This window comes from Acinetobacter sp. YH12155, from assembly GCF_013418255.1.
In the GTDB taxonomy this organism is placed as follows: Bacteria; Pseudomonadota; Gammaproteobacteria; order Pseudomonadales; family Moraxellaceae; genus Acinetobacter; species Acinetobacter indicus.
In genome coordinates this window covers 1-57404 of the sequence record NZ_VPCK01000016.1, presented here as the reverse complement: position 1 = coordinate 57404, position 57404 = coordinate 1, and the positions used below count along the sequence as shown (strand labels likewise).

The window sequence follows — 57404 nt, the reverse complement described above, 5'->3', positions numbered from 1 at the left end:
TCGAACCCATTGCGAATTCGTCCATGTTCACTTTACCTAAAGTGACTAAGCCAGCAGTTTTACCTTTGGCAACCACCGTAGCATCGTAAGGTGAAATAAAATTATCCAGCATTTTAGAACCAGCGGTGGTTTTAATGCCTTGGGTACAGAAAATATCTTTATGCGCAATAGGCACACCGGTCAGCACACCAGCGCCGCCAGCTTGACGCAACGCATCGGCAGCATCGGCTTGGGCCAGCGCCTGTTCCGCAGTTACGGTGACATAGGCATTGACCTGGGCATCAATTTTTTCGATGCGTTTTAAATAATGTTCGGTCAATTCGCGAGCAGAGAATTTTGCATTGGCTAAACCCTCAGTCAGTTCACGAATGGATAAGCGATGTAAATCTGTCATGAGAAATATTCTTTACCTGAATTCAACAAAAAGATGAGCGCTGAAAAATTATTCAATTACGCGTGGTACCAGATACAAACCGTCCTGCACGGCAGGTGCAACGGCCTGATATTCCTCACGATGGTTATCTTCAGACACCACATCTTCACGTAGCGGTTGAGGGTGGTCAAATGGGCTTTTGAGTGGCTCAACGCCATCGGTATTGATGCCTTTTAAGGTTTCCATCATGCCTAAAATTTTATTTAGACTTTGAGCATATTCAGCAGATTGCGTATCATTGAGCGACAACCGAGCAAGATTGGCGATTGCTGAAACTGTTTGTGCATTTAAATCTGCAGAATGCTGTGCATCCGATGTAGACATAACATCACCTAATCAGTATTAAAAATTTTCAAAATATCGTGCGTTATAATAAGCGATTGACTTGTCCAAAGCATCACATTTAGTTAAAGTTGCCAACTTGCGTCCACATAAAGTTTAATCGAGAACGACTCCGTGATTCTAAAACGACTAATTGGCTTGTTTTCACCAGATCTAGCCATTGATTTAGGTACAGCAAATACACTTATTTATGCGCCAGGACGAGGCATTATATTAAATGAACCGACGGTTGTGGCAATTCGTCACAGCGGTTCACAGAAAATCGTTGCCGCAGTCGGTCTGGATGCTAAACAGATGCTGGGTCGTACACCTGCCAATATTTCTGCCATTCGTCCAATGAAAGACGGCGTCATTGCCGACTTTGAAGTGACTGAAACCATGCTGAACCAGTTCATCAGTAAAGTGCATGAAAAGCGCCTGTTTCCGCCTGCACCGCGCGTGGTGGTGTGTGTGCCATGCAAATCGACGCTGGTTGAACGTCGCGCCATTCGTGAGGCAGTGTTTAATGCCGGTGCGCGTGATGTCCGTTTAATTGAAGAACCGATGGCTGCAGCAATTGGTGCCGGTATGCCGGTTGAGCAGGCGTGTGGTTCGATGGTGGTCGATGTGGGCGGTGGTACAACTGAAATTGCGATTATTTCGCTACAAGGTTGTGTCTATGCAGATTCACTGCGTATTGGTGGTGATGTGTTTGATGAGCAGATCATCAACTATGTCCGTAAAGCGCATGGCTGTGTGATTGGTGAAACCACAGCAGAAACCATCAAGAAAGAAGTGGGCATGGCAGTTCCTGAAGAGGGTGCGAAACCACTGGAAATTGAAGTGCGTGGCCGTAACCTGGCCGAAGGGGTACCTCGTGCCATTACCGTGACTTCTGATGAAATTACCCAGGCGATTTCTGATCCGCTACAAAATATTGTGTCGGCAGTAAAATCGGCGCTGGAACAAACACCACCAGAATTGTCTTCCGATATCGCCGAGCGCGGTATTGTCCTGACCGGTGGTGGTGCCTTGCTGCGTAATCTGGACAAGCTGTTGGCCAAAGAAACCGGCTTGCCAGTGGTCGTGGCTGAAGAGCCTTTAACCTGTGTCACCCGTGGTGGTGGCAAGGTGCTGGAATTCTTTGATAATCCAAACCATGACATGTTATTTGTAGGCTAATCAAAAGGACCCGGCGGTGCAATCACATCTGTTTTCCAGACAACCGCCATCTTTTCGCTCCTTTATTATTGCGGTCATTACATGCCTGGTGGTGCTGTTTTTTAACTGGCGCATGCCGCATGTAATTCAACCGGCAAGGGATCTCTTGTACGCAGCATATAATCCGATTTATGCGCTGGCAAGTTATCCGGTGTTGTCGCGAGAATGGCTAAGTCAACAAAGTAAATCTGAAGCCCAACTGCGTCGTGAAAATACCGCGATGCAGGCCGAGCTGCTTCAGGCGCAGGTACGCCTGCAAAAACTCTCCGAACTGTCTGCTGAAAATACCCGTTTACGTGGCTTACTCGATACGCCGCTGATCATTGACGGACGCATGGAAATTGCCGAAGTGATTGGGACCGATGCCGATCCGCTACGGCATATTATTGTGATTAACCGCGGTGCCAACCGTCAGCTCAAAGTCGGGCAAACCGTGCTGGATGATCGTGGCATTATGGGCCAGATTGTTGATGTCTATCCGCATAGTAGCCGGGTAATGCTGCTGTCCGATAAAGAACATTCGCTGTCGGTACGTCTGGAACATACCGGTATGCGCGCGATTGTTTCGGGTACGGGTGATCTAGGCCGTTTAAAAATGGAATATGTGCCGACCAGTGCCAATATCAAAGTCGGTGAAAAAGTCTATAGCTCCGGACTTGGTGAACATTTCCCGGCAGGCTATCTGGTCGGAACTATTTCCAAGGTCAGCCGGCATAACTCAGGCGAGTTTGCGCAAATTGATGTGATTCCTGCTGCACAGCTGGCCGGTGGACATCATGTGGTGGTGTTATTCTCTGAATCCTTATCGCGGGAGCAGCCACATGCCAATCGCTAAACTGGGCCAGCGTAAACCCAAAGATCCTTTATTCCCGATTATTTTCTCGGTCATTATTGCCTCGGTGCTGCTGGTTTATCCCTTGTCTTATGCCTTATCGGGCTGGCGTCCGGTATTTATGATGATGGTGATGCTGTTCTGGGTCATGAGCCAGCCGACCTGGTGCGGCGTCTGGTTTGCCTTTGGCACCGGCCTGTTTGCAGACTTGCTGCTGGATGCCCCGCTGGGCATGAATGCCTTAAGTTTTGTATTAATTACTTTTGTGGCGCGATTCTTGACCCGTGAACGTCGGGTGATGACTTTTGCCAATTTATGGGTGATTGCCAGTATTGCCATTGTGGTCCATCTGGCGCTGATCTGGCTGTTACAGGTTATGGCCGGTATTGAATTTCCATTTGCCCGTCACTGGCAACCGGTGCTGTCCAGCATTCTGGTCTGGCCGGTGCTGTATTATCTGCTACGAAAATGGCGCAGCGTATAATTCTGGCCTCCAGCTCACCTCGACGCCGTGAGCTGCTTGCACAGTTGGGGCTGCAATTTGAGATTTACAGCCCGGACATCGACGAGTCTATTTTGCCAGATGAGCCAGTTGAGCAGTATGTTGAGCGGCTGGCCTGTGCCAAAGCTGATGCTGTGTTGGCACGTTTTCCAGAGGCGATTGTGATTGCCGCTGATACCAGTTTGGGCGTTGATGGGCAGATTTTAGGAAAACCAGAATCTAAGGCGCATGCCTTTGCCATGTGGCAGCAGATTTCCGGTCGAAAACATGATGTATTTTCAGGTGTTTGCGTACGCACAAAAGCAGAAAAATACAGTATAGTGGTACGTACCCAGGTTGAATTTCAAGCGCTGAGCCTGAGTGACATGGAGTGTTATTGGGCCAGTGGAGAGCCGGTGGGCAAGGCGGGAGCCTATGCCATACAGGGCATTGCAGCACGTTATATCCCGCGTATTGAAGGCAGTTATAGCAACGTGGTGGGATTGCCGCTGCATGAAACCGTACAGTTATTACAGACAGTTAAGGCACTAAATTAACTGCTGCTACAAGAATTTTTATAAGGCTTTGAGTTGTATTATGTCTGACGAGTTGTTGATTAACGTCACGCCTATGGAATGTCGTGTCGCGTTAATTCAAAACGGCACGGTCAATGAATTATTTGTTGAACGTACCGCCAAACGTGGTTTAGTAGGAAATATTTATAAAGGTAAAGTGGTACGGGTGCTGCCAGGTATGCAGGCCGCCTTTGTCGATATTGGGCTGTCACGTACCGCTTTTTTACATATCAATGACATGGTCTGGCCACGCAGCCAGCCGACCCCGAATGTTTTCGAGCTGTTACAGCCGGGGCAAATCCTTACCGTGCAGGTCATGAAAGACATGCTCGGTACCAAAGGTGCGCGTCTGTCGACCGATCTGTCAATTCCTTCGCGTTATCTGGTATTGATGCCATTTGGCAGTCATATTGGCGTATCACAGCGGATTGAGTCGGATGAAGAGCGTGACCGTTTACGTTCGATGATTGAACGGATTCAGAAACAGCATAAACTGCCGGGCTCGGTGATTGTTCGTACCGCTGCAGAAGGGGTGGAAGAAGCTGCCATTGCCCAGGATATGGCCTATTTGGCCAAGCTGTGGGAGCATATTCAGCGTAAACAGAAAATTATTGCGGTGCCGTCTTTAATTTTTGAAGAGCTACCTTTACCGCAGCGTGTGATTCGCGATCTGGCCAATGAAGAAACCGCCAAAATTTATGTCGATTCACGTGAAATCTATGCCAAGCTAAAAGACTTTGTCGATGAGTTTGTGCCGAATATGCAAAATCGCTTGTTGCATTATCCGGGTGAGCGGCCGCTGTTCGATTTATACAATGTCGAAGAAGATATCCAGAAGGCGCTTCAAACCCGCGTGGCGCTGAAATCGGGTGGCTATCTGATGATTGATCAGACCGAAGCCATGACCACCATTGATATCAATACCGGTTCTTATGTCGGCGGGCGTAGTCTGGAAGACACGGTCTTTAAAACTAATATGGAAGCCACACAGGTGATTGCACGTCAGTTGCGACTGCGTAATCTGGGCGGGATTATCATCATTGATTTTATTGACATGCAGGAAGCACAGCATCGTGAAGAAGTGATGGGCCAGTTCGAGAAAATGCTGGAACGCGATCATGCTAAAACCAAAATTACCCAGGTGTCTGAACTGGGTCTGGTGGAAATGACCCGTAAGCGTACCCGTGAATCTCTGGAACATTTGCTGTGTGAGTCTTGTCCAACCTGTCAGGGCCGCGGTTATGTGAAAACAGCCGAGTCAGTGTGTTACGAGATTTTTCGAGAAATTATGCGCTATGCACGTGCCTTTGAATCTCAGCGTGGCTTTACTGTCGTTGCCCATCCATCGGTGATTGACCGGCTGTTAACCGCAGAAGCACCAGCCGTCGCGGATCTGGAGCATTTCGTGAATCGTGTCATAAAATTCCAGGTTGAAAATTTATACACGCAAGAGCAATACGATATCATTTTAAGCTGAAATTGTAACAGGATATCGTTAAACAGTTGTTACATCTGAAATTTTACTTTTTTAGGTAGATTCACAATACTAAGCATACACCAGAGCCAAAGCCGTAATCTCCCTTACGGTTTCAGCAAAATGAGGTCTATCATGGGTATGAGCGAAGTCGTGATTAATAAAAGTCTTAAAGTTTTAGAACCAAAAACTGTACACAGTGCGGCGTATATCGTAGATGAGCAAGGTAAAGAAGTACAAATTACTACCGCCATGATTCGCACCGTCTGTCAGCAATTATTAAAACAATGTCGAACCATTAAAAGTTAAGGGGCCTTTTGAAAGCCCCTTAATTTTTTCTCTTATCATTACAATTTTAAAAAAGAGATTCATACTTTTCGTCTGAATCTCGATATTCTTCCGGCCTGGGCCGAGTCTTTCAACTGACTTTTTGTTCCACCTCGTCCAAGGTCACATCTACCGTTTCAATAATCCGTTCAAAACGCTGAATTTCATCTTCCAGATGCTGTAACAGGTTCTGCATTTTTGGCAGGGCATTGCGACAGGCCGTTAAACCGACTTCCAGCTTGTCCTGATAACTGGTCATGGTGATATTCAGCGCTTGACCATCCAGCACAATTGAAGCCGGATACAGTGCTTCGAGTTTGGCACCATTCCAGTACAGCGCTTCACGCGGTCCCGGTACATTGGAAATGACCAGGTTAAAGGCCTGACGTTTTGGCATTAAACCAGACACAATGTTTAGGCCGGCGGCGCTATAAACAAAGGCGCTATAGTTCAGAATCTGGTTGGCATTCATGCGTTTAAAGCGTTCTTTGGCATTCAGCACGCTGCGGCGAATAATGCTGAGACGTTCCAGCGGATTGTCCTTGTGCGTCGCCAGGTTGGCCAGAATCATGGTAATCCGGTTGGATACATCGGAATCATCGCTACGGACTGAGGCGGGCACCATGGCAATTAGTGGTTTTCTTGGCAGGGCATTCTGGCTGAGTAAATATTCACGTAAGGCACCTGAACAGATGGCCAGCACAATGTCATTAATCGTCACGCCTAGGGCCTTGGCAATTTTATGCAGACGGGCAAACTCATAGGACTGTGCAGCAAAGCGGCGTGAAGAACTGACGCGCTGATTCAGAATTGAACTTGGCGCCTGGAAGCTGGAGACATAATCCGGATTACGGCCCATATCTTTCATTACGGTTTGTGATAACTCGTACATGACTCGCGGTGTGGCTTCCAGTTGGCTTTTCAGGCCTGCCGCAATATTCTTGAAGCGGCTGGCTTTCGGCTCTTTCAGGCGTTTGGCGCGGCGGCCTTCTACACACCAAGGCGGTACAATACTTTTGGCATCCGGATCGTGTGAGAGCGATTTTTCCAGTAAGCGCATGCCGGCAATGCCATCAACCATGGCATGATGGATTTTGAAGTACATAGCAAAGCGGTTGCCTTCAATGCCTTCAATAATATGACAGGTCCACAGCGGTTTGGCGCGGTCAATCAGCGCGCTGTGTTCTTGAGAAATATAGGTCAGTAATTCACGGATTCGTCCCGGATGAGGCAGGGCGATATGACGGAAATGATGGTCCAGATCAAATTCAGGATCTTCATCCCAGAATAGTCCATTTAATTTATTGTTAAATGGTGGAATCGGCATCGATTGAGAATTACGGATGTCTTCGACCAGATCTTGAATAAAGGTTTCAGGTGCGTTCTCTGGAATCTGAAATAGGAATAACCCCCCAACATGCATTGGTTGCTGGCGTTTTTCTAAAGACAGAAAGATAAAATCAATCGGATGTAATGGACGCATAGCGTTAATTGCCTCACTGCAATATGACCGACCCTCATTGGAACGGCTTTTTAGAATTATAGGTGAACTGACTTAGTATATAGTGTTTATCATATAAACGCGGAACTTTGTTTATTCTGTTGCGTAAAAAAATAAACCACTGCTGGGCAGTGGTCTAGCGCATTTATTTTTTCAGATTTCCGGCGTGAAGTCCACATTCTTTATGGGTTGCATCTTCCCACCACCAGCGGCCTTCGCGTTCATGCTGGTTTGGTAACACCGCACGGGTACAGGGTTCGCAGCCAATCGAAATAAAACCTTTTTCATGTAATGGATTATATGGAATTTCCATTAAACGGATGTAATTCCAGACATCGCTGCTGGACCAGTTGGCCAGCGGATTGTACTTGATCAGCTGTTTGCCAGGACCAGAAAAACCCGGGTCAGCCTGAATCACCGGAATCTCGTTACGCGTGCCCGGACTCTGGTCTTTTCGCTGACCGGTAATCCAGCCATCTAGCGTGGCCAGCTTTTTACGCAGCGGCTGAACCTTACGGATGCCGCAGCATTCCTGATGACCGTCGGCGTAGAAACTGAACAGGCCTTTTTCATTAACCAATTGCTGAATGGCTTCAGTTTCCGGGAAACAGATTTCAATTGGAATATTATAGTGCTTGCGAACGGTTTCAATAAATTGATAGGTTTCGCCATGCAAACGGCCGGTATCCAGGCTAAAGACACGAAAAGGCAGACCTAAATTGGCTGCCATATCAATCAGCACCACATCTTCAGCGCCTGAAAAGGAAATCGCAATTTCACCTGGCTGGCTGAGTGCCAGTTTTAGAATTTCACTTGGAGATTTATCTGCATATTCGGCGGCAAGCGCGTCAACGAGATCAATAGTGGGAATGGTAGTCATAATATTCCTGGCTATAGGCTTGGAGATGACAAAACCTATATTAATTTATTTCGGCTGTATTTTAATAGAAATGCCAAAACCGACTTATCACTAAAAAATCAATGCTTATGAAAAAAATAGATTTAAAAAAGAACAAGTCAAAAGCACGATCTTGGTCTATGATAGAGCAAATTTTTTTCAATGACAGATATGGGGAGCATTCATGGAAGTTGTATGTCTTGATCTTGAAGGTGTGTTGGTTCCAGAAATTTGGATTAACTTTGCAAAAAAAACTGGGATTAAAGAGCTAGAAGCGACAACCCGTGATATTCCTGACTATGATGTATTAATGACACAGCGTTTGAATATCTTAAAACAGCATGGTTTGGGTTTAAATGATATTCAGGAAGTGATTGCCGATATGGGCCCATTTCCGGGTGCCAAAGAATTTGTGGAATGGCTACGTACCCATTTCCAGCTAATTATTCTATCTGATACATTCTATGAATTTGCTCATCCGTTAATGAAGCAACTGGGCTGGCCAACTATTTTCTGCCATAAACTGGAAACTGATGAAAATGGCATGATCACCGCGTACAAGCTGCGTCAACCTGACCAGAAGCGTCAGGCGGTAAAAGCATTACATGGTTTGAATTTCCGTGTGATTGCCGCAGGCGATTCTTATAATGACACCACTATGCTTGGCGAAGCCGATGCCGGTTTCCTGTTTGATGCACCTGAAAATGTGATTGCAGAATTTCCACAGTTCCCGGCCATTCATGGCTATGAAGCGCTAAAAGAAGCGATCCGTAAAGCTTCTGTGCGTGATATTCCAGCTTAATGGATACCCGCTGAACTAAGGAAAGCCGCAAATTATGCGGCTTTTTTATTGAGATTTTCATTCATTAAAACAATAAAAAAGGGCGCCCGAAGGCGCCCCCAAACAAGCTTTGCATCAAGAGAGTGTTTTAGAAGCGGTAGCCGATTTTTAGACCATAACCCAAAGCATAGTTGTCTTCAAATTCACCAACGTCTGTTGTACCCGTACGTGCAGTGGCATCACCCAACCAGAAGTATTTTACGCCAGCTTGAATAAAATAATTTTCCGCAGGGCTATATTGACCACCTAAACCTACGCTCCAGAAGCCTTCAACAGGGCCTAAAGTAGTTACAGGGTTACCTGCACCAGAATCCCAACCTACAGATGCAGAACCAGACCATTTGCTAGTAAATTTATGACCTACACCAACGGTTGCAGAAATTTGATCATCTGAATAGTCAATTAAATTTTGAGCTTTACCTTTAGCGAGTTTACTAGCACTTGCTAAAGCTGCTGGGCTTACGGCAAACTGATCCCAATGTACCCAACGTAGATTAGCAAAAGCTAAAGTATCTTTTGCAATACCTGTTTGGAAATCAATATTTACAGATTGTGGTGTAACCACTTCTGTTTGGCTTGTCATAGAACGTAGATCAATACCGTATGATGGAATATAAACATTTGAAGTTTCTGTAGTATCTAATTCATGTTTAATTTCAGAGCGATACGTGATCGCTGCTTTTAGAGCAATTTCAGGGATTTGGTAAGCTGCACCAGCTAACCAACCAAATGCATCGTCTTCTTTCAGGTCAATGTTGTAGCCAGAAAGTAATAAGTAGGCTGTACCGCGTAAAGATACATTACCTTTAACTGTTTGATAAACAGGACCTGCGTAGAAATTCCAGTTTTCTGTAGGTTGGTAACCAATTAAAGCTGAAAGATTGTGTGTTTCTACTTCTACTTGGGTTGCTTCACCATTCGCGCCAAAAACTGGATTATTTGAAGGGTAGAGAGATTCGGCGCCAAATGGTTGGTCATATAAAAGACCTATAGAAATGTGCTCAGTTGCTTGTACTTTAATCGCAGCAGAAGGGAAATAATAATCTTCCGCCATATCGTTAACTTTCAATTGATTAGATTGAACTTTGGGATCTAAAACTGAAATACCTGCTTCTGCATAATTACCCGGTTGTAAAAATGCAGCAATAGATTGACCAGAACGGTCTAAACCAGCAGCAAGCGCAGGTGTAAGTGGGAGAGTACTAAGTAAAATAGCCGAATAAATTTTATTGAGCTTCATGGTCGTTCCCTGATGCTTTATGTAACAAAAAGTGCAGGAAAAGTAACATATTTGAAAAAAGAGTAAATGCTCAACTTCGCAGAATAAATGAACTGAATAAGTTATAAATAGCAGTTGATTAGAGTGAAAGTACTATTTTTAGGTCTTAAGTAAATGAATTTTATTAAATAATTTTTTAGGGTGGTATTTGGGTAAATATGTGTTTAATTGTTTTAAATTTGAACATTTAGTTAACACTTGTATAAAAAAAGAGGAGTTTTAAGTGCAAAAAAAGCCACCTCGAAGGGTGGCTCTTTTGAAAAATATTGGAATTAGAAGCGGTAACCCATTTTTAGACCGTAGCCCCAAGCATCGTTATCTTCAAATTCTGCTACATATGAATCTGAGCCGAAGTCCGAAGCTACTTGCGCTTTAGCATCACCAAGCATGAAGTATTTTACGCCACCAGCAATAAAGTAGTTTGCTGCTGGGCTAAATTGTAAACCTAAACCTACGTTCCAATAACCTTCTGTTGGACCAAGGGTGGAAACAGGGTTACCTGCACCAGAGTCCCAACCTACAGAAACGTTACCTGCCCATTGTTCATTAAATTTACGGCCTACACCAACAGTTGCAGAAATTTGGTCATCGGTATAACCCACAATATCAAAGCCATTTGGATTATTTGGTGCAGCTCCTACTACTCCTAAGACTTCAGAAACTGCCCCAAATTGTTCAGGACGAATCGTAAACTCTTTCCAGTTTACCCAGCGTACATTGGCAAAAGCTACAGTATTTGCCATTACACCTGTTTGGAAATCCAGGTTTACAGATTGAGGAGTAGTGATTTTTGTTGAAGAAACAACATCATAAACAGGATTTTGACCTGCCATAGCAAGAATATTACTTTGACCATACTCATTAGTGGTTAAGTCATGGTCAATTTCTGAACGGTAGGTAAGAGAGGCTTTTAAAGCGATTTCAGGGATCTGGTATGCTAAACCAGCAAGCCAACCTACTGCAGAATCTTCTTTCATATCTGCATTATAGGCACCTAAAGCAAGATCACTGCCGTATGCAAGACCACGTAACTGCACATTACCTTTTGCTGTTTGATAAACTGGACCACCGTAAATATTGAAGTTCTCCGTTGGTTGGAAACCAAATAACATTGTTAAGTTTTGGGTTTTAACTTCTACTTTGGTACTTTCAGTACCATTGTGAAATACACCGCCACCTAATGGATGAGCAAAGTCAGCAGTTGAGTAAGTAGCCTCTGCACCAAATGGTTGGTCATAAATCAAACCGAAAGATACGTTATCTGTTAGTTGTAATTTAAGAGCTGCGCTAGGGAAATAATAGTCGTCACCCATGTCGCTTAAACTAGTATTTTGGTATGCAGGAGCTAATGCGGCTGCATCACCAGCAGGAACCCATGAGTTACTTACTTTTCCAGAAACACTAGGATCTAAAACAGAAATACCTGCTTCAAAGTAGTTACCCGGTTGTAAAAACGCAGCGATAGATTGACCAGAACGATCTAAAGCTGCGGCAAAAGCACCGGTCATTGGTACTGTCGCCAAAATCATTGCTGCGCTAAGCGTTTTTAATTTCATTCTTCATTTTCCCTTGATGCACAAAGTTTTAACAAAATTTTCTGATGCTTGTTTGTTTGTTGACTCTGGAGAGATCAGTGTTTTATCACTGAAATCCTTTGTTACTCCATGTGACAAAAATAGCACAATTAAAATAAGAGTAAATGCTCTACATGAACTATTGAGTATAAAATCCAACCTCATTAGAGCTTAAACTCTAAATTAATCTTATTTTTTTATTGTTATTTATTGATAAATAATAAAAAAATTATAAAAAGAGATGTTTTTTTAATATTTTCAACTGATTGAAATTTGATCAATTTTAATGGCTGAAAATTTGATGCTTATTTCTTTGAAACTATAATTTTTGAGATTTAATTCAAAATTTTAGAGACGGGCATGATCTCAAAAATCAGGTGATTAGTGGGTTAAAAACAGAAGCAGCTATATCGTTGCTCCTGATCTGTGGAATTTAAGCTGCATCTAGCCCCGTTGTGATTAGCTTTGCCCCTGTAGCAGCCTGAATTTGTGCAAGGGTCACATCTTTGGCCAGTTCTACGAGCTTTAAGCCCTGTTCAGTCACATCAATCACGCCGAGATCACTAATAATCCGGTTGACGACACCTTGACCGGTCAGGGGTAGGCTACATTCGGAAAGCAGTTTTGGACTGCCATCTTTGGCACAGTGTTCCATGAGCACCACGACTTTCTGTACCCCAACCACAAGATCCATGGCGCCGCCCATGCCTTTGACTTTTTTACCTGGAATCATCCAGTTAGCCAAATCGCCATGTTCCGACACTTCCATGGCACCTAAAATGGCAATGTTGACATGTCCGCCACGAATCATGGCGAAGGACTCTGCGCTCGAGAAAAATGATGCACCCGCTTGTGCGGTTACAGTCTGTTTCCCGGCATTAATTAGATCGGGATCAACCGTGTCCTGAGTTGGAAACTCACCAATGCCCAGCAGGCCATTTTCAGACTGTAGCCAGACGTTAATATGTTCTGGAATATAGTTGGCGACCAGAGTCGGCAGGCCAATCCCTAAATTAACATAAAAGCCATCTTGCAGTTCAAGTGCAGCACGCTGGGCCATTTCATTTCGGGTCCATGCCATGGTTTAAGCCTCCGCCTTTAAGGTCATCTGTTCAATCCGCTTTTCGGGTGTGCTGTTCAGTACCACGCGGTTGATATAAATTCCAGGTAGATGAATCTCATCCGGGTCCAGCTCGCCGATTTCCACAATCTGCTCGACTTCCGCAATGGTAAATTTGCCGGCCATGGCACATTCAGGATTAAAGTTACGGGCAGTTTTGCGGAATATTAAATTTCCGGCTTTATCTGCCTTGTAAGCTTTAATTAGGGCAACATCAGCCGTTAAGGCGTGTTCTAGAATATAGGATTTTCCCTCAAATTCACGGACTTCTTTGCCTTCGGCAATCAGCGTGCCGACCCCGGTTTGTGTATAAAATGCCGGAATCCCCGCGCCGCCAGCACGTAATTTTTCTGCCAGTGTGCCCTGAGGGGTCAGTTCCACTTCCAGTTCACCGCTTAAATACTGGCGCTCAAATTCCTTGTTTTCACCAACATAGGAAGAGATCATCTTTTTAATCTGTTTGGTCTGTAGCAATTTACCCAAACCAAAATCATCGACTCCGGCATTGTTGGAAATACAGGTCAGTCCCATCACCCCGGTATTTTTTAGCGCTTCAATTAAGGCTTCAGGAATGCCACAGAGGCCAAAACCACCCACTGCGAGAGTTTGCTGATCGGCCACCACATCGGCCAACGCCAGCTCAGTAGTTGCTACTACTTTATTCATCTGTTTTAACCTGCTTGTTTAGCTGTCGACTTTGGCACTGCCAGCGTTGTTGTCTAACTCGGAGGCATGCAGGAAATGGGTATGATGCGGCGCGCGTTTGGTCTTGCTCCATTGCTCCAGCATTTCATGCTTCATGTCTTCGGTAATCAGGGCGATTTTTTCTGGCGCAGCTTCATCATCGTAGGCCAGTTCCAGACGATGGCCATTCGGATCAAAAAAGTAAATTGAATGGAAAATGCCATGATTGGTCACGCCTAAAACCTCGACACCATTGGCTTCCAGATGCGCTTTGGCTTCGAGCAGTGCAGCGCAGTCTTTGACTTTCAGGGCGATATGCTGCACCCATTTCGGGGTGTTTTCATCACGGCCCATTTCTGGCTGGGTCGGCAGTTCAAAAAAGGCCAGTACATTGCCATTGCCGGCATCCAGGAATAAATGCATGTATGGGTCAAAGGCTTTGGTCGACGGCACATAGTCTTCGGCAAAAGCCAGAATAAAGTCCATATTCAGGTTTTTTTTGTACCACTCGACGGTTTCTTTGGCATCTTTACAGCGATAGGCAACATGGTGAATTTTTTCAATTTGAATGGTCATGGTTCAATATCCTTATTGATGAATCTTAAGCGGCATCTGCCTGTGCTTCGGGTGCGGCCTGTTGAAATGAAGGCAGAGTGAGACAATGGCTATAAATCGCGGCAATTTTTGGAAAGTCGGTTAAATCGACATGAAAGCGCTGGGCGTTATAGACCTGTGGAATCAGGTAGCAGTCTGCAAAAGTGGGCTGATCGCCAAAACAGAAACGGCCATTGGAATCGGTCAATTGTGCCTCCAGACTCTGAAAGCCCAAAGTCACCCAATGCTGATACCATGCCGTTTTCTGTTCATCGCTGAGTTGTAGCGTTCCGCTTAAATATTGCAGCACGCGCAGGTTATTAATCGGATGAATATCGCAGGCAATGCTCTGGCAAAAGGCGCGGATTTTGGCGCGTTGCTGTAGATCGGCCGGTAACAGGGCTGGCTGCGGATATTTTTCTTGCAGATATTCCAGAATGCTCAGCGACTGGCTCAGCTGAAAATCATCCTCCACCCAGGCCGGAATCAGGCCGCTTGGGTTGATTTGACGATAGGCAGGCTGATGCTGTTCGCCGCCATTGTTTAGCAAATGTACCGGAATAATCTCAGCTTTTAAGCCCTTCAGGTTCAGCGCAATCCGCACCCGGTAAGCAGCTGAACTGCGAAAATAACTATACAGTTTCATGGGCAGCATCCTGCGCTTCATCTGTGGAAAAGTTAAATTGCACTGCAGGCAAGACGGTGCCGCTGACTTCACCAAAGCCAATGCGCAGGCCATCTTTTTCACAGTAGCCTTTCATGATTAGCGTGTCGCCATCTTCTAGGAAACCACGCTGTTGACCGTTGGCCAAAGTTAACGGTTTGCTGGTGTTCCAGGTCAGTTCCAGCAAGGAGCCATAAGAATCCGGCGTTGGACCAGAAATGGTGCCGGAACCCATTAAATCGCCAACCTGAACATTACAGCCTGAAACAGTGTGATGGGTCAGTTGCTGTGCCATCGACCAGTACATATATTTAAAGTTGGTCTGGCAGATCACATCGCTCTGTTCCGATTGTGCGGCTTTGAGCTCAACCGACAAATGGATGTCATAGCTGTTATCGACCTGTTCTTCACGTAAATAGGCCAGGGGACGTGGCTCTTGCACCGGGGTACGGGTTTTAAACGGTTCCAGCGCCTCCATGGTCACAATCCATGGTGAAATGGATGAAGCAAAGGTCTTGGCATTAAACGGCCCTAAAGGCACATATTCCCATTGCTGGATATCACGTGCTGACCAGTCATTGAACAGCACCATGCCAAAAATATGCTCCCAAGCATTCTCAATTGAGATTGGTTCACCCAGTTTGTTGGGTTTGCCAACAATAAAGCCGGTTTCCAGTTCAAAATCGAGTTTACGGCAAGCCGAGAAAATTGGACGTTCGGCATTTGGTAACTTGATCTGGCCAGATGGGCGTACCACCGGTGTACCACTCACCACCACAGAACTGGCGCGGCCATTATAACCGACCGGTAATTCTGACCAGTTCGGTAATAGCGCATTTTTTGGATCGCGGAACATGCAGCCGACATTGGTGGCATGTTCTTTAGATGAATAGAAATCGGTATAGCCCGGAATATGTACCGGCAGATGCATATGCACTTCTGCCTGAGCGAAGAAAGCCTGCGCACGTAAACTGTCATTGTCACGTAATGTCGGGTTGCCGGCAGACAACAGGCTTTGTAATTCCTGACGGATTTTGCGCCAGTTGTGTTGACCTGATTCAATAAATTTATTCAGGGTTGGCTGATTAAAATAACTTTCGCCGGCCTGAATGCTGAGAAAACCGTTCGCTTCCAGCACAGCCAAATCCACCACCCATTCACCTAAGGCCACCCCAATACGGCGATGGCCCGTTGGGCTTTCGCTAAATACGCCATACGGCAGGTTCTGAATCGGGAAATCTGAATGTGCTGCAACGTCTACAAATGCTTGCTGAGTCATATGGGGTTCCTGCATATCTCGATGAAAACGGTCCAGTGTTTTCGATCTGGGGGAGTGATCTGGATCACTTGATTTTTGTCATAAATCTCATCATACTCATTTTTATTAATTACGCAATAGTTAATTAAATTACGAATATCGTAAAAATGTAAATAAAAGAATTCTGCAGAGATGCATTTATAAATCAGAACAGCACGCTAAAATGCTCGGTGTTTACAGGAGAGTAAAATTCTTATGTCAGAAAAGAATCAGGTGGGCGTGCAATCTTTAGAGGTGGGTTTAACCGTGCTGGATGCGCTGATGACCTATCGTCATCCGGTCATGCTCAAAGATTTATCTGAAAAACTGGCCATGCATCCGGCCAAGGTGCACCGTTATATGGTCAGTCTGGTACGTATGAATTATGCCAAGCAGCTGGAAGATGGTCGTTATGCACTGGGCGATCAGGCTTATCGTTTTGGTCTGAGCTGTATCCAGCGCAGTGACAGTCTGCAGGCGGCACAGGCACAGATTAATGAACTGCACCGGCATTTGGATTGTGGATTGCAGATTAGCAAATGGACGACGCAAGGCCCACTGATTGTACAGTGGCTGGAGCCGAATCAGCCAGTTTCGGTAATTACCCGTGTCGGTTCGATCATGCCGATGCTGAATTCGGCCACCGGCCGGGCTTATGCTGCGTTTATGCCGGAAGCATTGGTGCGACCTTTGCTGGAAAAAGAATGGCAGCAGCATCAGGCACAGCAGAAAGTGGTCTATCCGCAGAACTGGGATGAATTTTTAACTTTAAAACAGCAGATTCTAAGTGAAGGTGTGGCCACGGTCGCAGGCGATTTGCTGGCCGGAATTCATGCGATTTGTGTGCCGGTATTAAATCAGCACCATGAAATTGAATATGCGATTTCGGTGTTGGGCACTGCTTCGGATTTGCCGCTGGATATGCAGCATCCAAAAATCCAGTATTTAAGAGAGATGGCAGCACGTTTAAGCGCACAGTTACAGCCGATTTAAAATGGTGGGGGAATTCGCCAAGGCAGCTACGCGAGTTGCTTCATCTCGGTGAAGTGCTGAAGATAAAAAAGGAAGGAGATGCGCCTTCCTTTTTTATAGATACGATGGTGTGCCCTGCGGGACTCGAACCCACGCCGGTCGCTTAGGAGGCAACTGCTCTATCCAGTTAAGCTAAGGGCACAAAACGCCCTTAATTTAGCTGAAAAAAAGCTGAAAAAAAAGTTATTACCGAAGTAATAACTTTTTCTTTTGTCAGTAAAAATAACTTAGCTGTTTTTTTGTTTTAGCAATTTAAACAGACCCCACATCAGCACAATCCAGACCGGAATCATATACACCGATTCGCTAAAGCCTTGGGTCCACATAATGTACAGGATGGTGGCAATAAACAGCAGCACAATCACGTTACCCACAGGCGACCACAATGCTGGGAAAGAGGTAGTTTGACCTGAGTTTTTCATGGCTTGAATAAACTTCAGGTGGGTCAGAGTAATCATGGTCCAGTTCAGTACCAAGGCACCGACCACAATATAAATCAGGTGACTTAAAGCATCTTCCGGTACAAAGTAGTTCAACAATACACAGCCAAAAATCAGCAGGGCAGAGAACAGCACCGCAGGAATTGGTACGCCTTGCTTGTTCACTTTTAGGAATACTTTTGGCGCATTGCCTTGTTGGGCCAGACCGAACAGCATCCGGCTATTGGCATACATACCACTGTTATAAACCGACAGCGCCGCCGTTAAAATAATAAAGTTCAGCAGATGTGCCGCCCAGCCAATGCCTAACTGGCTAAAGATCATCACGAATGGGCTTTTATCCAGACCGCCCAGTTCCAGCTGATTCCATGGCACTAACGACAGTAAAATCGTCAATGAACCAACATAGAAAATCAGGATACGGAACACCACCTGATTGATGGCTTTGGGAATGGTCTTTTTCGGATCCTGCGCTTCTGCTGCTGCCATACCAATTAGCTCGATCCCGCCAAAGGCAAACATCAGGAAGGCCAGCATGAAGAATAAGCCTTCAAAGCCGTGCGGGAAGAATCCGCCATGGCTCCAGAGGTTGCTAAATGAAGCAGTCGAGTTGGCATCTGCGGTCAACAGGAGGTACAGACCAAAAATGATCATCGATACTACTGCGGCCACTTTAATAATTGCCAGCCAGAATTCTGATTCCCCATAAAATTTTACATTGCCGAGGTTGATCAGGGTAATGACAATAAAGAAAAACAGGACCGAGGACCAGGCCGGAATATGCGGCCACCAGTAGTTAATATATTTGGCGACAGCGGTGAGTTCGGTCATGGCGACCAGAATATATAAAATCCAGTAATTCCAGCCGGCCAGGAAGCCAGGGAATTTCCCCCAATAGCGATAAGCAAAATGGCTGAAAGAACCTGCAACCGGTTCATGAACAATCATTTCGCCCAGTTGGCGCATAATTAAAAATGCAATCAAACCCCCAATCGCATAGCCTAAAATAATAGAGGGACCTGCGGATTGGATGACTTGAGCGGAACCTAAGAATAAGCCAGTACCAATCGCGCCGCCCATGGCGATGAGTTGGATATGACGGTTCTTTAAGCCACGCTGAAGTTGAGAAGACTCGTTGTTCAAAGTGTTCAGCCCGACAATGTATAATAAGTGGCTCGATTGTAATAGATAGTTGCAAATTAGCCTAGTAGATCACCAGTCGCTTCAGAACAGCTCATAAAATCGAAAAATGGTCATTTTGTTGAAACAATAATTGAATCAAGATATTAATTTTATTAGCTATATTTTTTTAGGCCTGAAAATTTCAAGTCTGCAGCCAAAGGTTTGGGTAAATTTTATACTTAAGTCCAGTTCGCCTGATTTTTTAAGCAAAAGACGTTATGATTTAAAGCAAGCAAAAACCTTGCTTGGGATTATGTAATACAACGAAAAATCAAAGGATTAGATAAGAATGCGCTGCGCTCCACAAATTAAAATTGCAGCCACCTATATGCGTGGTGGTACCAGTAAAGGTGTCTTTTTCAAATTGGATGACTTACCAGTCGAAGCGCAAGTGCCTGGAAAAATTCGTGATCAGCTGCTGCTGCGGGTGATTGGCAGCCCGGACCCTTATGGCAAACAGATTGATGGCATGGGCGGCGCCACCTCCAGCACCAGTAAAACCGTGATTCTGGCCAAAAGCAGCCAGCCGGAGCATGATGTCGATTATTTATTTGGTCAGGTGGCAATTGATCAGCCTTTTGTAGACTGGAGTGGTAACTGTGGCAACCTGACTGCGGCGGTGGGTGCCTTTGCCATCAATCAGGGGCTGGTTGATGCCGATAAAATTCCGGAAAACGGTCTGTGCACCGTGCGTATCTGGCAGAAAAATATTCAGAAAACCATTATCGCGCATGTGCCAATCACCGATGGCCAGGTGCAGGAAACCGGTGATTTTGAGCTGGATGGTGTGACTTTTCCGGCAGCAGAAGTACAAATTGAATTTTTAGATCCGGCCGATGATGGCGAAGAGGGCGGGGCCATGTTTCCGACCGGCAATGTGGTGGATACCTTTGTGGTGCCGGATGTTGGTACTTTTCAGGCGACCTTTATTAATGCTGGTATTCCGACCATCTTTTTAAATGCCGATGAAATTGGCTATAGCGGTACCGAATTGCAGGATGACATTAATAGTAATCCGGAGGCGCTGGCGCGTTTTGAAAAAATCCGGGCTTATGGTGCCAAGCAGATGGGGCTAATTGATGATGTAGCGGAAGCAGCAAAACGTCAGCATACTCCAAAAATTGCTTTTGTCGCGCGTCCACAGAACTATACTGCATCAAGTGGTAAAAATATTCAGGCTGAAGATGTCGATTTGCTGGTGCGTGCCTTGTCGATGGGTAAACTGCATCATGCCATGATGGGCACTGCTGCGGTGGCCATTGGGACAGCTGCTGCCGTGCCGGGGACCTTGGTGAATCTGGCTGCTGGTGGTGGCGAGCGTGAAGCGGTGCGTTTTGGTCATCCTTCCGGGACTTTACGCGTCGGCGCGCAAGCGGTACAGGAAAACGGTCAGTGGCAGGTGAAAAAAGCGGTGATGAGCCGTAGTGCGCGGGTGCTGATGGAAGGCTGGGTACGTGTACCGGCCGAGGTGCTGGAATAACGCTGACTTTATCTTGCCTGAATTAATGAATTCGCCTCTATGTTCAATAGGGGCGTTTTTTTATGGGTTGAGATTGAAAGCTGAAAAATTGAAATATCCGCTTGTCTGTAGTTAAGGCTTAAAAAAACTTAAATTAGAGGTACAATGCGGACAGGGGGTTGGCCAGTGACGGCTAACAATCTTATAGAACAACCAATTCGAGGCAAATGTGTCATCTCTCACTGACGTCCCTGTAACCGTGTTGACTGAAGCGCAACAACGTATCCAACAAGATTTATTGACGGCCTTAGACGCTTTTGCCATTCCTGAGCCTTTAAAAGGGGCGGTCTATCATGCGGTGATGCTGGGTGGAAAACGCGTGCGTCCGGCCTTGTGTTATGCCACAGCAGCCTTAAAACCGAATACCAATATGGCGGCAGTGCGCCGTGCGGCGGTGGCGATTGAGCTGATTCACTGCTATTCGCTGGCGCATGATGATTTGCCTTGTATGGACAATGATTTGCTGCGCCGTGGCCAGCCGACCTGTCATGCCGCCTTTGGTGAAGATACTGCACTGTTGGCGGGTGATATTTTGCAGTCAATGGCCTTTGAGGTATTGGGCAGCCGTCTGTTTGATCAGGGGGCGGCAGTAGATGCGGCAATTGTGCTAAAGCAGATGCAGATTCTGGCGACCGCGTCTTCCAAGATGGTGTGCGGACAGGTGCTGGATTTACAGGCCGAAGGCAAACAGGTTGATCAGGCTGCGTTAGAAACGATTCATCGCAATAAAACCGGTGCTTTAATTTCTGCGGCGATTATGATGGCTGCAGTAGCGATTTTTGAGGGTACCGATCGCGCGATTCCACAACTGCGCGAATATGGGCAGGTGATTGGTCTGGCCTTCCAGGTCCAGGATGATATTCTGGATATTATTTCTGATACTGAAGTGTTAGGAAAAACTGCCGGGAAGGATGAACAGGTGGAGAAATCGACCTATCCGGCATTGATGGGGCTGGAGCAGGCACAGGCTTATGCCACAGATTTGCATGATCAGGCTTTGCAGGCGCTAGACTATTTTGCTGAAGATGCCGCCGCATTAAGAGCCATTTCACAATTTTTATGGCAACGTAAAAGTTAATTAAAAAAGCGTGTTGTCAAAACACGCTTTTTTGTTTTATTCCTGGATTTTGGCATCCGGAGCAATCAGGGCTTTGCCTTTCTTAAGGCCTTCTAGCGCAGCTTGATTAAAGTCAAACAGCAGCTTATTGTCTTTGGCATCAATACTGTAGCGGCTAATTAGTTTCTGGTCACCGTCCAGGGTATCCACCGTGTACTCATCAGCAATATTTAAAATACCATCGAGGTTAATGCTGGCTGAAGCTTTGTCCTGACGGAACAGCTCGTAAATATCTCGTAAATCGAAAATGGCATTGTTTGCGTCTGGATGTTTCTCAATATAATTTTCAATATGACGCATAATTAGCTGGGCAAAGAGAAAGTACTCAGGATGATGGGTAAATCTTAAGCTCATGTATGTACTCCTTATTATTGAAATTTATAGTTCTTCTTAGGAATACCATAAGCCTTCAGATTGATGAAGCCTTAAGCGCTTTAAATTGCAAAAATATACAAATCACGCCGGCGTTCAGGCGCAGAATAGGATCATCATTTCAATTCGGTGTAAATGAAGCCGAATACGGCTGGCAGGATTGGCCATTGCAAATTTAGTGATCAATAGCAGCGACTCATGCAAAATTTTGGAAAAATTAATAAATAAACACATCTTGATTTAGTAAAGCGATTATGGCCTGTAGGGGCCAACAGAATGGTGCTCTGGCATTTGTTTCGCGGAAAAATCATCCGAAAGACTAAGGCTTATAAGCTAGCAAGTGAAATCATAAATCAGGTACAATTGGCGGGATTAATTTTGTGTTTGGTGTATTTGAAGGCCAATACATACATTCTTTGTTAATAAATAGGCCTGCCAGGAGTTATCCCCGCATGAGTGCCATTACTCCATACGAATGGGCAATTATTGCCTTCGTGATCGGCGTTACATTTTTATGCGTCTTTATGCTCACTGTCCCGTTACTCCTAGGGGGTAAATCATGGGGCCGTGCCAAGCAGGAGCAGTTTGAGTCAGGTGTTGTGAGTGCAGGTGGTGCACGCATTCGCTTGTCTGCCAAGTTCTATTTAGTTGCGATTTTCTTCGTTGTGTTCGACTTAGAAGCCCTCTATCTCTACGCATGGGCAGCTTCTGTTCGTGAAGTAGGCTGGGTTGGTTTTGCAACTGCTGCTGTATTTATTTTAGTTTTACTCGTTGGTTTGATTTACGAACTGTCAACCGGTGCACTGAACTGGGCTCCATCTGACAAACGTAAAGCTGCAGGGATTAAACCTAAAATCGGTTCACCAAATATGGATCTTGCAGAAATTACCCGCTTTAACTCAATTGAAGAGCTGGTAATCGACCCTACTGGTCAAATTCCTGCTCAATCTGCTGGTCATGTGAAAAAATCACAGGCTATATCATCTGATAAGGAGTAACTCGGGATGAAATATACCTTAACCCGTGCGAATCCGGATGCTGATCAATATCCACTTCAGGAGCGCCAGATCGTTACCGATCCGCTTGAAGAAGAAGTGAATAAAAATGTGTTCATGACTCGTTTAGAAGACTTGGCACATACAGCAGTAAACTGGGGGCGTAAGAACTCAGTTTGGCCGTTTAACTTTGGTACATCTTGCTGCTACGTAGAGTATGCAACGACTTTAACCGGCGTGCATGACTTGTCACGTTTTGGTGCCGAGGTTATTCGTGCTTCACCTCGTCAGGCCGACCTCATGATTGTCGCCGGTACCTGTTTCGTGAAAATGGCCCCAGTAATCCAGCGTTTGTACGAGCAAATGCTTGAGCCAAAATGGGTCATCTCAATGGGTGCATGTGCAAACTCAGGCGGTATGTACGATATTTATTCGGTTGTACAAGGTGTGGATAAAATCATTCCTGTCGATGTGTATATCCCAGGTTGCCCACCACGTCCTGAAGCCTTAATTCAGGCATTAATGTTGTTGCAAGACCAAATTCAATTAGAGCGCCGTCCGCTGTCTGCGGTGATTGGTGATGATCTTAAGCCAGTGTATAAGCCAAAGATGATGCCAGAACGTGACCGTAAGCAAGCACAGCGTATTGCGGTGAAAAACCTGCGCTCTATGGATGAAATTAAATAATTTAAGCGACAAAATCGTGGTGCACCCGTTATGGGTGTAGTTGTCGTTTAGGTTGACTGAATTTGTATTAAATAGGAAGCCAAGCCAATGGCTGAAACTGACATTGCTATGCCAGAATCAACAGCAGTTGATTCCCGCCCAGCATTTGCAATTGTAGAAGAGCTCAAAACCAAATTTGGTGAGAACTTCTATGTGCAAACGACTTTTGAAGATTTTCCAACGGTCTGGGTTGAGCGCGCACGCGTACAAGAAGTCTTGATGTTCTTGCGTACAGTGTCACGTCCATACGTGATGCTGTTTGACCTGTCTGCGGTAGATGAGCGTTTACGTACGCACCGCGACGGATTGCCTGCATCTGACTTTACCGTGTTCTATCACCTGTTGTCGTTAGAACGTAACAGCGATATCCGTGTCAAAGTTGCGCTAAATGAGAACGATCTGAATATTCCGACTGCGACCAATATCTGGCCAAATGCCAACTGGTACGAGCGTGAAGCTTACGATATGTTCGGCATTAACTTCGAAGGGCATCCAATGCTCCGTCGTATCTTGCTGCCAACCTATTGGGAAGGTCACCCGCTGCGCAAGGAATATTCTGCACGTGCCACTGAATATACCCCGTATATGCAGAACCAGGCCAAGCAGGATTTTGAACAGGAACACTTACGTTTTGTACCGGAAGACTGGGGTCTGACCCGTGGTAACGAAGACGAAGACTTCATGTTCCTGAACTTAGGTCCTAACCACCCATCTGCGCACGGTGCGTTCCGTGTCATCTTGCAGCTGGATGGTGAAGAAGTAAAAGACTGTGTACCCGACATCGGCTACCACCACCGTGGTGTGGAAAAAATGGCTGAGCGTCAAACCTGGCACTCATTCATTCCGTATACCGACCGTGTCGACTACCTCGGTGGTTGTGCGCAAAACATGCCGTATGTGATGGGTGTGGAGCAGCTGGCCGGTATTCAGGTGCCAGAGCGTGCACAATGTATCCGTGTGATGATGTCGGAACTGTTCCGTATCAATAACCACTTGCTTTATATCGGTACAGCAATTCAGGATGCCGGCGGTATGACCCCAGTATTCTATATGTTCGCCGACCGTCAGAAGATTTATGACGCGATTGAAGCGATCACCGGTTACCGTATGCACCCAGCCTGGTTCCGTATTGGCGGTACCGCGCATGACCTTCCAAACAACTGGCAGCACCTGATCCGCGAGATTCTGGAGTGGATGCCAAAACGTCTGAAGGAATACCATACTGCAGCGCTGAAAAACTCGGTGTTTGAAGGCCGTACCCGCAATGTAGCGCAGTACGATGCAAAATCTGCATTGGCCTGGGGTGTGACAGGTACCGGTTTACGTGCAACAGGTATCGACTTTGACGTACGTAAATACCGTCCATACAGCGGCTATGAAAACTATGACTTCGAAGTGCCGGTGGAGTACGAAGGTGATGCCTATGCGCGTGTCATCGTTCACTACCGCGAAATCGAACAGTCTTTAAAAATCATCAAGCAGTGCTTGGATAACATGCCATCTGGTCCATATAAAGCGGATCATCCTCTGGCTGTTCCACCACCAAAAGACAAGACATTACAAGATATTGAAACCCTGATTACGCACTTCTTGAGCGTGTCTTGGGGGCCTGTCATGCCGGCAGGTGAAGCATCTGTAATGGCAGAAGTGGTGAAAGGGGCGTCGAACTACTACTTGACTTCAGACAAGTCAACCATGAGTTATCGTACCCGTATCCGTACACCAACCTTCACGCACTTACAGCAAATTCCTTCGGTGATTAACGGCAGTCTGGTCTCTGACTTGATCATTTATTTAGCGACAATTGATGTCGTAATGGCTGACGTGGATCGCTAAGGGGTAAACGCATTATGATGATTTTGACTGATAAAAAGCCACGTGTGAATGTTGAAGGGATTTTAACTGCAGATGAAATCCACGAAATCGAACATCACATTGGTCACTATCCGTACCCACGTGCGGCATCTCTAGATGCGCTGAAGTGTGTACAACGCCGTAATGGCTGGATTGATGACGCACAGCTCAATGCGATTGCTCAACTGCTTTCAATCAGTGTTGCTGATTTAGAAGGGGTAGCAACGTTCTATAACCGTATTTACCGTCAACCGGTAGGTCGTCACGTTATTCTTTTGTGTGACTCTATCGCGTGCTTCTTGATGGGGGCGGAAACTTTGGCAGAAGCGTTCCAGCGCGAGCTTGGTATTCAGTTTGGTCAAACGACTGCAGATGGTCGTTTCACTTTGCTGCCAATCTGCTGTCTGGGCAACTGTGACAAAGGTCCAACGTTAATGATTGATGAAGATACTCACGGTCTGGTTGAAGTGACATCAATTAAACAGTTATTGGAGAAGTATGTATGAATACCGAACCAAAACCAATTTATGGCGACGGTAACCCAGAAACTCATCCATTAACTTGGCGTTTGAGTAAACAAGAGCATGTTCGTAATGTAGATGATTACGAAGCGCTTGATGGTTATGCCGGCTTCAAAAAAGCCATTAGCATGACACCGGCTGAAGTGCTGGATGTGGTGAAAGCTGCAACCGTTAAAGGTCGTGGTGGTGCAGGCTTCCCGGCAGGCATCAAATGGTCGCTGATGGCGCCAAATGACAATTCAGGTCCACGTTACCTGATCTGTAATGCCGACGAAATGGAACCGGGTACCTTCAAAGACCGTTTGTTGATGGAAAAACTTCCACATCAATTGATTGAAGGCATGCTGATTGCAGCTTATACACTGGAAGCGACTCACGGCTATATCTTTATCCGTGGCGAGTACATCGAAGCTGCACAATACTTAAATGAAGCAATTGAGCAGATTCGTGCCAAAGGTTACCTGGGTGACAACATCCTGGGTTCTGGCTGGAACTTCGAGCTGTATGTGCACACCGGCGCGGGTCGTTATATCTGTGGTGAAGAAACTGCACTGATTAACTCGCTGGAAGGTCGCCGTGCCAATCCGCGTACCAAACCGCCATTTCCGCAAGTTGCAGGGGCGTGGGGTCGTCCTACGATTGTCAACAACGTAGAAACCTACAACAACTTGCCAGCTATTTTGTTACGTGGTCCTGAGTGGTACATCAACCTGTCTGCGGGTAAATCTAAAGATCCAGGTACGAAAATTTACGGTGCATCAGGTAAGGTGAAATTCCCGGGTCTTTGGGAACTGCCTTTTGGTACCACTGCACGTGAAGTGATTGAAGAACATGCCGGTGGTATGCGTGACGGCCTGAAGCTGAAAGCATGGTTACCGGGTGGTGCATCAACAGACTTCCTGGCTGCTGAGCACATTGACCTGCCGATGGATGCAGAAAGTATCATGAAAGCGGGTTCACGTTTAGGTACCTGTCTGCTGATGGTAGTCGATGAAACCCAATGTATGGTTTCAGCAACCCGTAACTTAGAAGAATTCTTTGCGCGTGAATCATGTGGCTGGTGTACACCTTGCCGTGATGGTTTACCGTGGGCGGTGAAAGCACTGAAAGCACTCGAAGATGGTACGGGTACGAAAGAAGACATCGATCACTTACAGGAACTGACCCGTAAGCTTTGGATTGGTAAAACTTTCTGTGCACACGCACCAGGTGCGATGGAACCGTTAATGGGCGCACTCAAATATTTCCGTGGCGAGTTTGAAGCGAAAGTGGTGAATGCCGCAGCTCAGACCAGCAACGTAGAACAAGCTTAAGGAATTCGACTATGGCTACAATTCATGTCGATGGAAAATCGTATGAAGTCAACGGCTCAGAAAACTTGCTGCAAGCTTGTTTAAGCCTTGGCATCGACATCCCATATTTTTGTTGGCATCCATCCTTAGGTTCTGTCGGTTCTTGCCGTCAATGTGCTGTGACGCAATACGCGAATCCTGAAGATACGCGTGGTCGTCTGGTCATGTCATGTATGACGCCTGCTGCTGACAATACCTACATCTCGATTGAAGACAAAGAAGCAAAAGATTTCCGTGCTTCTGTTGTTGAATTCTTGATGACCAACCACCCACACGACTGTCCGGTCTGTGAAGAAGGTGGTCACTGTCATTTACAGGATATGACTGTAATGACGCAACACGACCGTCGTCGTTACCGTTTCACCAAGCGTACGCATTACAACCAGGAACTGGGTTCGTTTATTGCGCACGAGATGAACCGCTGTATCGCATGTTACCGTTGTGTGCGTTACTACAAAGACTATGCTGGTGGTACCGACTTTGGCGTATATGCCAACGCATCACGTGTGTACTTCGGTCGTCCAGAATCAGGGACTTTAGAATCTGAATTCTCAGGTAACCTGACTGAGGTCTGCCCAACAGGTGTATTCACCGACAAAACTCACTCTGCACGCTACAACCGTAAGTGGGACATGCAGTATGCGCCAAGCGTATGCCAAGGCTGTTCTTCAGGCTGTAACATTTCTCCAGGTGAGCGTTATGGTGAACTGCGTCGTGTAGAAAACCGTTTCAACGGTGAAGTGAACCAGTACTTCCTGTGTGACAAAGGCCGTTTCGGTACCGGTTATGTAAACCGTGAAGATCGTCCGCGTCAGCCACAATTCCGTGATGGTCAAAATGTCACGACTGTGTCTGTCGATCAGGCATTAGACACCGTGATTGAGAATCTTCAAGGCAAAAAAGTGCTGGGTATTGGTTCGCCACGTGCATCACTTGAATCGAACTTTGCACTGCGCGAACTGGTTGGTCAGGACAACTACTCAACCGGTATGTCGCAAAAAGAGCAAAGTCTGGTGGAACTGGCGGCATCAATCATGCAAACCGAAGGTGTTTACAACCCGGGTATGCGTGAAATTGAAAGCTATGACGCCGTGTTAATTCTGGGTGAAGACCTGACACAAACTGCACCACGTATGGCTTTATCTGTTCGTCAAGCGGCGAAAAACAAAGCCAAAGAAATGGCGGCAGAGCGTCGTACTCAAGAATGGCTGGCTGAACCAGTACAACGTATTGCGCAAGATGCGAAATCTCCGATTTACATTCTGGCTGCAACACAAACCCGTCTAGCAGATGTAGCAACTGGTGAAGTGGTTGCATCTCCAAATGACATCGCGCGTTTAGGCTTTGCTATTGCAGCTGGCGTAAAAGGCGAAGTGATTACCGGTTTAGATGATGATGCCAAAGCATTTGCGCAAACCATCGCAGATACCTTAAAAGCGGCGAAGAAGCCTTTAATCATCTCTGGTACAAGCTTACAAGATGCTGCCATCATGGAAGCTGCGGCTCAAGTGGCGCAGAATCTGGGTAATGCAGGCTTAACATTGACTGTTCCTGAAGTGAACTCAATGGGCTTGGCGATCTTTGGTGGTCAGAGCTTGGAGCAAGCCTTTGCACAAGACTATGACACTGTGATTGTGGTGGAAAATGACCTTTACCGTCGTTTACCAGCGGCTCAGGTCGATGCTGCACTTGCAGGTAAAGACATTATTGTGCTGGATCACTCTGAAACTGCGACTGTAGCGAAAGCAGACATCGTACTTTCAGCAGCAAGCTTCGCTGAAGGTGATGGTACTGTGGTATCGCAAGAAGGCCGTGCACAGCGTTTCTATCAAGTGTATGACCCAAGCTACTACAAGCCGGAACTGGCGATTAAAGAATCTTGGCGCTGGTTACATGCCCTTGAAACTGGCATGAAAGGCAAAGCGATTTCATGGACCTTGCTGGATGATGTGATCGAGTCTGTAGCGAAAAATGTACCGGCATTAGAAGGTATTTTAGACGTTGCACCAGATGCGGGCTTCCGTGTTCATGGTCTGAAAGTGGCACGTGAACCACGTCGTTACTCAGGTCGTACTGCAATTCGTGCACCGCTTTCGATTCACGAACCAAAACAGCCGACCGATGTCGATTCTGCATTAACGTTCTCGATGGAAGGTTATGTCGGTAATCAGACGCCATCTGCACTGGTGCCATTTGCGTGGTCTGCAGGCTGGAACTCGCCACAGGCCTGGAACAAATTCCAGGACAACGTGGGCGGTCACTTAAAAGGTGGTGATTCAGGCGTACGTTTATTCGACCGTTTACCAAAACGTCCAGCACGTAGCTTCGTAGCACCAAGCCCTGTATTGGCCAATCCGGACAGCTTCCGTTTGGTGCCAATGCATCATATTTTTGCGTCAGGTGAATTCACCATTAAAACACCAGCGATGGAATCACGTATTCCTGAAGCCATGTTTGCCGTGGGTGAACAGGATGCAAGCCGTTTGAACCTGAAAGATGGTCAGAAGATCACTGTGAAAGCAGGCGAGACTTCAATTGTTCTTCCAGTTCAAGTGATTGAATATTTACCTACAGGTTATATTGGTTACCCAATTGGTCTAGCACCGACGGTATCTCTTGCTGAGCCTGTGTCAGTCGCGGTAGGAGTATAATTCATGGAACAAGAATTAATGCGTCAAACACCGCTTTGGGCTGAGAACTGGCCAATTGCCTATTCAGTCATTCAAGCGATTGTGATCTTGCTGGTTGTGGTACTGGTTGCAGCATTAATGTCATTTATCGAGCGTCGTCTGCTCGGTTTATGGCAAGACCGTTACGGTCCGAACCGTGTAGGTCCGGGCGGTATGTTCCAGATTGTTGCCGACATGTTGAAAATCATGTTCAAAGAAGACTGGACACCAAAATTCGCTGACAAGCTGACTTTCCGTATGGCACCTGCAGTTGCAATGGCAACTGCGGTACTGTCGTTCATGGTTATTCCTGTATCACCGTATTTAGGTGTGGCGGACATGAGCATCGGCCTGCTGTTCTTTATGGCAATGGCGGGTATTGCAGTCTATGCGGTTCTGTTTGGTGGCTGGTCATCAAATAACAAATATGCATTGCTGGGTGGTCTACGTTCTGCAGCGCAAACCATTTCTTATGAAGTGTTCCTGGGTATTTCCCTGATGGGTGTGGTGGCAATTGCCGGTTCATTCAACATGCGTGAAATTGTAGAAGCACAACAAGATGTCTGGTTTGTAATTCCTCAGTTCTTGGGCTTCCTGATTTTCGTGGTTGCAGGTGTTGCGGTAACGCACCGTCACCCGTTTGACCAACCAGAAGCAGAACAGGAATTGGCAGAAGGTTATCACGTCGAATACGGCGGTATGAAATGGGGGATGTTCTTCGTTGCGGAATACGTCAACGTGGTGCTGATCTCTGCGCTGATCGTGACGTTATTCTTCGGTGGCTGGTTAGCGCCATTCGGTCTTGATTTCTTACCTCCAGCATTCTGGTTCATTATCAAAACAGCATTCTTTGTAATGATGTTCGTTCTGGCACGTGGTTCTTTAATGCGTCCACGTTATGACCAGGTAATGAACTTTGGCTGGAAAATTTGCTTGCCATTAGCGTTGGTGAACCTGCTGGTTACTGGCGCGGTTATCTTGTGGTAAGGGCAGGGAGAACAAAATGTATAAGTTTCTAGCTGGATTTGGGTCAATCGTGCGCTCGTTGTGGATGGTGTTCAGCCACGCAACCCGCAAACGTGACACCATTTTATATCCGGAAGTGCCAGCCGAAGAAATCGTACCACCGCGTTTCCGTGGTCGTATCGTGCTTACACGTGACCCAGATGGCGAAGAGCGCTGTGTTGCCTGTAACCTGTGTGCCGTTGCGTGTCCAGTAGGTTGTATTTCACTGCAAAAAGCAGAGCAGGAAGATGGTCGTTGGTATCCGGAATTTTTCCGTATCAACTTCTCTCGCTGTATCTTCTGCGGTATGTGTGAAGAAGCCTGCCCGACAACTGCAATTCAGCTGACACCAGACTTTGAATTGGGTGAATATGTTCGTCAGGACCTGGTCTATGAAAAAGAACACTTGCTGATTTCAGGTCCGGGTAAATATCCTGACTATAACTTCTACCGTGTAACCGGTATGGCAGTTACAGGTAAAGACAAAGGTCAAGCACAAAAAGAAAGTGCACCTGTTGATGTACGGAGTCTATTACCATGATGTGGCCGTTTTATTTGATGGCACTCGTGGCCATTATCTCTACTGTTCGTGTTGTCACCAACACGAACCCAGTACATGCGTTACTGAGCTTGATCGTGTCATTACTTGCAGTTGCAGGGATGTTCATGATTGTGGGTGCACCGTTTGCCGGTGCCCTGGAAATTATTGTGTATGCCGGCGCGATCATGGTGTTATTCGTGTTCGTGGTGATGATGTTGAACTTGGGTCAGCAAACTGTTGAACAAGAGAGCAAATGGCTCAACTCATCTGCATGGGCATATCCAGCATTAATGAGCTTCTTGATGGGTCTGGTTCTGGTATGGATGCTTGCATCTGATTACTCCAGCACGCCAGCTGTCATGGGAACCGAAATTGTTGGTCCTAAAGAAGTCGGTCAAGCACTCTTTACTCACTATTTATTATTGGTTGAAGTTGCCGCGATGTTATTGCTAGCAGCCCTGGTTGCAGCATTCCACTTAGGTAAACGTGAACCAGGTGCAGAAGAGGAAAAACAATAATGGGCAACATCCCTTTAGAACATGGTTTGATCGTTGCAACCATTCTTTTTGCACTGGGTTTTTACGGTGTAATGGTGCGACGCAACCTGTTATTCATTTTAATGAGCCTTGAAATCATGATGAACGCAGCAGCACTTGCGTTCGTTCTGGCGGGTAGTGCCTGGGTACAACCAGATGGCCAGATCATGTTCATCTTGATTCTGACGCTGGCTGCGGCAGAGGCGTGTATCGGTCTTGCGATCGTCCTTCAGTTCTATCATCGCTTCCATCACCTGGATGTGGATGCTGCTAGTGAGATGCGCGGATGAGTTATTTATATTTAACAATTTTGTTCCCGCTAATCGGTTTTATTTTATTAGCGGCAGGGCGTCACAATCTTCCTGAGAAAGTTGCGGCGATTATCGGGGTAGGGGCAGTTGGTTTATCGGCATTATTTGCCCTGATTGCAGGCCTTGACTTTGTCAATAACGGTAAAGAACTTTACGTTCAGCATTTGTGGACGTGGTTCAGTGTGGGTGATTTTGCCCCAGGCATCAGTTTGCAGCTTGACGGCTTATCGTTACTGATGATGGGCATGATCACCGGTGTTGGTTTCCTGATTCACATCTTCGCATCTTGGTATATGCGTGGTGAGGAAGACTTTGCACGTTTCTTCTCTTACTTCAACCTGTTCGTAGCCAGCATGTTACTGCTGGTACTGGGCGATAACCTGGCGTTATTGTTCCTGGGTTGGGAAGGTGTAGGTCTGTGTTCTTACCTGTTAATCGGTTATTACTACCAGAACCCGGCCAACGGTTTTGCGGCAATTAAAGCCTTTACCGTAACGCGTGTTGGTGACGTATTCCTGCTGATTGCACTGTTCTTGCTGTATCAACAGTTCGGTACCCTGAATACACAGTATATCGTTGAGAATGCTGCTGCGGTTATGACCCAAAGCTCATCAATTACCATCTGGACTGCCTTAATGTTGTTCCTGGGTGCTGCTGGTAAATCTGCGCAAATCCCGTTACAAACCTGGTTGGCAGATGCGATGGCGGGTCCGACACCAGTATCTGCGTTAATCCACGCGGCAACCATGGTGACTGCAGGTGTTTATCTATGCTGCCGTATGTTCAGCGTATTTGAACTTGCACCAGAAGTGATGATCTTCATTTCTATTACCGGTGCAGTAACCTTGCTGGTGGCTGGTTTTGCAGCGCTGGTTCAAACCGACATCAAACGTATTCTGGCTTACTCAACCATGAGTCAGCTCGGTTATATGTTTATGGCCGTAGGTGCTGAAGCGTACCAGGCGGGTCTGTTCCACATGCTGACTCACGCATTCTTCAAGGCATTATTATTCTTGTCTTCAGGTGCAGTGATTCTGGCTTACCATCATGAACAAAACATCTTCAAGATGGGCGGTCTGTTCTACAAGAACAAATTCCTGTTTGCATGTTTCGCGATTGGTGGCGGTGCCTTGGCAGCCATTCCATTCCTGACCATCGGCTTCTTCTCTAAAGATGCGATTCTGGCCGCGGTGTGGACACAAAGCCATTTAGCTGGCGTACCAGTCTTCAATACACTGTATTGGGTGGGTGTTGCAGGTGCGTTCTTAACGTCTATTTATACTTTCCGTTTAATCTGGGTAGTATTCTTCGGCAAAGAAAACACGCCTTATCATGAAATCAAAGGCATTACTTACTGGGCTCCACTGGCAATTCTGGCAGTGCTTTCAACGGGTCTGGCGATTGTGCTGAAAGCACCAGTGATGAGCATTCTGGATGCTGCACAAATTCCAGCCTTCATTATTCCTGAAGCGCTTGAAGCCGGTGCACATGGTGCTGAATACATCGCGATTGGGGTTGCTTTGGCAGGTCTTGCTGTTGGCGTGGTGCTGTTTGCGTTTGCTTACAATGCCGTAAAAGGCTTTGCTCAGACTTCTCTGGGTTCAGGTCTGGCCAATATCTGCCGTAATGCACTTGGTTTCGATGCGTTGTATGACATCGTATTCGTGAAGCCTTACCTGCTTATCGCTAAAATTTTAGGTCGCGATCCGATTGATGGCTTGTGGCTGGTGCTTCCTGCAATTGTTAAAGCAGGCAACAGCTTTACCAGTTCACGTCAAACCGGTTCATTGCGCGAATACGCCTCTAGTATGGCCCTCGGTGTTGTTGTTTTACTGCTGGTCGTGGTCGTGACTCAGGTCGTGGGGAAATAAGATGGAAGCTCCAAACAATATCATTTTACCCGCACTGATCCTCGTTCCGTTCATTGCAGGTTTTATTTGTTGGATCGTCGACAAGCTCGACGACAAACTGCCGCGCTATATTGCGCTGGTGGGTATGCTGGTAACGCTGGGTCTGACCCTGGCGTTATGGCAATCAGGTACGTATCAATATGAATTGGGTGCACAGGTTCCAAGCTGGGCTGCCCAATTCCAGTTGCCTTGGATTCAAACCCTGGGCATTAACATTCACCTGGCGGTAGATGGCTTATCATTACTCATGGTTGGCCTGACAGCGCTGCTGGGTATTTTGGCCGTCGGCTGTTCTTGGGGTGAAATCCAGAAGAACGTAGGCTTCTTCCACCTGAACCTGTTATGGTCTTTAGGTGGCGTAATTGGTGTATTCCTGGCGATTGACCTGTTCCTGTTCTTCTTCTTCTGGGAGATGATGCTGGTTCCAATCTACTTCCTGATTGCGCTTTGGGGGCATAAAGGGGCAGATGGTAAATCGCGTGTTTACGCAGCAACCAAGTTCTTCATCTATACACAGGTTGCAGGTCTGATCATGCTGATCGGTATCCTGGGGCTGGTGATTTACGGTTACATGCTGTCAGGTACCATCTCGTTCAACTACCACTATCTGTTAGCGGTGGCGAATACGCTTGATGCACAGTTACCGGCAGTGGCTTATGCCTTCATGATCTGTATGTTCATCGGCTTTGCGGTAAAACTTCCAGTTTTCCCGTTACACGGCTGGTTACCAGATGCCCACGCACAGGCACCAACAGCAGGTTCTGTTGACCTTGCAGGTATCTTGATTAAGACTGCAGCGTACGGTTTACTCCGTTTTGTGATTCCATTCTTCCCGGCGGCTTCTGCACAGTTCGCAGACATCGCGATTATTTTCGGTTTAATTGGTATTTTCTACGGCGCTTGGTGTGCCTTCCAGCAAACCGATATGAAACGCCTGTTGGCTTATACCTCTATTTCGCACATGGGCTTTGTGTTACTGGCGATTTACGCAGGTAATATCCTGACTTACCAAGGCTTAATGATCATGATGCTGGCACATGGCTTGTCATCTGCTGCATTGTTCATTATGTGTGGTCAGGTCTATGAACGTGTGCATACCCGTGACATGCGTCTGATGGGTGGTATTCGTGGTCAATTCCCGTATCTGGCCTTCTTCCTGATGTTCTTCGTGGCAGCATTGGTCGGTATCCCGGGTCTGGGTAACTTTATTGGTGAATTCCTGATTCTGATGGGTTCATTCAACCAGTTCCCTGTATTTACAATCATTGCTGCAGTGAGTCTGGTGTTTGCAGGTCTTTATGGTCTGATCCTGATTCACAAAGCATTATTTGGTACACCAAACGAAGAGCAAAAACAGCATTACAGCAATCCGTTAAAAGATCTGGATGCGCGTGAAATTGTGATTCTGTTAATTTGTGCCGTTGGTCTGTTATGGCTTGGTCTGTATCCACAAAGCTTCCTTGATATTTCCAATTCAAGCATGGCGTGGTTAGCAAACAGCTACATTCCAGTTCAAGAGCTAGTTGACGTGACCGAACAGGTAAGCACTCAACTCGAAAATGTGGAGATCCAATAAGTCATGAACTTCACAATGTCATTTTCCGAGCTTATGCCATTAGCTCCTGTGATGATCGTGGCTTTAACTGCGATCGTCGTGATGATTCTCACCGCAATCAAGCGTAACCATAACCTGATTGCGACAGCATCTGTAGTGGGCTTAAACCTTGCTGCAGCGTATATTCTGCTCTCATTATTCGGTGGTGCTTTTGCACCAGCGAATGTCATGGGCATGTTTATGATTGATCAGTTCACACTGGTTTATCAGTTACTGATCCTGGTTGCTGCACTGGCTTGCTGTACCTTGTCACATGCTTATATTGAAAGCTATAAAGACAATCGTGAAGAGCTGTACATCCTGATGTTGTCCTCAGTTGCAGGCGCAATGCTCATGGTGGCAAGCTCGCACTATGCTTCATTCTTCATCAGCCTGGAATTGATGTCGATTCCGGTATATGGCTTGTTGGCCTATACACATCAGCGTTCGAAGTCTTTAGAAGCAGGGGTGAAATACCTGGTACTTTCAGCAACCGCATCTGCGATGTTGCTGATGGGTATGGCGTATATTTATGCCTACACCGGTTCACTGTCATTCTATGACTCTGTACAGGCGCTTATGCAGAACCTGCACCAGCCACTGGTCATTTTAGGTATTGCCTTAATTATCTTTGCGGTTGCATTCAAACTGTCTTTGGCACCATTCCACAAATGGACACCAGACGTGTATGCGGGTGCACCAGCACCAATCGCGACCTTCCTGGCAACGGCTGCCAAAGTGGCGACCATTGGTCTGTTCGTACGTTACTTGCTGACTTCAGGTGCTATCCTGCAAGAATCAGTCATTACACTGCTGACCATTATTGCCGTACTGTCGATTGTGGTCGGTAACTTCCTGGCGGTACGCCAAGTGAACCTGAAGCGTGTTTTGGCATACTCTTCAATCGCACACTTCGGTTATCTGCTGATTGGTCTGATCAGTCTGACTTATGCCAGCTTGGGTAATGTGACTGTTTATGTGATTACCTATGTATTAACCACGATTGGTGCTTTCGGTGCCGTAGCGTTAATGTCGAGTCCATATAACAACACTTCAGAAGCAGAAAGTCTGGCTGAATACCGTGGTCTGTTCTGGCGTCGTCCAGTGCTGACTGCTGTATTAACCGTGATGATGCTGTCTCTGGCCGGTATTCCACTGACTGCAGGCTTTATTGGTAAGTTCCTGATTGTCATGGCTGCGGTAACAACCCAGCACTGGTTCCTGGCAGCGATGATTATTGTCGGTTCGGGTATTGGTCTGTATTACTATTTACGTGTGATGGTGGTGATGTATATGACTCCGCCAGAAACACCAAAAATGGATGCAGTCGATCACTGGGGTCAACGCGTTGGCGGGATCATGGTTCTGCTGGCTGCACTGGCGGTATTGGTGATTGGTGTTTATCCGGATCCAATTATCCAGATGGCGCTTGAAGCCGAGATTTTATCTCCAATTCACTTCATGCTGTCTCAGCAATAATCTTGAAAAAGAGAATTGTCTAGCAAAAAGCCCTCAATATTTGAGGGCTTTTTTGTTTTTATCAGGGTCAAAAAATGATTATAATAGACGGAATTTTATCTTAACCTTTTAGGTGTTCTCCCGTGGCTATCCATGAAATTCGTCATCCGCTCATTCGTCATAAACTCGGTTTACTGCGTCGTGCAGATATCAGCACTAAAAACTTCCGCGAGCTGGCGCAAGAAGTGACCATGCTGTTGACCTATGAGGCGACCAAAGATTTGCCAATGGTCGAGCATGAAATTGACGGCTGGAATGGTGCGGTCACGGTAGACCGTATTGCCGGTAAAAAAATTACGGTGGTACCAATTTTACGTGCCGGTATTGGCATGCTGGATGGTTTCCTGAACCTGATTCCAAGCGCCAAAGTGTCTGTACTGGGCTTAGAGCGTGATGAAGAAACGCTGGAAGCACGTACCTACTACAAAAAACTGGTACCGGATGTACAAAACCGTATTGCCATGATCATTGACCCAATGTTGGCCACCGGTTCATCTTTAGTGGCGGCGATTGATGTGTTAAAAGCCAGCGGCTGTAAAGATATTCGCGTGATGGTGCTGGTGGCTGCGCCAGAAGGCATTCAGCGTGTAGAAGCAGCGCATCCGGATGTGGTAATTTTCACTGCCTCTGTGGATCAGGGCCTGAATGAAAATGGCTATATCGTACCGGGCCTGGGTGATGCCGGTGACAAAATTTTCGGTTCCGTGCAAAAAGACTGATTTTGCTAGTGAACAGAGAAGGGGCTTTTATAGCCTCTTTTTTATATACTAAGCTTGAAGCGCAAAAGGGGGACAGGTCGATGAGCAACGAACAATATCAGGGTAAAGTTAAGCAATACAACGCAGACAAGGGTTACGGCTTTATTGCCTGTCCGGAAGGCGAAGTGTTTTTTCATATTTCCGATTTCCCGGCCGATGGGATAGAACCGAAGCGAAATGACCGGGTGAAATTTAATGTGGTCAAAAACGGCAACAAGTTTAAAGCAGTGAAAATTGAGCGGGTTGAAGACCAGTCGGCCAAAGCCAAAAAATCCAAAGTGGCCGCCCATAACCAGTCGATTACTTCTTCCCTGCTGTCCAATTTCCGACGTTAGTACTGAGGTAGAATTTATATATTCTGCTTAAGTCGAGTATAAGAATAGAAAAGAGGCTTTTTAGCTTCTTTTTTATTACAATTATTAAAAATATCAAAGATAAGAGCGCATTATGTTTCAAGAGGGGGAAAATCAAAAGCTATCATGAAGATCGTGGTTTTGGTTTTATTCAGATAGAGAAAGAGTCAAAAGATTTATTTTTCCACATCAAAGATTTTCCCAATAAGAATGTTCCACCTAAAATCGGTGAAAATCTAAAATTTATAATTGTTGAAGATGCAGGAAAATTTAAAGCCGCGAATATTGTGCGCTTAGACCTAAAAGTATCAGAGCCTGCTGAACAGAACAATCTACGATACAGAAATATCGAGGGTAAAGTTTCGTCAAGAGATAAAAAGAAGTCTTCATGGCTTAACTCAAAGATCATTACTGTATTAGGCTTAATCATTATTTTAGGATTAAGTATTTTGGTATATAAGAAATATCAAGAATATCAAGCTCAGAAACAGCAAAAACTTGAAGAACTGATGATTGCTCAGCAACAGATCGTAGCTGAGCAAAGAGCGGTACATGGCGAATTACCGGAACTTGGACTTAGTGAAAAAGGGAAAAAGAATTTAGAAAATGTCCAAGAGAATGTAGAGCAAGCGCTGCCGGTAAGTAGCAGCTCATCTGAACAATTTAAATGTGATGGCCGCGAGCATTGTAGTCAGATGAAGTCTTATGAGGAGGCTTTATTCTTTATTCGTAATTGCCCAAATACCAAAATGGATGGTGATGGCGACGGGATTCCATGTGAAAGCCAATTTCGATAAGGTATGAAAAAAGCGCCTGCAGGCGCTTTTTTATGGATTAAATACAGTCTTATTTGCTGTCACAGAACTTCATAAAGGCTTTCAGACCTGGACCCTGGTATTTCTGACGATGCACCAGCATAAATAAAGGCCGCGCCAGTTGCCAGAATGGAGTGTCTAAAATCACCAGCTGGCCTTTTTCACGTAAAGGCTCAATCGCCAGTTTTGAAATACAGGACATGCCTAAGCCGCCGGCCACAATTTTCAGAATGGCTTCATTATGACCCAGGGTTAAACGGATTTTGGCATCTGGCACATCTTTTAAAATGGCGTTATCAAATACTTCACGCGTGCCTGAACCTTCTTCTCGTAAAATCCATTCCACCTGTTTAAAGTCTTCTGCGGTTAAGGCACGGTCTAGCTGCGCCAGCGGATGATTCGGTGAACAGCAGACCGCCAGTTCATCATCACGCCAGTGGATACATTGCAGCTGTGGTAAATGACAGGAACCTTCAATCAGGGCTAAATCGAGCTGGAACTGGTTGACTGCTTCAATCATTTGACGGGTATTACCGACTTGCAGCTGTAAATGCGCCTGTGGCTGAATTTGCAGGAAGTTGGCCATTAAATCCGGCATCAGATAATCGGAAATGGTCAGGGTCGCGCCCAGGCGCAAATCAATGCTTTGCAGCTCGCCTTTGGCGGCCTGTTCAAAGGCTTCACAGCGGCCTAGAATTTCAAGCGCCTGCGGGAGTAAAAAACGGCCCAGATCATTCAATTGCAGGCGTTTACCTAAACGGTCAAACAATGGTGCGCCTAAACCATCTTCCAGATCTGCTAAAGCCATACTCGCCGCACTTTGCGTCAGTTTGACGGCATCACTGGCCTTGGTTACTGTGCCTTCTTGAGCGACTGCTACAAAAACAGCCAATTGGCGTAAAGTCATGCGCATGAATATAGCCTTAACATTTAAAAAATATTAATAAATTATGCTGCCATGCTACCATGAGCGCAGTCTTTCATGCCACGTACAAATTATGTCAATTGAAAAATTTAGCCTAGAAACGGTGTTATCTGTACATCGCTGGACCGATACCTTGTTCAGCTTTACCATGACGCGTCCAGCCCACTTTAAATTTACTGCCGGGCAATTTGCGCGTATTGGCCTTAAAGTCGGCGATGAACTGGTGGTGCGGGCCTATTCAGTGGTGTCCTCACCTTTTGATGAAACCCTGGAATTCTTTTCAATTGTCGTACCCGATGGGGCCTTTACTTCCAATCTGCAACATCTGCAGGTTGGCGATGAGCTGTATCTGGAAAAAGTACCGTATGGCTTTTTAACCTTGGCGCGCTATCAGTTGCCTTTGCCACAAGACTTATGGCTCTTGGGTACCGGCACCGGACTGGCACCATTCCTGTCGATGCTGCAAGATTTTGACACCTGGAATAAATACCAGCATATCCATCTGGTCTATAGTGTCCGGACTGCAGCGGAACTGGCCTATGTCGAGCGGATTGAAGAAATTGCAGCGACTTTTGGCGAAGGACATACAGGTTTTAAATTTGTGCCGATTATTACCCGTGATCCGAACGCACCTTTGCATGACCGTCTGCCGGTGTTAATCGCCAATGGCGAGCTGGAAAAAGCTGTGGGCCTGTCTTTTAATCCGGACAGCAGTCATGTGATGCTATGTGGTAACCCGCAAATGGTGGAAGATACCAAAGAAGCCCTAAAAGCGCGTGGCCTGAGCATGAATCGCCGTGGAGAAGGCAATATCGCGGTAGAGAATTACTGGTAAGCTTGAATTCTACAGGCTTACTCTGATGATCTGCTGTTCTCAGCCCGGTTTATTGTTCTCTAGTTCTGTGAGGATGTGATGCAAGTGTTCCAATCCATGCTTATGGCCGGCGTCGCGCTGGTGGCGGCAACTACGCTACAGGCGAATACTACAGGCACGGAAACAGAAGTGACGGTACAAGAAGATGTACTGATCTATACTGGCCTGCTCAGCCAAGATGCCAATACCCGTGCAGCTGCCTTGTTAAAGCAGTTCCCGCAAGTACAGACCCTGAAAATTACCAGTCAAGGGGGTGAAATTGGTCTGGGAATGGATTTGGGTGATCTGGTCTATGCGCATCAGCTGAATGTAGAAGTCGGGCAATACTGTTTTTCCTCCTGCGCCAATTATGTGTTTCCGGCCGGAAAGGTCAAATATCTGAACTGGCGCAGTCAGCTGGGCTGGCATGGCGGCGCCATGTAACCAATGCAGTTTGATGATGCAGACATGGAGCAGGCCTATCAGCAGTATATTGGCCCGATGCGCGCCAGAGAAACCGCATTTTTCCAGAAAATTCAGGTCCAGCAGGCATCGACTACAGCAGGGCAAGCGCCTGAATATGCGCGCTATCAAGATTGTATTGGCTGGCGCTATACACGCCAGAAAATGCAAAGTTTTGGAATAGATCAGGTGCGCTATAAACAGCTGATCTGGCTACCCAAATCCAGTTTTAAGCAGCAGCGTATTTTTACCATTCGCTAGCGGATTAAATGAAACGTATATTCTATTAAAAAACCTCATCTGTATGATTCAGATGAGGTTTTTTTGATGAAGTGTCAGCACCACTTGAATATGCTTAATGCACAAACATATCCATAAAATGACGGATTTCCTGAATCGCTGTTTCTGTATCAGTAGTCAGCCAGGTCGGTTCAAAAAAGCCGGCATAGTGTTCGACACGGTCTGCAGGGACCACCAGACGCACTGGACATTCTTCTTCCAGTAAGCGCCATGGAATAATCGGCACTTCATTATCGAGCCAGGCCGCGACATTACGCACATCAATCACCATGGCATTAATGCAGTCTGGAAACGGCATCACTGAAAACTCTTCAGTACGACGGCGGAAATATTCCAGATCGCCCCATTTCAGAAGAAAGCTCGGTTTACTGAACTCAATAATCCCGATTAAATGCTGATCACGCGTGTAGTGCAAAGCACATTGATGTGTGACGTCAGTGTCAAGATCAAGCGTTACACTTTGTTGACGATACGCCATAAAATTCTGGAGCATGAAAAAAAGAGTGACATATTATAGCGCATTTGTATGCGTTAAGGCAGCGCTTGTGGTGGGCGAGCTGAAGCAAATTGTTACCTAGCATTTTGCTGTATCAAGCAAGGAGGGGCTGATCAGCACTGGAGAATGCTCAGGCTGCTGATTTTTTCCTCACATCTAGGCGGCTCTATATTCCTTTTCATGTGCTTATTCTTCTAATTTTGCATCAGTTATTCATCTGCTTATTGCGACTAAAAAGTATACAAGTCCTGTCAGCTGCTAAATCCAGTTTACGTCAAAATTTTGAATAAAATGAAAGCAGTAAAAAACTTCATTTTTTGTAATTACATTTTTCACCATCTCACAATGCTTTGTCACACAACACAACAATGCTTCTTGTTAGTATAAAAATTCGACAAGCGAATAGAAAAGAAGTGAGGGAAACATGAGCCATGATTTTAACAAGCCACCTCATGTCACAAGCGCAGAAGAAGTACAAAAGAAAAAACGTATGCCAGTTTTTATCTTGATTGCTGTGGGTGTTTTTCTGCTGGCACTGGTGGTGTACATGTTTGCGGATCGTGATCCTAAACCGAGTGAGGCACCACCTGGGCATCCGAATGCCAATGTAGAACAGGCTACACCCAATAACAGTACGCCTGCAATGGCTGAAGAAGGTGTGGCGACCACAGGTGTGGATGGCGATATTGGCACCGCTGTAGATGGTGATTCAGCCACTGCCACTGATGGCGATACCGCTACGGCCACTGCTCAATAAGTCTGAAGATTGCATAAACCCTGACCATCAGTTCAGGGTTTTTTGCGATAGCCGTGCATTTTTACACGCTTGGTACTTCATAAAAACACGGTACTTAAAAACACAAAGTACTTAAACCTTTCATTTTACCATGATCAAGATGCGCATCTTTTGCCATGAACAACGAATGTAGAAAGTCATAACAAGAGGGCAAGACATATGAATGATTATTTTGATGGAAACCCGAGAGGTGCAGGCTTCGATGCCATGTACTACTGGGAACAGTTTCATCCCATTTTATCGGCGATTGCCATACTTATTATTGGTTGGATTATTGCATTAATTGTCGGTGCAGCCATTAAAAAAGGCTTAGAAAAGCTGGGCATCAACCAGAAGCTGTCGCATGCCACCGGGCACCGTCCCAATGTAGAAAGTATTCTGTCCAGAGTTGCCTTCTGGATCATCATGATTATCGCGATTATCGCGGCGCTGAATGTGCTGAATCTGACCAGTGTCAGTGGGCCGTTTAGCAATATGATTCAAAGCTTCCTGGTCTTTATTCCCCAGTTGTTGGCAGCCATTGCGGTCGGTTTTATTGCCTGGATTGTCGCAACGCTGGTCAAAATGGGCCTGCAGCGCGTACTGAATCGTACCCAGCTGGATGAAAAGCTCAGTGCCGATGTCGGGGTTAGCCCGATTAGCCGCAATATCAGTGATATTGTGTACTGGTTAATCCTGCTACTGTTCTTGCCAATTGTGCTGTCGATTCTGGGCTTAAACGGCCTGTTGTATCCAGTACAAAACATGGTGACTGAAGCCATTTCTTATCTGCCGAATATCTTTATTGCCGGCGTGATTATTTTTGTCGGTTATATTCTGGCTAAAATTGTCCGTGGTATTGTCGAAGGTTTAATTGGTAGCCTGAATCTGCAACAGCAGGCGCAAAAAATTGGCCTGTTCAAGAACTCTAACTTGCCGAAGCTGGTCGGTTCTTTTGTTTTCGCCATTATTATCATTACTGCATTAATCATTGCATTTGAAGCCTTGGGTATTGAGGCGATTTCTCAGCCGGCAACCGCCATGCTGCATGAAATCATGTATGCAATCCCGCATATTATTGCCGCCGGTTTAATTCTGATCATTGCCTATGTGGTGTCGCGTTTCGTGGCCAATCTGGTGGTTGAAATTATTTCAGGCACAGGTGTCGATGAAATTCCGGCCAAACTGGGTGTACAGCGTTTCCTCGGTACCACCAAAGTATCGACCATGGTTGGTTGTCTGATCGTGTTCTTTACCATGCTGTTTGCCGTGTCTGAAGCGGCTAACCGTCTTGGTTTCGAGCAGGTAAGTGGTCTGATTTCGATGTTCATTTACTTCGGTGCCAATATTCTGCTGGGCGCGGTCATTCTGGTGGTCGGTTTCTGGCTGGCGAATGTGGTGGCCAAAGTGGTCGAGCGTGGTGAATACAACAGTTCACGCTGGTTAGCGACGCTGGTACGCGTACTGATTATGGGTCTGGTCGTAGCAATGGGCTTACGTGCCATGGGCATTGCCGATTCTATTGTGAACCTGGCCTTCGGTTTAACCTTGGGTGCAGTTGCGGTGGCCTTTGCTCTGGCCTTTGGTCTGGGTGGCCGTCAACCGGCAGAACGTGTTTTAACCGATCTGATTGATAAAGCCAAACGCGAAGCCAAGCAGCCGAATCCGTTGAAACAGGAGCAGGACAGTGCGGCCAATAGTGGCTTTACGACCCCAGGAGTGAATCCAATGAACAAACAGGACCCGTCACAAGGGACAAATGCCCCAATGACTACGGATTTGTCGAATACCACACCGGCAACACTGACCACTGCACCGCAGGAAGATGAAGCATCGGGTGCAGATCAGGTTACGCCTGATACGCTAAAGGTAGACCCGGCGCATCCGGCCAGCAATAATCCGTTTGGTTCAACTGGTGAAAAAGAACCGGATGTCGATGCACATCAACCACAAAAAGATGACCCGAAATAACCTGTCATCTATCTACAAGGTCGATCAAACTGAGTGTTGATCGACCTCGTTTTTTGTTGAAAACTGGAGAAGCAGAATGATGAAAAAGAAAGCGCCTTCCAATCTTTTTGCACCCGTAGTGATTGCAGGGATTACCCTTGGCTTTTTGGCCAGCGCCTATAAATTTATTTTTGCCAAAACTCAAAACCAAAATCAAAACCAACCCGGCCAGAGCGCTGATGATTCGGGCGATACCGGGCAAGCTGCGACCAAAGTCGATGATGTTGTATAAATGAACAATTTTTTGTTATAGTAAAGCTTCATAAAAAAGGAATAAATATTTCATATATTTTAGATGCTTATATTTAATCTGTATGAAATATTCAGGGAATAAAATCGACGAAAGTCTATTTGGGGAAGACCTTATGTTAAAAATTAGCTTAAAACAATCAGAACAGCCGGCAGTATTACCAAAGCATATTCAGTGCGCCGTGGTGAAAATGCAGCAGACTATTTTACGTGTACAACGCCAGAATCATCTGTGCTTATTGCGCACAGATTATCTGGAATAATTCATCCACCAGTTTTATAAACCATCAGACATATTGGGCGGCGGCATGCGCTGACGCCCAGGCCCACTGGAAGTTATAGCCACCTAAATGGCCCGTCACATCCAGCACCTCACCGACAAAATACAAGCCTTTCTGCTTTTTACTTTCCATGGTTTTGGAAGAAACTTCAGTGGTATCCACGCCACCTAAAGTCACTTCTGCGGTACGGTAGCCTTCGGTCCCTGACGGTTTGACTTCAAAGCTGTGCAGGCGCGCTGCAATCTGCTCCAGTTTTTCATCACTCAGCTGTCCGATGGCGCTTTCCGCCTGTTCCGGCCAGATCAGCTGTTGCAGCTCTGCCACCACACTTTTCGGTAAATGTTCGGCCAGTAAGGTACGTAACAGCACTTTCGGCTGGCTGGATTTTTTGGCTTTAAAAAACTCGGCTAAATCCACGGCCGGCAGGAAGTCGATATGAAAACTTTGGCCGACATCCCAGTAATTGGACAGCTGCAGCGAACTTGGTCCGCTTAAACCGCGGTGAGTAAACAGCAAAGCTTCGGTAAAGCTGTTTAGCGTATTGGAAAGTGTGGCCTCTACGGCATTACCACTGAGGCGGGTAGTGACTTCTTTAAAACTGTCGGAAAAGGTAAACGGCACCAAGCCAGCACGGGTTGGATAGACATGATGACCAAACTGCTTGGCAATTTCATAACCGATTCCGGAACCCCCTAGCGTCGGAATGGACAGGCCGCCACTGGCGACGACCACAGATTCCGCCTGAAAATAACCTAAAGTGGTTGCGACCTGAAAACCCAAATCATCTATGGCGGTCATGGCTTTGACTTCACAGCTGGTTTTAATCTCGACCAGACCGGTTTTGTCACACTCGGCCAGCAGCATATTCAGAATGTCTTTGGCGCCATTTAAGGTAAACAGCTGCCCATGTTTACGTTCTTCATAGTCAATGCCGTATTCGCAGACCAGCCCGATAAAATCCCAATTGGTATAACGACTGAGCGCGGAAATCACAAAATGCGGATTATGTGAAATATAGTTGCTTGGCTCGACATAGAGGTTGGTGAAATTGCATTTGCCACCGCCCGACATGAGGATTTTCTTGCCGACTTTATTGGCTTTTTCCAGCACCAATACTTTGCGTCCGCGCTGGGCAGCCATATAGGCGGTCATTAAACCAGACGCACCGGCACCCAAAACTAGAACATCGTATTGATTTGCTGTTGCCATGTTGCACCGAGAGAAAATGAAAGCGGACTATTATAGACTTTATCGTTTGATGATGCCGCATTTTCCAGATTGAAATGTGCGCAGAATATTTACTTTTCCTATAAAGCAGGAATGGTCTATCAATAAACCAAATCATCGTTAGCAAGGCCACATTTTACTGTTTCAAGGTGATTTTTTACGCGGCAAAGTCGTGTTTATTTGATCTGGTTTTATTTTAAAGTTGTTTTAAATCAATAGTTTAGTATTTATTAAAGGGCATTGTTGTTCAGAATAAATAGCAATTTTTAGACATATTTTTTATGTCATGACTTTGTCTCTTGGGGAACACAATGAATAAAACATTATTAAGCCTGGCGGTAATTTTGAGTATGGCTCTCACTGGCGGCGGTGGCAGTGACAGCAATACGGCAGCATCTTCAAATCCATCTGCACCGGCTCCTGTGACGCCAAATTCACCTGGTTCAACACCTGATACCACGCCTGTCACTGCCAGCTTGATCAATGACGTTCGCTTTGCAGATCTGGCCACCGAATTTAGTGCCCAGACTTTTGGTCTGGACAGCTGGAATCCGAAAGCGATGGTGGTGCATCAGGATATTTTGTATGTGGCCAATGACAGCGCCGAGGCAAGCATTTTGCGTTATGACCTGAAAGCCAAGCGAGTCTTGAGTTCGATCCATGCCCAGAATATTTCCGGCATTGGTCGGCCGTGGAATCGGCTGTTTGATTTAAGTGTACATAACGACCGCTTATATGCGGCTTCTTATTCGTCTAACCGGGTCGATGTCTTTGATTTAGGCTCAGGCGAACCACAATTTCTGATGTCGTTGGGAACCGGCAGTTGGTCGGGTGATCAGCACAATACCGTGGTGGTGCATCCCATGTCGGTGGCAGCGAATGATCAATATGTATTTGCCACAGATACGCATAGCCGGATTAATGTCTGGAAGCAAAGTGAGATCAGTAGCACCAATCATTTAAAAGCCAAAAAATATGCACGTTTGTCCTTGCCGAACTGTGGTTATAACTGTAGTGCGCGTTTGGAAGCTGTCGGTAATTTGCTGTATGCTAGTTTTAATAATGGCATGAGCTATGTATATGACCTGACTCATCTTGAAGAAGGCGCAACCAACGTGGCGGCGACACGACAGGAAAATGTGGGAACACGGGTATTTCATGCCGCGGATGACCAGCGTTTTTATGCAGCCCATACTTCAGGCCGGATCGACAGTTCAGCTTTACCAAATACGCAAAATCTACAGAATATTTTTCCAGCCGCAGAAGAAAGTTTTTATAAATATCGTACGGTAGGGACGAGTACCGATCAGCAATTGGCCGGTGCCTTAGATATTCAGGTTAGTCAGGAACGTTTATTCAGCCTGTTTAACGGCAAAATTGTCATGATGCCGCTTAAACGTTTGCAGCAGTTCCAGTCCAATACTGCTGCCACAGTCACGGCACTCAAGCAGCAGCAGGCCCAAAGCCGCAGTTATGTGCTGCAAGATGGTGAAAGTTGGGAAACCCTGACCAATGAAAACCTGCGCCATTTTTATATGGATAATATTTTATCGGCAAATTTACAGCATCAGCTTCTGGCCTTGCAAAGCTATAGTGCGGCACCGGTCCGTGATCTGGAAATTCACGCCAGACTGAAAGATACCGAGCAATGGTTTGTGTTGGCCCGCTTGGACCATCTGGATGCTTTTAGCCAGGTCAAACTCAAACTGAATATCAATGAAAATATGCATTTCCCATTGCTGCAGGGCACAGGTTCGGTTCAGCTAAGAAATTTAGGCAACTTCCAGCAGTTACCGGCAGATTTACTCGAGTTAAAAATCAGCTCCGCAACCGATCCGCATGTACAAAAGCTCATGAGTTTAAAGCCGAAATGGAAAATTCATTTTGGCAACTTTGCCCCTGAAACGCATGGCAATTGGGGCAAAATTACTCCAGCCTATGCGCGTGAATGGGTGATTATGATTACCAATTTTGCCTATCTGGTGAATAGCCCTGAGTTTAAACACATCTGGTTTAACCATAAAGCGGTCATGGGGCATGACTTCTTTGGCAACAAGGGTCAAGTGGTCGGAGATGGCGGTTACTTTACCGCAGCGGAGTATCAAAAATATTATGATGAGATTATGAACCGTGGCAAAGTGACGCTCGGGGTGACCACCGTGGGCGGCGGTTTAGGCGGACGAAATGTGCTGGGAGTCGATACCTGGCTGTTCTATGCGCATTATTTTAATACCAGTATTGGCATTGTGGGCCATGAGTTCGGCCATCACTGGGGCAGCCACGACAGCACCTGGGCCAAAGGCGGCTACGGTTTACAGGAAATTAATCAGCAATTGCATCAATATTTACAGCGTAAACAGCGCTTGCCGTATATGGACCCAGAGCTGAATAAATTCCACTTAACGCCACGGGCTGAGCTCTATAACGGGGTCGCAGAAAATATGCGCCGACCACGTCCGGATTCACATGTGAATCATCTGGAGCGCTATTTTGCCGCCAATCCATTGCCAGAGACCAATCAGCCTTAAATTCTGATTTTTTCTTCCATCCAGTTGAAACTGTATCCGCTGGATGGAAGCCCGATTGAGGACGTCACAACAGATGAACTTTGAATTTCACAGCACATACAGATCATCAACAAAACTTTCATCAGACTTTTTTATGATCTGTTTATATGAAGATGTCGAGCTTCAACTTGACGCAGTTACACTTTGATTGGCTTAACAATAAATAGAAATGTCGGCTAGACATCTATATCTGGTATCGGACTTTATAAAAAAGGAAAAAATCAATGAATCAAACCGCGGGGCTGGATCAGCTCAAACAATACAACCTGATCACCTATATTCTGTATATCGTCGGCTTTTTTGTCGGTGTTACGCCAATTATTGCCATTATCATGAATTATTTAAAACGTGCAGAAATGCGTGGCACCTGGCTGGAAAGTCATGTGAACTGGCAAATCAAAACTTTTTGGGTGACGCTGATTGCCTATCTGGTCGGTGCGGTTCTGACCACCATTCTGATTGGTTTTATTGTGCTGTTGCTGGCCTTTATCTGGCATATCTACCGTTTGGTGAAAGGCCTGATGGCGCTAAACAATAACCAGCCGGTATCATAAATAGACTGCACTTGAAGCTGATGCTTTAAAACGCGCGTCCCTGTAGCCCGCCAGTATGGATCAGTAAAATTTTCTGGTCCGGCCCAATTTTATCTTGATCAATCAGATCAAAGATGCCGCGCAGCATTTTGCCGGTATAAACCTGCTCCAGCGGAATATTATAACGCTGCTCAAACGTCTGAATAAACTGGATTAATTCGGGTGTGGTTTTGGCATAACCGCCACAGCAATAATCATCCAGAATACGCCAGTTGCGTTTGGTCGTGAGCTGCGCGACCTCATGAGTTAAAAAATCACCTTTTAAGGCCGAAAATCCCAGCAATTGCTGATGTTGCTGGCTGGCCTCAATCAACCCGGCAAACGTGCCACCCGTACCGACGGCACAGCAGATTAGATCGAATTGCGCATCTTCCGCTGTCAGAATTTCCCGACAGCCTTGAATAGCCAGCGCATTGGTGCCACCTTCCGGAATCAGATAAAAATCGGGATATTGCTGTTGCAGACGCTGCAAAAAATCGGGCTGATCTTTCTGGCGATAGGCATTGCGGGAGATAAATTCCAGCTGCATGCCAAATTGCTGTGCCGTGGCCAGGGTCGGGTTGAAAGGACGCTGCGCCAGTTCTTCACCGCGAATCATGCCTAAGCTCTGAAAACCAAACTTATGCGCGGCAAAAGCGGTTGCAGCAATATGATTGGAATAGGCCCCACCAAAGGTCAGCACTTTTTCAAACCCCTGTTGCCGGGCGGCCAGCAGGTTGTATTTCAGTTTAAAAAACTTGTTGCCCGAAATCTGCGGATGAATCAGATCCAGCCGCTTGATGCTGATGCGCTGGTGGCGATATTCAATGTGCTGATAAGGCACTTGCTGGGCAATAGAATCAAACATAGACAGAACGGAACGTTTTTGACAATTCTAACTGAAAACGGGGCGCGGTCAGTAAAGACATTTAAATAATCTCTCACGATAAAAGCCGGATCGGGCTTGCATAAAAATAGTAACTGTGTAAAAAATAAACATATAGACCTTGCAGAAAGGGAGAATAATGATGAAAAGAATCATCTTCCTGCTTATTTTAATCCAGGGTGCTTTACTGGCGGCTTGTGACCCGACCAGAGATTTAAACCAGCCGAAAACGGAAGAAACACGCAGCATGATTATTGGTGGTGTGCCGGTGCATGATCAGGATTATCTGCTGCCCAAACAAGAATCGAGTGTGAGGCCAGAACAGACCGATCCATCACAGATTTATTAATATTGTATTTAATTGATGATCTTGAAAAGCGCTCAGGCCATGCTGGTATCTGGGCGCTTTTTTATGGCAAGCAAATTTCAGCAGATTGATTAAAATACGGAGTGAATTTTATAAGGTCAGTATAAAGATCTATAGTGAAAAATATCGTGAAAATCAAAACAACTGGTAAAAAATAGGAAGATATTCAAAGCACTTGCTTGTAAAATGCCGGCAGATCATTGTATTGGATAGGACTGTGGAATCCGTTTTTATTTTGGGATCAATTGCGCTGGCATTGATGTTGGGGGCCATGAGTCCGGGGCCAACATCAATTTATGTGGCGAAAAACTCGATTGCGATTTCACGTCAGCATGGTCTGTTTACCGCGCTGGGCACCGGTTTGGGCGCAGCCATCTTTGGTTTGCTTGCGGTGCTGGGCTTACAGGCCTTTTTACTGGCTGTGCCATCGGCTTATCTGGCCTTAAAAATTTGTGGCGGTTTATACCTGCTGTGGCTGGCATTTAAAATTATTAAACATGCCAAAGACCCGATTCAGGCCGATCATGCTGCCGGCACGCAAATGTCCTTACGCCGTGCTTTTATGACCGGTCTGATTACCCAATTGTCGAATCCTAAAATTGCCATTGTGCTGGCCAGTATTTTTACCGCGCTATTACCCAAAGAGATTCCGCTGTATTTTTATTTTGTCCTGCCTATTCTGTGTTTCTTTATTGATGCCGGCTGGTGTTCCTTGCTGGCGGTGGCACTATCGGCGGAAAAACCGCGCGCAGTCTATTTAAAGTTTAAAAAAGTGTTTGATCGTGTGGCCGGTGTGGTGATGACGGTGCTGGGTCTAAAGCTGATTTTTGGTATGAAATAGATGGCTTAAATTGTGTTGATCGTTGATCAACATATCTCAAAAAAGCCTCCGTTTTGTCGGAGGCTTTTTTATCTTAGAACATATTTTCTTCAGAATTGGCGGAAATCCGGTGAATGGAGAAATCTGCGCCATTAAATTCTTCTTCCTGACTTAAACGGATGCCCATCAGCAGTTTTAGCACGCCATAAATCAGGAAACCGCCGGCCAGTGCAATCAGAATTGCCAGCGCTGTGCCGAACAGCTGGGAGATCAGGGATACGCCCCCCATACCACCGAGCCATTGCTGCCCAAAGATACCGACTGCCAGTCCACCAAAAGCACCACATACGCCATGCAATGGCCAGACACCAAGCACATCATCAATCTTGAGTTTATTCTGGGTATAGGTGAAGAGTTTGACAAACATAATCCCGGCGATGCCGCCAATCACAAAGGCACCGAGTGGATGTACCACATCGGAGCCGGCGCAGATGGCCACCAGACCGGCAAGTGGACCATTATGTAAAAAGCCCGGGTCATCTTTGCCTGCAATTTTGGCGGCTATTGTGCCCCCGACCATCGCCATTAAAGAATTGATTGCCACCAGTCCGGAAATGGCATCCAGACGCTGTGCGCTCATGACATTAAAGCCAAACCAGCCGACAATTAAAATCCAGGAACCCAAAGCCAGAAAAGGAATAGACGAGGGCGGATGCGCACTGATACGACCATCTTTTTTATAGCGCCCATAACGTGCGCCCAGCAGAATCACCGCGGCCAGTGCAATCCAGCCCCCCATGGCATGTACCACCACCGAACCGGCAAAATCATGGAAACTGGCACCAAAGCTGTGTGCTAGCCAGCGTTGCAGACCAAAGTTGCCATTCCAGATCATCCCTTCAAAAAATGGATAAATCAGCGCCACCAGAAATAAGGTCGCCAAGGCCTGCGAACGCATTTTGGCACGTTCGGCAATCCCACCAGAAATAATGGCCGGAATCGCCGCTGCAAAGGTCAGCAGGAAAAAACAGCGCATCAGGTTGTAGCCATGATCGGCCGCCAGAGTGGTCGAGCTATGGAAAAAATGCTGGCCATAGGCAATATAATAGCCCACCAGAAAATAGGCCACCGCAGAAATGGCAAAGTCTGTGAGAATCTTGCTTAGGGCATTGACCTGATTTTTATGCCGAACGGTGCCGAGCTCTAAAAATGCAAATCCGGCATGCATGGCCAGTACCAGCACTGCACCAAGAAGGAGAAATAATAAGTCGATATTTGGCATTGTGCGTTCCAATTGAGTGCACGGGATCAGGAAAAGAAGCTCAGTATATCGAGGCGAATAGATTGTAAAAGAGGGGCAGACTGCGGAAATTTTGATGAAGAATTTCGTGAAATGAATAAGACTCGATATAAAGCACAGTGCGGTTTTTTGCACCAAATCAAGTCTTTTTTAAACGCTGTAAAACTCAATATTTTGGGCTATTTTTGAAGGATTTAAATTGATTGATACAAAGATGTGCAGCAGTTTGTATGTTTACGGTGCATTTTGAAACAGGCTGGACTGTTTAGAAAATTTTAAAAATTAAGGCGAAAATTGCTGCGAGGGCTAATGTGGTTGCGTGTAGGAACAGAAAAAGTGCGAAAGAATAGCAAGGAATACTGGATGTAAAACAGCAGAACCCCATTAGCGGGGTTCTGTTTATAAAACTGACTTAGCTCAAGAGAACTGAGTTAATCGGTAAAATGTACTGGAATCCATTGATAGCTTTTGCCATCTTTTGAATAAATATGGCCGATGCCCGGGAATGGTAAATGCGCGGCCGCAATGGTCTGACCGTCTTTGGCATATTCAGCAAAATGCTTGAGACGAGTGGCGACCGCCGCTTTCGGGTCAATATCGAACTCAATGGCGGTTTCAGGCTTATCAAACTGAATGGTATGCGAATGTACAATATCACCAATAAATACCAGTTCCTGCTGCTCATGCTTTAATTTAAAACTGTAATGTCCCGGTGTATGCCCGAATGACGGTTTAAACTCGACACCACCAAAGGCCAGAGATTTATCGGAGAAGACTTTAATCTTTTTGGCTTTTTCATAAGGTGCTAAAGCCGCTTTGATTTTTTCCACCGTACCCAAAAAGCCAGCCTGTTTGTCTTTCGGTAGTTTCTTAATAGTATTTGGACTCAGCCAGTAGTCATATTCGGTTTTGGAAATATGCAAAGTCGCATTTGGATAATTCGCTACGCCATTGTTTGAAATACCGCAGACATGGTCAGGGTGTAAGTGCGTCAGGAAAATGTCATTCACTTGCGTAGGCTGATAACCTGAAGCTTTAAGATTGTTATAAATTGAACCTAAATGTTCGCCAAAACAGCTGGCTGCACCGCTATCAACCAGATAAAGCTGACTGCCGGTATTGACCAAAAAGGCATTGACGGAGGTCTGGATGCCTTTGGCTTGATCGGCATAGTATTTTTTCAGAATCTCGCTGACTTCCTGATCTGTCGCACCTTTAAATTGTGAGCGGTTGAGATAGTTGGTGCCATCGAGCAGGGCGGTAATCTGATAAGGCCCAAACTGATGCTGATAGTAGCCCGCGACCTGTTTTTGTTGGGGGATGGTCGGTTCAGCGGCTTGGACTGTGGTGAAAGTTGCAGTGCTTAGGGTTAGAGCGAGAAGGATGGGTTTTAAAGTTTTCATGGGTTCTTATAAGTTTTGAAGTGATACATCTTTTTATCATATTTATTGGTGAAATTTACCACTAGTTGAAAGCTTCTTCTCTTGCGCCATAGATGACTCAGGGAGAAGGTTGGGGTGAGGGTTATTAACACTATTTTGTTATGTGCTTTACTTTTGATCTTTCAAAAGTAAGGGAATAATTTTCAGACCTCTCCCTAACCCTCTCCCTATGGGAGATGAGAAGCACTGCTTCGTAAGGGTGAGGGGATAGATAATTAGAGAAATTAGCCTTACTTTTGTCAGGGAGATGAGAAACACTACTTCGCAAGGGGAAGTTAACAATAAAAAAAGCCCCTACATGAGTAAAGGCTCTATAAATCACAAAGACTTACTTATTACATGCAGGCTGTGAACGGTCAATAATTTGAGTACCTTCTACACGGTAACCAATTTGACCCACGAGGAATGCTTGGTTCAGTTGAGTAATGACAACATCTGAAAGTGCCACAGCACAAGAGTCTTTTTCAATTGCACGATCAATAGCAGTTTTGAAATTAGGAATACCTAAAGGGAATAGTACAACAGGAACTTTATCTTCCCCTTTCACACGTTCACCTTTTACAAATTGGTTTGAGTTTAAATTATAGTTTTTGGTAGATGCTACAGTCATATCTGCCATACGAACTGAACAGCCAGTAAATACAATTGTTGACATTGCCAGAACTGAAACTAGTAATTTTTTCATATATACCCCGAATAATTATAAAGATAAAAGTGAGTAGATTTTATATTTAAAGAAATAAAAATCAACAATTTAATTTTAAATTTTGATCTAATTGGAGGTGAGGTTAGAGATGCTAAACTGAGTTTTTAATATAACTGTATTATATGAATCTTTAAAGCTTTTCATTTATAAAAAAAGCCCCTACAACGTAGAGGCTTTTTCTCATCTTAATCTAACAATTAAGACACTTTATCACCCGGCTTCGCGCCAGATTCAGGTGAAGTCACCCAAACACCGTTGCCATTGCCCGCAGCGAGTACCATACCGTTTGAAATACCAAACCGCATCTTACGTGGTGCAAGGTTTGCATTCACAGAGAGTAATCGCTATTTATAGAATGGGATATAAGAAAGACTATTATTTTGATTGATTTAATATTTTCTCAATGTCCTTAGAGAAATCGACAAGCTCGAACTCTCCAGTATCGCAATTTGCTAACTTACAAACTTCTTCTTCATACTCATCAGAACCCATTGAAGCTATCGCTTTTTGCTTCCAATACTCTGCTTTTTTTATACTTTGTAACTTTTTAGGTAATCGAAAATTATACTCATCGACAAGTGTTCTTTGTGCGATAGGTGAACCTTGTTCGCCTGCTTTTTCTAAGAATTTTAGATATTTGGTGGGATCATATTCAAAGTGTTGAGCTAGTAAATACGAGGCATAAGCATTATTTTGATCTGATAATTTTTCAATAGGGCTTATATCAATTTCAGATTTTAGTTCAGTTTCTTTGAAGAATAATACGAATTCAAGAAGAGCCATAGAGGTAATCCTCCCATAAATAACCGAAGTTAAAAGTAGAGGTTAAGCAGCCATTAGAGGTGGCTTTCCTTTGTTAGCTTGATGTGGTCTTTCATGGTTGTAATGCCACAACCAGTTTGTTGCATAATCTTGTACTTCATCCAAAGTATCAAATAAATGCTTGCTCAGCCAACTATAACGTATGGTCCGATTATAGCGTTCAATATACGCATTCTGCTGTGGCTTACCCGGTTGAATATATTCAATACGAATACCGTGCTCAGTCACCCAGCGCACAAATTCGTGACTGATAAATTCGGGACCATTATCGCATCGGATCACTAACGGTTTTTCTCTCCACTCCAGCAATTGATTCAACGTACGAATAACCCTGATTGTGGGCAATGAGAACCCTGCTTCAATGGCTAGGCCTTCGCGGCGGTAATCATCAATCACATTCAATAATCGAAACTTGCGACCACCGGAAAGCTGATCATGCATAAAATCTAATGACCAAACCTGATTTTCTCGGATTGGTTCCTTCAATGGTTCAGGCGCATGCCGTTTTAGTCTTCTTCTCGGTTTAATACGCAGATTCAGTGCCAACTCACAGTAAATGCGGTAAACCCGCTTGTGATTCCAGCAGCAACTCTCAACATGCCGTAAATACGAGAAGCACAAACCAAAGCCCCAATCGGAATTTTCCTCAGTGAGTTCAATGAGCTGTTCAGCAATGAGTGCATTGTCATCGCTGAGTTTGGCTTGATAGCGGTAGCAGGTTTCACTAATGCCAAATGCTTTACAAGCCAAACGAATACTAATGGCATGCTGGGCAACTGCCTGTTGTGCCATCTTACGCCGGCAAGATGGCTTTACCACTTTTTTGCCATCGCTTCCTGGATGATTTCGGCCTTTAATCGCTCTTCCGCATACATCTTTTTAAGTCTGGTATTTTCGGCTTCTAGCTCTTTCAGTCGAGCCATTAATGATGTATCCATACCACCATATTTGGCACGCCATTTATAAAAGGTAGCATTACTCACACTGCTGTCCCATAGTTTGCTTTAAATAAAAAAACCTGAGTCCTAACAGTTAAAATATGAGTGCAAACAAACACTTTAACGACCAGGATTCAGGTTTTGTCACATCAGAATACCGTATTTCATGA

General features: G+C 45.8%; 58 protein-coding genes, 1 tRNA gene and 2 pseudogenes (1 of these 61 running past the window's edge). 37 read left to right on the top strand and 24 right to left on the bottom strand.

Annotation, left to right across the window (positions count from 1 at the left end; all coding sequences use genetic code 11):
• Positions 1 to 394, bottom strand: partial view of an Asp-tRNA(Asn)/Glu-tRNA(Gln) amidotransferase subunit GatA gene (gene gatA, locus FTU86_RS10720; protein ID WP_180036580.1) — the 5' portion only. 1085 nt of this gene lie to the left of the window's left edge; only the first 394 of its 1479 coding nucleotides appear in the window; its start codon is at positions 392 to 394; its stop codon lies beyond the left edge, outside the window.
• 48 nt (positions 395 to 442) lie between these two features.
• On the bottom strand, positions 443 to 757 hold the full coding sequence (gatC, locus tag FTU86_RS10715) for an Asp-tRNA(Asn)/Glu-tRNA(Gln) amidotransferase subunit GatC (protein WP_045796270.1): 315 nt from the start codon (positions 755 to 757) through the stop codon (positions 443 to 445).
• Between the two features lie 132 nt (positions 758 to 889).
• Here gatC and FTU86_RS10710 point away from each other — a divergent pair, with 132 nt between their 5' ends.
• The 6 genes from FTU86_RS10710 to FTU86_RS10685 all read left to right on the top strand — a co-directional run bounded on the left by FTU86_RS10710 (position 890) and on the right by FTU86_RS10685 (position 5646).
• A complete protein-coding gene (locus FTU86_RS10710; protein WP_005179708.1) occupies positions 890 to 1936 on the top strand; it encodes a rod shape-determining protein in 1047 nt (348 codons plus the stop codon).
• Positions 1937 to 1952: 16 nt separating this feature from the next.
• Entirely contained in the window at positions 1953 to 2810 is an 858-nt protein-coding gene (gene mreC, locus FTU86_RS10705; RefSeq protein WP_005179707.1) for a rod shape-determining protein MreC, read from the top strand.
• The gene (gene mreD / locus FTU86_RS10700; RefSeq protein ID WP_104487525.1) at positions 2797 to 3291 is read left to right on the top strand and encodes a rod shape-determining protein MreD; all 495 of its coding nucleotides are present in this window, start codon (positions 2797 to 2799) and stop codon (positions 3289 to 3291) included. Before mreC ends, mreD begins: the two co-directional genes overlap by 14 nt.
• Entirely contained in the window at positions 3276 to 3845 is a 570-nt protein-coding gene (locus FTU86_RS10695) for a Maf family nucleotide pyrophosphatase (RefSeq protein WP_104490205.1), read from the top strand. The genes mreD and FTU86_RS10695 overlap by 16 nt, the downstream gene beginning before the upstream one ends.
• Before the next feature lie 40 nt (positions 3846 to 3885).
• Positions 3886 to 5340, top strand: coding sequence for a ribonuclease G (rng, locus tag FTU86_RS10690; RefSeq protein WP_075168139.1), 1455 nt, complete (start codon positions 3886 to 3888; stop codon positions 5338 to 5340).
• 132 nt (positions 5341 to 5472) lie between these two features.
• A complete protein-coding gene (locus tag FTU86_RS10685) occupies positions 5473 to 5646 on the top strand; it encodes a PA1571 family protein (protein ID WP_005179698.1) in 174 nt (57 codons plus the stop codon).
• A 109-nt stretch (positions 5647 to 5755) separates the two neighbouring features.
• Here the strand turns inward: FTU86_RS10685 and FTU86_RS10680 are convergent, their stop codons facing one another.
• Positions 5756 to 7147, bottom strand: coding sequence for a wax ester/triacylglycerol synthase family O-acyltransferase (locus FTU86_RS10680; RefSeq protein WP_005179696.1), 1392 nt, complete (start codon positions 7145 to 7147; stop codon positions 5756 to 5758).
• 163 nt (positions 7148 to 7310) lie between these two features.
• A complete protein-coding gene (locus FTU86_RS10675) occupies positions 7311 to 8045 on the bottom strand; it encodes a phosphoadenylyl-sulfate reductase (RefSeq protein ID WP_075168140.1) in 735 nt (244 codons plus the stop codon).
• A 202-nt stretch (positions 8046 to 8247) separates the two neighbouring features.
• On the opposite strand from FTU86_RS10675, the gene thrH reads away from it, so the two are divergent.
• Positions 8248 to 8865, top strand: coding sequence for a bifunctional phosphoserine phosphatase/homoserine phosphotransferase ThrH (gene thrH / locus FTU86_RS10670; RefSeq protein WP_075168141.1), 618 nt, complete (start codon positions 8248 to 8250; stop codon positions 8863 to 8865).
• A gap of 127 nt (positions 8866 to 8992) precedes the next feature.
• On the opposite strand, the gene FTU86_RS10665 is transcribed toward thrH, so the two are convergent.
• The 7 genes from FTU86_RS10665 to fahA all read right to left on the bottom strand — a co-directional run bounded on the left by FTU86_RS10665 (position 8993) and on the right by fahA (position 16098).
• Positions 8993 to 10144 carry an OmpP1/FadL family transporter gene (locus tag FTU86_RS10665; RefSeq protein WP_180036579.1) on the bottom strand — a complete coding sequence of 384 codons (1152 nt, stop codon included), beginning with the start codon at positions 10142 to 10144 and terminating at the stop codon, positions 8993 to 8995.
• A 311-nt stretch (positions 10145 to 10455) separates the two neighbouring features.
• The gene (locus tag FTU86_RS10660) at positions 10456 to 11739 is read right to left on the bottom strand and encodes an OmpP1/FadL family transporter (protein ID WP_180036578.1); all 1284 of its coding nucleotides are present in this window, start codon (positions 11737 to 11739) and stop codon (positions 10456 to 10458) included.
• A 451-nt stretch (positions 11740 to 12190) separates the two neighbouring features.
• Entirely contained in the window at positions 12191 to 12838 is a 648-nt protein-coding gene (locus FTU86_RS10655; protein WP_163141373.1) for a 3-oxoacid CoA-transferase subunit B, read from the bottom strand.
• Between the two features lie 3 nt (positions 12839 to 12841).
• Positions 12842 to 13543: a CoA transferase subunit A gene (locus FTU86_RS10650; protein WP_180036577.1), complete on the bottom strand. Its 702-nt coding sequence runs from the start codon at positions 13541 to 13543 to the stop codon at positions 12842 to 12844.
• 18 nt (positions 13544 to 13561) lie between these two features.
• On the bottom strand, positions 13562 to 14137 hold the full coding sequence (locus tag FTU86_RS10645; RefSeq protein WP_180036576.1) for a VOC family protein: 576 nt from the start codon (positions 14135 to 14137) through the stop codon (positions 13562 to 13564).
• A gap of 25 nt (positions 14138 to 14162) precedes the next feature.
• The gene (maiA, locus tag FTU86_RS10640; protein ID WP_180036575.1) at positions 14163 to 14801 is read right to left on the bottom strand and encodes a maleylacetoacetate isomerase; all 639 of its coding nucleotides are present in this window, start codon (positions 14799 to 14801) and stop codon (positions 14163 to 14165) included.
• Complete coding sequence (gene fahA, locus FTU86_RS10635) at positions 14788 to 16098, bottom strand: fumarylacetoacetase (RefSeq protein WP_180036574.1); 1311 nt, start codon at positions 16096 to 16098, stop codon at positions 14788 to 14790. The genes maiA and fahA overlap by 14 nt, the downstream gene beginning before the upstream one ends.
• Before the next feature lie 234 nt (positions 16099 to 16332).
• On the opposite strand from fahA, the gene FTU86_RS10630 reads away from it, so the two are divergent.
• Positions 16333 to 17109 (top strand): IclR family transcriptional regulator, encoded by a 777-nt coding sequence (locus tag FTU86_RS10630; protein ID WP_005179671.1) that lies wholly within the window; start codon positions 16333 to 16335, stop codon positions 17107 to 17109.
• 105 nt (positions 17110 to 17214) lie between these two features.
• Here FTU86_RS10630 and FTU86_RS10625 read toward each other — a convergent pair.
• Positions 17215 to 17290, bottom strand: a tRNA-Arg gene (locus tag FTU86_RS10625).
• A gap of 85 nt (positions 17291 to 17375) precedes the next feature.
• Positions 17376 to 18731, bottom strand: a complete 1356-nt coding sequence (locus tag FTU86_RS10620; RefSeq protein ID WP_075167139.1) for an amino acid permease — start codon at positions 18729 to 18731, stop codon at positions 17376 to 17378.
• Between the two features lie 328 nt (positions 18732 to 19059).
• Between FTU86_RS10620 and prpF the strand changes: the two genes are divergently transcribed.
• Entirely contained in the window at positions 19060 to 20250 is a 1191-nt protein-coding gene (prpF, locus tag FTU86_RS10615; protein ID WP_168390791.1) for a 2-methylaconitate cis-trans isomerase PrpF, read from the top strand.
• 208 nt (positions 20251 to 20458) lie between these two features.
• A complete protein-coding gene (locus FTU86_RS10610; protein ID WP_104505624.1) occupies positions 20459 to 21367 on the top strand; it encodes a farnesyl diphosphate synthase in 909 nt (302 codons plus the stop codon).
• Between the two features lie 36 nt (positions 21368 to 21403).
• Here the strand turns inward: FTU86_RS10610 and FTU86_RS10605 are convergent, their stop codons facing one another.
• Positions 21404 to 21760 (bottom strand): hypothetical protein, encoded by a 357-nt coding sequence (locus tag FTU86_RS10605; RefSeq protein WP_016659368.1) that lies wholly within the window; start codon positions 21758 to 21760, stop codon positions 21404 to 21406.
• 470 nt (positions 21761 to 22230) lie between these two features.
• Between FTU86_RS10605 and ndhC the strand changes: the two genes are divergently transcribed.
• The 16 genes from ndhC to FTU86_RS10525 all read left to right on the top strand — a co-directional run bounded on the left by ndhC (position 22231) and on the right by FTU86_RS10525 (position 39218).
• On the top strand, positions 22231 to 22776 hold the full coding sequence (ndhC, locus tag FTU86_RS10600; RefSeq protein WP_005179655.1) for an NADH-quinone oxidoreductase subunit A: 546 nt from the start codon (positions 22231 to 22233) through the stop codon (positions 22774 to 22776).
• Positions 22777 to 22782: 6 nt separating this feature from the next.
• Positions 22783 to 23460, top strand: a complete 678-nt coding sequence (locus tag FTU86_RS10595) for an NADH-quinone oxidoreductase subunit B family protein (RefSeq protein WP_005179652.1) — start codon at positions 22783 to 22785, stop codon at positions 23458 to 23460.
• An 87-nt stretch (positions 23461 to 23547) separates the two neighbouring features.
• Entirely contained in the window at positions 23548 to 25335 is a 1788-nt protein-coding gene (nuoC, locus tag FTU86_RS10590; protein WP_005179647.1) for an NADH-quinone oxidoreductase subunit C/D, read from the top strand.
• Between the two features lie 14 nt (positions 25336 to 25349).
• A complete protein-coding gene (gene nuoE, locus FTU86_RS10585) occupies positions 25350 to 25859 on the top strand; it encodes an NADH-quinone oxidoreductase subunit NuoE (protein WP_005179645.1) in 510 nt (169 codons plus the stop codon).
• On the top strand, positions 25856 to 27187 hold the full coding sequence (nuoF, locus tag FTU86_RS10580) for an NADH-quinone oxidoreductase subunit NuoF (protein ID WP_168390792.1): 1332 nt from the start codon (positions 25856 to 25858) through the stop codon (positions 27185 to 27187). Before nuoE ends, nuoF begins: the two co-directional genes overlap by 4 nt.
• Positions 27188 to 27198: 11 nt before the next feature.
• On the top strand, positions 27199 to 29877 hold the full coding sequence (nuoG, locus tag FTU86_RS10575) for an NADH-quinone oxidoreductase subunit NuoG (RefSeq protein ID WP_005179641.1): 2679 nt from the start codon (positions 27199 to 27201) through the stop codon (positions 29875 to 29877).
• Positions 29878 to 29880: 3 nt separating this feature from the next.
• Positions 29881 to 30882 (top strand): NADH-quinone oxidoreductase subunit NuoH, encoded by a 1002-nt coding sequence (nuoH, locus tag FTU86_RS10570; RefSeq protein ID WP_005179637.1) that lies wholly within the window; start codon positions 29881 to 29883, stop codon positions 30880 to 30882.
• Between the two features lie 16 nt (positions 30883 to 30898).
• The gene (gene nuoI, locus FTU86_RS10565) at positions 30899 to 31441 is read left to right on the top strand and encodes an NADH-quinone oxidoreductase subunit NuoI (RefSeq protein ID WP_005179629.1); all 543 of its coding nucleotides are present in this window, start codon (positions 30899 to 30901) and stop codon (positions 31439 to 31441) included.
• Positions 31441 to 31959, top strand: a complete 519-nt coding sequence (gene nuoJ / locus FTU86_RS10560) for an NADH-quinone oxidoreductase subunit J (RefSeq protein WP_171065113.1) — start codon at positions 31441 to 31443, stop codon at positions 31957 to 31959. The genes nuoI and nuoJ overlap by 1 nt, the downstream gene beginning before the upstream one ends.
• Positions 31959 to 32267, top strand: a complete 309-nt coding sequence (gene nuoK / locus FTU86_RS10555) for an NADH-quinone oxidoreductase subunit NuoK (protein WP_005179622.1) — start codon at positions 31959 to 31961, stop codon at positions 32265 to 32267. The genes nuoJ and nuoK overlap by 1 nt, the downstream gene beginning before the upstream one ends.
• A complete protein-coding gene (gene nuoL / locus FTU86_RS10550; protein ID WP_005179621.1) occupies positions 32264 to 34159 on the top strand; it encodes an NADH-quinone oxidoreductase subunit L in 1896 nt (631 codons plus the stop codon). Before nuoK ends, nuoL begins: the two co-directional genes overlap by 4 nt.
• Position 34160: 1 nt before the next feature.
• Entirely contained in the window at positions 34161 to 35774 is a 1614-nt protein-coding gene (gene nuoM, locus FTU86_RS10545; protein WP_075174598.1) for an NADH-quinone oxidoreductase subunit M, read from the top strand.
• A gap of 3 nt (positions 35775 to 35777) precedes the next feature.
• Positions 35778 to 37271 carry an NADH-quinone oxidoreductase subunit NuoN gene (gene nuoN, locus FTU86_RS10540; protein ID WP_005179615.1) on the top strand — a complete coding sequence of 498 codons (1494 nt, stop codon included), beginning with the start codon at positions 35778 to 35780 and terminating at the stop codon, positions 37269 to 37271.
• Between the two features lie 122 nt (positions 37272 to 37393).
• Positions 37394 to 38029, top strand: a complete 636-nt coding sequence (gene upp, locus FTU86_RS10535) for a uracil phosphoribosyltransferase (RefSeq protein ID WP_045796291.1) — start codon at positions 37394 to 37396, stop codon at positions 38027 to 38029.
• 80 nt (positions 38030 to 38109) lie between these two features.
• On the top strand, positions 38110 to 38403 hold the full coding sequence (locus FTU86_RS10530; protein WP_005179613.1) for a cold-shock protein: 294 nt from the start codon (positions 38110 to 38112) through the stop codon (positions 38401 to 38403).
• 92 nt (positions 38404 to 38495) lie between these two features.
• Positions 38496 to 39218, top strand: a complete 723-nt coding sequence (locus FTU86_RS10525) for a cold shock domain-containing protein (protein WP_180036597.1) — start codon at positions 38496 to 38498, stop codon at positions 39216 to 39218.
• A gap of 49 nt (positions 39219 to 39267) precedes the next feature.
• Here FTU86_RS10525 and gigC read toward each other — a convergent pair whose 3' ends face one another.
• Positions 39268 to 40149: a LysR family transcriptional regulator GigC gene (gene gigC / locus FTU86_RS10520; protein ID WP_005179612.1), complete on the bottom strand. Its 882-nt coding sequence runs from the start codon at positions 40147 to 40149 to the stop codon at positions 39268 to 39270.
• Between the two features lie 85 nt (positions 40150 to 40234).
• Between gigC and FTU86_RS10515 the strand changes: the two genes are divergently transcribed.
• The 3 genes from FTU86_RS10515 to FTU86_RS10505 all read left to right on the top strand — a co-directional run bounded on the left by FTU86_RS10515 (position 40235) and on the right by FTU86_RS10505 (position 41737).
• On the top strand, positions 40235 to 40996 hold the full coding sequence (locus FTU86_RS10515; protein WP_034597870.1) for a ferredoxin--NADP reductase: 762 nt from the start codon (positions 40235 to 40237) through the stop codon (positions 40994 to 40996).
• Positions 40997 to 41074: 78 nt separating this feature from the next.
• Positions 41075 to 41458: a hypothetical protein gene (locus FTU86_RS10510; protein ID WP_180036571.1), complete on the top strand. Its 384-nt coding sequence runs from the start codon at positions 41075 to 41077 to the stop codon at positions 41456 to 41458.
• A gap of 3 nt (positions 41459 to 41461) precedes the next feature.
• A complete protein-coding gene (locus FTU86_RS10505) occupies positions 41462 to 41737 on the top strand; it encodes a hypothetical protein (protein ID WP_180036570.1) in 276 nt (91 codons plus the stop codon).
• A 94-nt stretch (positions 41738 to 41831) separates the two neighbouring features.
• Here FTU86_RS10505 and FTU86_RS10500 read toward each other — a convergent pair whose 3' ends face one another.
• A complete protein-coding gene (locus FTU86_RS10500) occupies positions 41832 to 42254 on the bottom strand; it encodes a hypothetical protein (RefSeq protein ID WP_034598216.1) in 423 nt (140 codons plus the stop codon).
• A gap of 442 nt (positions 42255 to 42696) precedes the next feature.
• Between FTU86_RS10500 and FTU86_RS10495 the strand changes: the two genes are divergently transcribed.
• From FTU86_RS10495 to FTU86_RS10480, 4 genes are all read left to right on the top strand, one after another.
• Complete coding sequence (locus FTU86_RS10495) at positions 42697 to 43029, top strand: hypothetical protein (protein WP_005179600.1); 333 nt, start codon at positions 42697 to 42699, stop codon at positions 43027 to 43029.
• A 198-nt stretch (positions 43030 to 43227) separates the two neighbouring features.
• Positions 43228 to 45018: a mechanosensitive ion channel gene (locus FTU86_RS10490; protein WP_180036569.1), complete on the top strand. Its 1791-nt coding sequence runs from the start codon at positions 43228 to 43230 to the stop codon at positions 45016 to 45018.
• A 79-nt stretch (positions 45019 to 45097) separates the two neighbouring features.
• Positions 45098 to 45289, top strand: coding sequence for a hypothetical protein (locus FTU86_RS10485; protein ID WP_104470037.1), 192 nt, complete (start codon positions 45098 to 45100; stop codon positions 45287 to 45289).
• A 133-nt stretch (positions 45290 to 45422) separates the two neighbouring features.
• Positions 45423 to 45569 (top strand): hypothetical protein, encoded by a 147-nt coding sequence (locus FTU86_RS10480; RefSeq protein WP_164844933.1) that lies wholly within the window; start codon positions 45423 to 45425, stop codon positions 45567 to 45569.
• Positions 45570 to 45593: 24 nt separating this feature from the next.
• Here the strand turns inward: FTU86_RS10480 and FTU86_RS10475 are convergent, their stop codons facing one another.
• Positions 45594 to 46796: an NAD(P)/FAD-dependent oxidoreductase gene (locus FTU86_RS10475; RefSeq protein ID WP_005179591.1), complete on the bottom strand. Its 1203-nt coding sequence runs from the start codon at positions 46794 to 46796 to the stop codon at positions 45594 to 45596.
• A 329-nt stretch (positions 46797 to 47125) separates the two neighbouring features.
• On the opposite strand from FTU86_RS10475, the gene FTU86_RS10470 reads away from it, so the two are divergent.
• Together FTU86_RS10470 and FTU86_RS10465 are read left to right on the top strand one after the other, a co-directional pair.
• A complete protein-coding gene (locus tag FTU86_RS10470) occupies positions 47126 to 49342 on the top strand; it encodes a YncE family protein (RefSeq protein WP_180036568.1) in 2217 nt (738 codons plus the stop codon).
• Between the two features lie 263 nt (positions 49343 to 49605).
• The gene (locus FTU86_RS10465; protein ID WP_104499095.1) at positions 49606 to 49935 is read left to right on the top strand and encodes a hypothetical protein; all 330 of its coding nucleotides are present in this window, start codon (positions 49606 to 49608) and stop codon (positions 49933 to 49935) included.
• Positions 49936 to 49960: 25 nt separating this feature from the next.
• On the opposite strand, the gene FTU86_RS10460 is transcribed toward FTU86_RS10465, so the two are convergent.
• Positions 49961 to 50821: a 1-aminocyclopropane-1-carboxylate deaminase/D-cysteine desulfhydrase gene (locus tag FTU86_RS10460; RefSeq protein ID WP_180036567.1), complete on the bottom strand. Its 861-nt coding sequence runs from the start codon at positions 50819 to 50821 to the stop codon at positions 49961 to 49963.
• 160 nt (positions 50822 to 50981) lie between these two features.
• On the opposite strand from FTU86_RS10460, the gene FTU86_RS10455 reads away from it, so the two are divergent.
• Complete coding sequence (locus FTU86_RS10455; RefSeq protein WP_104470039.1) at positions 50982 to 51188, top strand: NF038215 family lipoprotein; 207 nt, start codon at positions 50982 to 50984, stop codon at positions 51186 to 51188.
• A 235-nt stretch (positions 51189 to 51423) separates the two neighbouring features.
• The gene (locus FTU86_RS10450; RefSeq protein ID WP_180036566.1) at positions 51424 to 52047 is read left to right on the top strand and encodes a LysE family translocator; all 624 of its coding nucleotides are present in this window, start codon (positions 51424 to 51426) and stop codon (positions 52045 to 52047) included.
• Between the two features lie 73 nt (positions 52048 to 52120).
• Here FTU86_RS10450 and FTU86_RS10445 read toward each other — a convergent pair whose 3' ends face one another.
• The 6 genes and pseudogenes from FTU86_RS10445 to FTU86_RS10420 all read right to left on the bottom strand — a co-directional run.
• Positions 52121 to 53308, bottom strand: coding sequence for an ammonium transporter (locus FTU86_RS10445; RefSeq protein WP_180036565.1), 1188 nt, complete (start codon positions 53306 to 53308; stop codon positions 52121 to 52123).
• A 449-nt stretch (positions 53309 to 53757) separates the two neighbouring features.
• Positions 53758 to 54729, bottom strand: coding sequence for an MBL fold metallo-hydrolase (locus FTU86_RS10440; protein ID WP_180036564.1), 972 nt, complete (start codon positions 54727 to 54729; stop codon positions 53758 to 53760).
• A gap of 367 nt (positions 54730 to 55096) precedes the next feature.
• A complete protein-coding gene (locus FTU86_RS10435) occupies positions 55097 to 55453 on the bottom strand; it encodes a hypothetical protein (RefSeq protein ID WP_045796302.1) in 357 nt (118 codons plus the stop codon).
• Positions 55454 to 55671: 218 nt separating this feature from the next.
• Positions 55672 to 55806: pseudogene (locus FTU86_RS10430) on the bottom strand (hypothetical protein); the annotation flags it as partial.
• A 43-nt stretch (positions 55807 to 55849) separates the two neighbouring features.
• Positions 55850 to 56257 (bottom strand): hypothetical protein, encoded by a 408-nt coding sequence (locus FTU86_RS10425; protein ID WP_168399074.1) that lies wholly within the window; start codon positions 56255 to 56257, stop codon positions 55850 to 55852.
• Positions 56258 to 56299: 42 nt separating this feature from the next.
• Positions 56300 to 57288 (bottom strand): annotated as a pseudogene (locus FTU86_RS10420) (IS3 family transposase); the annotation flags it as partial.
• Positions 57289 to 57404 lie beyond the last annotated feature (116 nt).

Bases quoted from the DNA above. Each gene is read 5' to 3' on its own strand.
- gatC (WP_045796270.1), bottom strand. From the start codon at position 757: ATGTCTACATCGGATGCACAGCATTCTGCAGATTTAAATGCACAAACA.
- mreD (WP_104487525.1), top strand. From the start codon at position 2,797: ATGCCAATCGCTAAACTGGGCCAGCGTAAACCCAAAGATCCTTTATTC.
- FTU86_RS10695 (WP_104490205.1), top strand. From the start codon at position 3,276: ATGGCGCAGCGTATAATTCTGGCCTCCAGCTCACCTCGACGCCGTGAG.
- rng (WP_075168139.1), top strand. From the start codon at position 3,886: ATGTCTGACGAGTTGTTGATTAACGTCACGCCTATGGAATGTCGTGTC.
- FTU86_RS10685 (WP_005179698.1), top strand. From the start codon at position 5,473: ATGGGTATGAGCGAAGTCGTGATTAATAAAAGTCTTAAAGTTTTAGAA.
- FTU86_RS10680 (WP_005179696.1), bottom strand. From the start codon at position 7,147: ATGCGTCCATTACATCCGATTGATTTTATCTTTCTGTCTTTAGAAAAA.
- FTU86_RS10675 (WP_075168140.1), bottom strand. From the start codon at position 8,045: ATGACTACCATTCCCACTATTGATCTCGTTGACGCGCTTGCCGCCGAA.
- thrH (WP_075168141.1), top strand. From the start codon at position 8,248: ATGGAAGTTGTATGTCTTGATCTTGAAGGTGTGTTGGTTCCAGAAATT.
- FTU86_RS10665 (WP_180036579.1), bottom strand. From the start codon at position 10,144: ATGAAGCTCAATAAAATTTATTCGGCTATTTTACTTAGTACTCTCCCA.
- FTU86_RS10660 (WP_180036578.1), bottom strand. From the start codon at position 11,739: ATGAAATTAAAAACGCTTAGCGCAGCAATGATTTTGGCGACAGTACCA.
- FTU86_RS10655 (WP_163141373.1), bottom strand. From the start codon at position 12,838: ATGGCATGGACCCGAAATGAAATGGCCCAGCGTGCTGCACTTGAACTG.
- FTU86_RS10650 (WP_180036577.1), bottom strand. From the start codon at position 13,543: ATGAATAAAGTAGTAGCAACTACTGAGCTGGCGTTGGCCGATGTGGTG.
- FTU86_RS10645 (WP_180036576.1), bottom strand. From the start codon at position 14,137: ATGACCATTCAAATTGAAAAAATTCACCATGTTGCCTATCGCTGTAAA.
- maiA (WP_180036575.1), bottom strand. From the start codon at position 14,801: ATGAAACTGTATAGTTATTTTCGCAGTTCAGCTGCTTACCGGGTGCGG.
- fahA (WP_180036574.1), bottom strand. From the start codon at position 16,098: ATGACTCAGCAAGCATTTGTAGACGTTGCAGCACATTCAGATTTCCCG.
- FTU86_RS10630 (WP_005179671.1), top strand. From the start codon at position 16,333: ATGTCAGAAAAGAATCAGGTGGGCGTGCAATCTTTAGAGGTGGGTTTA.
- prpF (WP_168390791.1), top strand. From the start codon at position 19,060: ATGCGCTGCGCTCCACAAATTAAAATTGCAGCCACCTATATGCGTGGT.
- FTU86_RS10605 (WP_016659368.1), bottom strand. From the start codon at position 21,760: ATGAGCTTAAGATTTACCCATCATCCTGAGTACTTTCTCTTTGCCCAG.
- ndhC (WP_005179655.1), top strand. From the start codon at position 22,231: ATGAGTGCCATTACTCCATACGAATGGGCAATTATTGCCTTCGTGATC.
- FTU86_RS10595 (WP_005179652.1), top strand. From the start codon at position 22,783: ATGAAATATACCTTAACCCGTGCGAATCCGGATGCTGATCAATATCCA.
- nuoC (WP_005179647.1), top strand. From the start codon at position 23,548: ATGGCTGAAACTGACATTGCTATGCCAGAATCAACAGCAGTTGATTCC.
- nuoE (WP_005179645.1), top strand. From the start codon at position 25,350: ATGATGATTTTGACTGATAAAAAGCCACGTGTGAATGTTGAAGGGATT.
- nuoF (WP_168390792.1), top strand. From the start codon at position 25,856: ATGAATACCGAACCAAAACCAATTTATGGCGACGGTAACCCAGAAACT.
- nuoG (WP_005179641.1), top strand. From the start codon at position 27,199: ATGGCTACAATTCATGTCGATGGAAAATCGTATGAAGTCAACGGCTCA.
- nuoH (WP_005179637.1), top strand. From the start codon at position 29,881: ATGGAACAAGAATTAATGCGTCAAACACCGCTTTGGGCTGAGAACTGG.
- nuoI (WP_005179629.1), top strand. From the start codon at position 30,899: ATGTATAAGTTTCTAGCTGGATTTGGGTCAATCGTGCGCTCGTTGTGG.
- nuoJ (WP_171065113.1), top strand. From the start codon at position 31,441: ATGTGGCCGTTTTATTTGATGGCACTCGTGGCCATTATCTCTACTGTT.
- nuoK (WP_005179622.1), top strand. From the start codon at position 31,959: ATGGGCAACATCCCTTTAGAACATGGTTTGATCGTTGCAACCATTCTT.
- nuoL (WP_005179621.1), top strand. From the start codon at position 32,264: ATGAGTTATTTATATTTAACAATTTTGTTCCCGCTAATCGGTTTTATT.
- nuoM (WP_075174598.1), top strand. From the start codon at position 34,161: ATGGAAGCTCCAAACAATATCATTTTACCCGCACTGATCCTCGTTCCG.
- nuoN (WP_005179615.1), top strand. From the start codon at position 35,778: ATGAACTTCACAATGTCATTTTCCGAGCTTATGCCATTAGCTCCTGTG.
- FTU86_RS10530 (WP_005179613.1), top strand. From the start codon at position 38,110: ATGAGCAACGAACAATATCAGGGTAAAGTTAAGCAATACAACGCAGAC.
- gigC (WP_005179612.1), bottom strand. From the start codon at position 40,149: ATGCGCATGACTTTACGCCAATTGGCTGTTTTTGTAGCAGTCGCTCAA.
- FTU86_RS10515 (WP_034597870.1), top strand. From the start codon at position 40,235: ATGTCAATTGAAAAATTTAGCCTAGAAACGGTGTTATCTGTACATCGC.
- FTU86_RS10510 (WP_180036571.1), top strand. From the start codon at position 41,075: ATGCAAGTGTTCCAATCCATGCTTATGGCCGGCGTCGCGCTGGTGGCG.
- FTU86_RS10505 (WP_180036570.1), top strand. From the start codon at position 41,462: ATGCAGTTTGATGATGCAGACATGGAGCAGGCCTATCAGCAGTATATT.
- FTU86_RS10500 (WP_034598216.1), bottom strand. From the start codon at position 42,254: ATGGCGTATCGTCAACAAAGTGTAACGCTTGATCTTGACACTGACGTC.
- FTU86_RS10495 (WP_005179600.1), top strand. From the start codon at position 42,697: ATGAGCCATGATTTTAACAAGCCACCTCATGTCACAAGCGCAGAAGAA.
- FTU86_RS10490 (WP_180036569.1), top strand. From the start codon at position 43,228: ATGAATGATTATTTTGATGGAAACCCGAGAGGTGCAGGCTTCGATGCC.
- FTU86_RS10485 (WP_104470037.1), top strand. From the start codon at position 45,098: ATGAAAAAGAAAGCGCCTTCCAATCTTTTTGCACCCGTAGTGATTGCA.
- FTU86_RS10480 (WP_164844933.1), top strand. From the start codon at position 45,423: ATGTTAAAAATTAGCTTAAAACAATCAGAACAGCCGGCAGTATTACCA.
- FTU86_RS10475 (WP_005179591.1), bottom strand. From the start codon at position 46,796: ATGGCAACAGCAAATCAATACGATGTTCTAGTTTTGGGTGCCGGTGCG.
- FTU86_RS10470 (WP_180036568.1), top strand. From the start codon at position 47,126: ATGAATAAAACATTATTAAGCCTGGCGGTAATTTTGAGTATGGCTCTC.
- FTU86_RS10465 (WP_104499095.1), top strand. From the start codon at position 49,606: ATGAATCAAACCGCGGGGCTGGATCAGCTCAAACAATACAACCTGATC.
- FTU86_RS10460 (WP_180036567.1), bottom strand. From the start codon at position 50,821: ATGTTTGATTCTATTGCCCAGCAAGTGCCTTATCAGCACATTGAATAT.
- FTU86_RS10455 (WP_104470039.1), top strand. From the start codon at position 50,982: ATGAAAAGAATCATCTTCCTGCTTATTTTAATCCAGGGTGCTTTACTG.
- FTU86_RS10445 (WP_180036565.1), bottom strand. From the start codon at position 53,308: ATGCCAAATATCGACTTATTATTTCTCCTTCTTGGTGCAGTGCTGGTA.
- FTU86_RS10440 (WP_180036564.1), bottom strand. From the start codon at position 54,729: ATGAAAACTTTAAAACCCATCCTTCTCGCTCTAACCCTAAGCACTGCA.
- FTU86_RS10435 (WP_045796302.1), bottom strand. From the start codon at position 55,453: ATGAAAAAATTACTAGTTTCAGTTCTGGCAATGTCAACAATTGTATTT.
- FTU86_RS10425 (WP_168399074.1), bottom strand. From the start codon at position 56,257: ATGGCTCTTCTTGAATTCGTATTATTCTTCAAAGAAACTGAACTAAAA.